The sequence below is a fragment of the Calothrix sp. CCY 0018 genome (assembly GCF_963920925.1).
In the GTDB taxonomy this organism is placed as follows: Bacteria; Cyanobacteriota; Cyanobacteriia; order Cyanobacteriales; family Nostocaceae; genus Rivularia.
Genome location: NZ_CAWUDI010000002.1, coordinates 115,344 through 173,014, shown reverse-complemented (window position 1 = coordinate 173,014; position 57,671 = coordinate 115,344). Strand labels below are relative to the sequence as shown.

42 protein-coding genes (2 of these 42 cut by a window edge) are annotated in these 57,671 nt (G+C 38.6%); 16 read left to right on the top strand and 26 right to left on the bottom strand.

Annotated elements, in window-relative coordinates; translation table 11 throughout:
- The 3 genes from ACM03V_RS02215 to ACM03V_RS02205 form a co-directional block, all read left to right on the top strand.
- Positions 1-645, top strand: the 3' portion of a protein-coding gene (locus ACM03V_RS02215) for an HlyD family efflux transporter periplasmic adaptor subunit (protein WP_414619112.1). 783 nt of this gene lie to the left of the window's left edge; only the last 645 of its 1,428 coding nucleotides appear in the window; the start codon falls outside the window, past its left edge; its stop codon occupies positions 643-645.
- 104 nt (positions 646-749) lie between these two features.
- Positions 750-1,901, top strand: a complete 1,152-nt coding sequence (gene devC, locus ACM03V_RS02210) for an ABC transporter permease DevC (RefSeq protein WP_414619111.1) — start codon at positions 750-752, stop codon at positions 1,899-1,901.
- A gap of 110 nt (positions 1,902-2,011) precedes the next feature.
- A complete protein-coding gene (locus ACM03V_RS02205; protein ID WP_414619197.1) occupies positions 2,012-2,713 on the top strand; it encodes a DevA family ABC transporter ATP-binding protein in 702 nt (233 codons plus the stop codon).
- Between the two features lie 228 nt (positions 2,714-2,941).
- On the opposite strand, the gene ACM03V_RS02200 is transcribed toward ACM03V_RS02205, so the two are convergent.
- A complete protein-coding gene (locus ACM03V_RS02200; RefSeq protein WP_414619110.1) occupies positions 2,942-3,772 on the bottom strand; it encodes a hypothetical protein in 831 nt (276 codons plus the stop codon).
- Between the two features lie 332 nt (positions 3,773-4,104).
- Between ACM03V_RS02200 and ACM03V_RS02195 the strand changes: the two genes are divergently transcribed.
- The gene (locus tag ACM03V_RS02195) at positions 4,105-4,893 is read left to right on the top strand and encodes an HAD-IIB family hydrolase (RefSeq protein ID WP_414619109.1); all 789 of its coding nucleotides are present in this window, start codon (positions 4,105-4,107) and stop codon (positions 4,891-4,893) included.
- Between the two features lie 128 nt (positions 4,894-5,021).
- Here the strand turns inward: ACM03V_RS02195 and ACM03V_RS02190 are convergent, their stop codons facing one another.
- The 5 genes from ACM03V_RS02190 to ACM03V_RS02170 all read right to left on the bottom strand — a co-directional run bounded on the left by ACM03V_RS02190 (position 5,022) and on the right by ACM03V_RS02170 (position 13,816).
- Entirely contained in the window at positions 5,022-6,716 is a 1,695-nt protein-coding gene (locus ACM03V_RS02190) for a potassium channel family protein (RefSeq protein ID WP_414619108.1), read from the bottom strand.
- A 328-nt stretch (positions 6,717-7,044) separates the two neighbouring features.
- On the bottom strand, positions 7,045-8,109 hold the full coding sequence (locus ACM03V_RS02185; protein ID WP_414619107.1) for a GNAT family N-acetyltransferase: 1,065 nt from the start codon (positions 8,107-8,109) through the stop codon (positions 7,045-7,047).
- Positions 8,090-9,133, bottom strand: coding sequence for a glycosyltransferase (locus tag ACM03V_RS02180; RefSeq protein WP_414619106.1), 1,044 nt, complete (start codon positions 9,131-9,133; stop codon positions 8,090-8,092). Before ACM03V_RS02180 ends, ACM03V_RS02185 begins: the two co-directional genes overlap by 20 nt.
- Positions 9,099-10,310, bottom strand: a complete 1,212-nt coding sequence (locus ACM03V_RS02175; protein WP_414619105.1) for an aminotransferase class I/II-fold pyridoxal phosphate-dependent enzyme — start codon at positions 10,308-10,310, stop codon at positions 9,099-9,101. The genes ACM03V_RS02180 and ACM03V_RS02175 overlap by 35 nt, the downstream gene beginning before the upstream one ends.
- A gap of 935 nt (positions 10,311-11,245) precedes the next feature.
- Positions 11,246-13,816 carry a sigma 54-interacting transcriptional regulator gene (locus tag ACM03V_RS02170; RefSeq protein WP_414619104.1) on the bottom strand — a complete coding sequence of 857 codons (2,571 nt, stop codon included), beginning with the start codon at positions 13,814-13,816 and terminating at the stop codon, positions 11,246-11,248.
- 178 nt (positions 13,817-13,994) lie between these two features.
- On the opposite strand from ACM03V_RS02170, the gene ACM03V_RS02165 reads away from it, so the two are divergent.
- Positions 13,995-18,602 (top strand): DEAD/DEAH box helicase, encoded by a 4,608-nt coding sequence (locus ACM03V_RS02165; protein ID WP_414619103.1) that lies wholly within the window; start codon positions 13,995-13,997, stop codon positions 18,600-18,602.
- A gap of 316 nt (positions 18,603-18,918) precedes the next feature.
- Here the strand turns inward: ACM03V_RS02165 and ilvD are convergent, their stop codons facing one another.
- The 3 genes from ilvD to ACM03V_RS02150 all read right to left on the bottom strand — a co-directional run bounded on the left by ilvD (position 18,919) and on the right by ACM03V_RS02150 (position 22,409).
- Complete coding sequence (gene ilvD / locus ACM03V_RS02160) at positions 18,919-20,592, bottom strand: dihydroxy-acid dehydratase (RefSeq protein WP_414619102.1); 1,674 nt, start codon at positions 20,590-20,592, stop codon at positions 18,919-18,921.
- 294 nt (positions 20,593-20,886) lie between these two features.
- Positions 20,887-21,507, bottom strand: coding sequence for a TenA family protein (locus tag ACM03V_RS02155; protein ID WP_414619101.1), 621 nt, complete (start codon positions 21,505-21,507; stop codon positions 20,887-20,889).
- Positions 21,508-21,635: 128 nt separating this feature from the next.
- Positions 21,636-22,409 carry a pentapeptide repeat-containing protein gene (locus ACM03V_RS02150; protein WP_414619100.1) on the bottom strand — a complete coding sequence of 258 codons (774 nt, stop codon included), beginning with the start codon at positions 22,407-22,409 and terminating at the stop codon, positions 21,636-21,638.
- A gap of 832 nt (positions 22,410-23,241) precedes the next feature.
- Here ACM03V_RS02150 and ACM03V_RS02145 point away from each other — a divergent pair.
- Entirely contained in the window at positions 23,242-23,697 is a 456-nt protein-coding gene (locus ACM03V_RS02145; RefSeq protein ID WP_414619099.1) for a CAAD domain-containing protein, read from the top strand.
- A 366-nt stretch (positions 23,698-24,063) separates the two neighbouring features.
- Complete coding sequence (locus ACM03V_RS02140) at positions 24,064-24,432, top strand: hypothetical protein (protein WP_414619098.1); 369 nt, start codon at positions 24,064-24,066, stop codon at positions 24,430-24,432.
- A 239-nt stretch (positions 24,433-24,671) separates the two neighbouring features.
- Here ACM03V_RS02140 and ACM03V_RS02135 read toward each other — a convergent pair whose 3' ends face one another.
- Positions 24,672-26,246: a metallophosphoesterase gene (locus ACM03V_RS02135; RefSeq protein ID WP_414619097.1), complete on the bottom strand. Its 1,575-nt coding sequence runs from the start codon at positions 26,244-26,246 to the stop codon at positions 24,672-24,674.
- Positions 26,247-27,104: 858 nt separating this feature from the next.
- Here ACM03V_RS02135 and hemC point away from each other — a divergent pair.
- The 3 genes from hemC (at position 27,105) to ACM03V_RS02120 (ending at position 30,200) form a co-directional block, all read left to right on the top strand.
- On the top strand, positions 27,105-28,073 hold the full coding sequence (gene hemC / locus ACM03V_RS02130) for a hydroxymethylbilane synthase (protein ID WP_414619096.1): 969 nt from the start codon (positions 27,105-27,107) through the stop codon (positions 28,071-28,073).
- 344 nt (positions 28,074-28,417) lie between these two features.
- Positions 28,418-29,830 (top strand): glycogen synthase GlgA, encoded by a 1,413-nt coding sequence (glgA, locus tag ACM03V_RS02125; protein WP_414619095.1) that lies wholly within the window; start codon positions 28,418-28,420, stop codon positions 29,828-29,830.
- A gap of 178 nt (positions 29,831-30,008) precedes the next feature.
- Positions 30,009-30,200, top strand: coding sequence for a hypothetical protein (locus tag ACM03V_RS02120; RefSeq protein WP_414619094.1), 192 nt, complete (start codon positions 30,009-30,011; stop codon positions 30,198-30,200).
- Between the two features lie 70 nt (positions 30,201-30,270).
- Here ACM03V_RS02120 and wecB read toward each other — a convergent pair whose 3' ends face one another.
- Positions 30,271-31,377: a non-hydrolyzing UDP-N-acetylglucosamine 2-epimerase gene (wecB, locus tag ACM03V_RS02115; RefSeq protein ID WP_414619093.1), complete on the bottom strand. Its 1,107-nt coding sequence runs from the start codon at positions 31,375-31,377 to the stop codon at positions 30,271-30,273.
- Positions 31,378-31,663: 286 nt separating this feature from the next.
- Positions 31,664-32,041, bottom strand: a complete 378-nt coding sequence (locus ACM03V_RS02110; RefSeq protein ID WP_414619092.1) for a hypothetical protein — start codon at positions 32,039-32,041, stop codon at positions 31,664-31,666.
- A gap of 562 nt (positions 32,042-32,603) precedes the next feature.
- On the opposite strand from ACM03V_RS02110, the gene topA reads away from it, so the two are divergent.
- On the top strand, positions 32,604-34,772 hold the full coding sequence (topA, locus tag ACM03V_RS02105) for a type I DNA topoisomerase (protein ID WP_414619091.1): 2,169 nt from the start codon (positions 32,604-32,606) through the stop codon (positions 34,770-34,772).
- Between the two features lie 60 nt (positions 34,773-34,832).
- Here the strand turns inward: topA and ACM03V_RS02100 are convergent, their stop codons facing one another.
- Positions 34,833-35,783 (bottom strand): carbon monoxide dehydrogenase maturation protein, encoded by a 951-nt coding sequence (locus ACM03V_RS02100; RefSeq protein WP_414619090.1) that lies wholly within the window; start codon positions 35,781-35,783, stop codon positions 34,833-34,835.
- Between the two features lie 75 nt (positions 35,784-35,858).
- Between ACM03V_RS02100 and ACM03V_RS02095 the strand changes: the two genes are divergently transcribed.
- Positions 35,859-36,893 carry a metal ABC transporter solute-binding protein, Zn/Mn family gene (locus tag ACM03V_RS02095; RefSeq protein WP_414619089.1) on the top strand — a complete coding sequence of 345 codons (1,035 nt, stop codon included), beginning with the start codon at positions 35,859-35,861 and terminating at the stop codon, positions 36,891-36,893.
- 222 nt (positions 36,894-37,115) lie between these two features.
- Here ACM03V_RS02095 and ACM03V_RS02090 read toward each other — a convergent pair whose 3' ends face one another.
- The 6 genes from ACM03V_RS02090 to ACM03V_RS02065 all read right to left on the bottom strand — a co-directional run bounded on the left by ACM03V_RS02090 (position 37,116) and on the right by ACM03V_RS02065 (position 45,752).
- The gene (locus ACM03V_RS02090; RefSeq protein ID WP_414619088.1) at positions 37,116-37,616 is read right to left on the bottom strand and encodes a DUF427 domain-containing protein; all 501 of its coding nucleotides are present in this window, start codon (positions 37,614-37,616) and stop codon (positions 37,116-37,118) included.
- Between the two features lie 247 nt (positions 37,617-37,863).
- Complete coding sequence (locus tag ACM03V_RS02085) at positions 37,864-38,691, bottom strand: COP23 domain-containing protein (protein ID WP_414619087.1); 828 nt, start codon at positions 38,689-38,691, stop codon at positions 37,864-37,866.
- Positions 38,692-38,872: 181 nt separating this feature from the next.
- A complete protein-coding gene (locus tag ACM03V_RS02080; RefSeq protein WP_414619086.1) occupies positions 38,873-40,531 on the bottom strand; it encodes a M48 family metalloprotease in 1,659 nt (552 codons plus the stop codon).
- 356 nt (positions 40,532-40,887) lie between these two features.
- Positions 40,888-43,137 (bottom strand): protein kinase domain-containing protein, encoded by a 2,250-nt coding sequence (locus tag ACM03V_RS02075; RefSeq protein ID WP_414619085.1) that lies wholly within the window; start codon positions 43,135-43,137, stop codon positions 40,888-40,890.
- Between the two features lie 526 nt (positions 43,138-43,663).
- On the bottom strand, positions 43,664-44,716 hold the full coding sequence (locus ACM03V_RS02070) for a DUF1611 domain-containing protein (protein ID WP_414619084.1): 1,053 nt from the start codon (positions 44,714-44,716) through the stop codon (positions 43,664-43,666).
- Positions 44,700-45,752, bottom strand: a complete 1,053-nt coding sequence (locus tag ACM03V_RS02065) for a dipeptide epimerase (RefSeq protein ID WP_414619196.1) — start codon at positions 45,750-45,752, stop codon at positions 44,700-44,702. The genes ACM03V_RS02070 and ACM03V_RS02065 overlap by 17 nt, the downstream gene beginning before the upstream one ends.
- 282 nt (positions 45,753-46,034) lie before the next feature.
- Between ACM03V_RS02065 and ACM03V_RS02060 the strand changes: the two genes are divergently transcribed.
- Positions 46,035-46,583, top strand: a complete 549-nt coding sequence (locus ACM03V_RS02060; RefSeq protein WP_414619083.1) for an NUDIX hydrolase — start codon at positions 46,035-46,037, stop codon at positions 46,581-46,583.
- 54 nt (positions 46,584-46,637) lie between these two features.
- On the opposite strand, the gene ACM03V_RS02055 is transcribed toward ACM03V_RS02060, so the two are convergent.
- Both ACM03V_RS02055 and ACM03V_RS02050 read right to left on the bottom strand, forming a co-directional pair.
- Positions 46,638-47,267, bottom strand: coding sequence for a hypothetical protein (locus ACM03V_RS02055; protein WP_414619082.1), 630 nt, complete (start codon positions 47,265-47,267; stop codon positions 46,638-46,640).
- Between the two features lie 106 nt (positions 47,268-47,373).
- Positions 47,374-48,297 carry a nucleoside hydrolase gene (locus tag ACM03V_RS02050; RefSeq protein WP_414619081.1) on the bottom strand — a complete coding sequence of 308 codons (924 nt, stop codon included), beginning with the start codon at positions 48,295-48,297 and terminating at the stop codon, positions 47,374-47,376.
- 78 nt (positions 48,298-48,375) lie between these two features.
- Between ACM03V_RS02050 and hpxZ the strand changes: the two genes are divergently transcribed.
- Positions 48,376-48,774, top strand: a complete 399-nt coding sequence (gene hpxZ / locus ACM03V_RS02045; RefSeq protein WP_414619080.1) for an oxalurate catabolism protein HpxZ — start codon at positions 48,376-48,378, stop codon at positions 48,772-48,774.
- A 712-nt stretch (positions 48,775-49,486) separates the two neighbouring features.
- Here the strand turns inward: hpxZ and ACM03V_RS02040 are convergent.
- The 3 genes from ACM03V_RS02040 to rbsK form a co-directional block, all read right to left on the bottom strand.
- A complete protein-coding gene (locus ACM03V_RS02040) occupies positions 49,487-50,086 on the bottom strand; it encodes a hypothetical protein (protein ID WP_414619079.1) in 600 nt (199 codons plus the stop codon).
- Positions 50,087-50,263: 177 nt separating this feature from the next.
- A complete protein-coding gene (gene codA, locus ACM03V_RS02035; protein WP_414619078.1) occupies positions 50,264-51,583 on the bottom strand; it encodes a cytosine deaminase in 1,320 nt (439 codons plus the stop codon).
- A 476-nt stretch (positions 51,584-52,059) separates the two neighbouring features.
- The gene (rbsK, locus tag ACM03V_RS02030; RefSeq protein ID WP_414619195.1) at positions 52,060-52,986 is read right to left on the bottom strand and encodes a ribokinase; all 927 of its coding nucleotides are present in this window, start codon (positions 52,984-52,986) and stop codon (positions 52,060-52,062) included.
- 354 nt (positions 52,987-53,340) lie between these two features.
- Between rbsK and ACM03V_RS02025 the strand changes: the two genes are divergently transcribed.
- The gene (locus tag ACM03V_RS02025) at positions 53,341-54,324 is read left to right on the top strand and encodes a DUF6263 family protein (RefSeq protein ID WP_414619077.1); all 984 of its coding nucleotides are present in this window, start codon (positions 53,341-53,343) and stop codon (positions 54,322-54,324) included.
- 87 nt (positions 54,325-54,411) lie between these two features.
- Here the strand turns inward: ACM03V_RS02025 and ACM03V_RS02020 are convergent, their stop codons facing one another.
- Complete coding sequence (locus tag ACM03V_RS02020) at positions 54,412-55,392, bottom strand: alpha/beta hydrolase family protein (protein WP_414619076.1); 981 nt, start codon at positions 55,390-55,392, stop codon at positions 54,412-54,414.
- 612 nt (positions 55,393-56,004) lie between these two features.
- Here ACM03V_RS02020 and ACM03V_RS02015 point away from each other — a divergent pair.
- On the top strand, positions 56,005-57,189 hold the full coding sequence (locus ACM03V_RS02015) for a patatin-like phospholipase family protein (protein WP_414619075.1): 1,185 nt from the start codon (positions 56,005-56,007) through the stop codon (positions 57,187-57,189).
- A gap of 105 nt (positions 57,190-57,294) precedes the next feature.
- Here the strand turns inward: ACM03V_RS02015 and ACM03V_RS02010 are convergent, their stop codons facing one another.
- On the bottom strand, positions 57,295-57,671 hold the 3' portion of the coding sequence (locus ACM03V_RS02010) for an ABC transporter ATP-binding protein (protein ID WP_414619074.1). Its footprint extends 697 nt past the window's final position; 377 of the gene's 1,074 nt are visible here — the last part of the coding sequence; its start codon lies beyond the right edge, outside the window; its stop codon occupies positions 57,295-57,297.

Below are 57,671 nucleotides of genomic sequence, written 5' to 3'. Positions count from 1 at the left end.
CAGGCGATCGCCAGTTTGCGACAGCAACTAGCCCAAGCTAGAGCAGATAGAGAAAAAACTATAGCAATCTTGCGACAACAGCTAGTAGAAGCACAAGCAAACCAAAACAAAACTATAGCAACCTTACAGAGACAGATAGAAGAACAAAAAGCAATTTTAAGTAGACTCCAAGAAATTCGTCCTAGCAATACTCGGATTGCCCAAGCTCAAGTGAACAATGCGATCGCGCAATTGAAAAAAGCCGAAGCGGATATGAAATTGAGTTATGTAATCGCACCAATCGCCGGGGAAGTTTTAGAAATACATACCAAGGCGGGAGAAACCATGAGTGCTGAAGGTATTGCCGAAATTGGACGTACCGACGAAATGATTGTTGTAGCAGAAGTTCCCGAAGCAAGTATTGGTAGAGTGCGTTTGGGACAATTGACTTCCATAGTCAGCGACAATGGAGCATTTACCGGCAAACTACAGGGAACCGTCTCTGAAATTGGTAGAAAAATAGGCAGCAGAAATGTGCTAAATAACGATCCAGCAGCAGATGTAGATGCCAGAGTTGTAGAAGTCAAGATTGCTCTATCCAAACAAGATGAAGAAAGAGTATCAGGGTTAACCAATGCCAAAGTGATAGCTACAATTCAGATTTGAAAAAGGTCAAAGGTAGAGGTTAAAGGTCAAAGGTTAATATTTAACTCCTAACTCTTAATTAAATATTTTCAATCCAAAATCCAAAATCCAAAATCTGATAACTTATGGCAAAACTACCTTTAGCATGGTTACAACTCAAACGTGAAGCGTCTCGTTTAGCGGTTGCATTAGCGGGAATCGCTTTTGCGGATATTTTAATGTTCATGCAGCTTGGTTTCCGCGATTCTCTGTATTATAGTAACGTTCGTTTTCATAATAGTTTGCAAGGGGAAATCGTATTAGTTAATCGTCAGACAAGTGCTATATTGTCGATGAAAAGATTTTCTCAAAAACGGCTTTACCAAGCTTTAGATTTAGAGGATGTAGAGTCTGTAGATCCAATATATGTAGACTATACTAGTTGGAAAAACCCCCAAACAGGTATTCCTAGAAATCTTTTAGTCATAGGAATAAATCCCCAAAATAATGTATTACAACTTCCAGGGCTGCAACAAAACTTAGAAAAAATTCAACTACCAAATGTCGTTTTATATGACCGTTCTTCTCGACAAGAATATGGCCCAATTGTCGCAGAATTTGAACAAGGTGATGATGTTAAGGCAGAAGTCAGAAATAAGTTAGTTAAAGTTGGAGGATTATTTACTTTAGGTGCGTCATTTGGAGCAGACGGTAATTTAATTACCAGCGATCTGAATTTTCTCAGAATCTTTGTAAATCGTCAGCCAGGATTAATTGATATTGGTTTAATCAAATTGAACAGGGGTGCAGATCCAAATATTGTTGCTCAACAATTAAGAAGTTATTTAGATAAAGACGTGAAAGTTTTTACTAAACAAGAATTTGTTGATTTTGAAAAAGATTTTTGGGCTAGTAGTACCGCGATTGGTTTTATTTTTACTTTAGGAACAATCATGGGTTTCATTGTCGGAACCGTGATTGTCTATCAAATACTTTATACCGAAGTTTCAGACCATTTAGTTGAATATGCCACCCTTAAAGCAATTGGCTATTCGCATAATTACTTTTTAGTTGTAATTCTTCAAGAAGCTCTTATATTAGCAGTTTTAGGATATTTACCTGGATTTGCTTTTGCTTTATTTCTATACGAACAAGCAAGAGCAGCTACTCTTTTACCAGTTTTTATGACTAGTAGTAGAGCAGTTATGGTGCTGTTTTTAACTATTTTAATGTGTTCTATTTCAGGAATAATCGCCGTGAAAAAATTAAAGTCAGCCGATCCAGCAGACATTTTTTAAACAGTGAGCAGTGAACAGTTACCAGTTACCAGCGAACAATTAATAGTTAATAGTTACCATACAACTCCTAATAACTAACAACTAGCAACTAACAACTAACTAGCAATATGATGAGAAAAGAACCAGTCATCTCAATTCAATACCTTAATCACTACTACGGAAAAGGTTCGCTGAAGAAACAGATTTTGTATGATATTAATTTGGATATTTATCCTGGTGAGATTGTTATTATGACGGGTCCTTCTGGCTCGGGTAAAACAACTTTACTAAGTTTAATTGGCGGTTTACGTTCGGTACAAGAAGGAAGTCTCAAATTTTTAGGAGAAGAACTTTATCGAGCTAATCCCAGAAAATTAGTCAGCACCCGACGTAATATTGGCTATATTTTTCAAGCGCATAATTTGCTAGAGTTTTTGTCTGCTAGACAAAACGTGCAAATCGCAGCAGAACTAAATAAATGTATTTCTCAAAAACAAGCTATTGCTCAATCTAAAGAGATTTTAGAAGCAGTAGGTTTAGCAAATCGAATTGATTACTTTCCCGACAATCTTTCTGGAGGTCAAAAACAAAGAGTTGCTATTGCTCGTGCTTTGGTAAATAATCCACCATTGGTATTAGCGGATGAACCTACAGCAGCTTTGGATAAACAGTCTGGAAGAGATGTTGTAGAAATAATGCAGCGCCTTGCTAAAGAACAAGGAACTTCTATTTTGTTAGTAACTCATGATAGTCGTATTTTGGATATTGCCGATCGGATTGTAAATATGGAAGATGGACTTTTAACCAGCGAACAGTTAACACTTACTAACTAAATGAATTTTGGATTTTAGATTTTAAGGAGACTGCGTTGGGCGGGTTCCCCGACTAAAAGCAAGTGTCCGGGATTTTGGATTGATGCATATCTTAATGTATTAAATTTCTCCCTCTTTATTGATGCTAATAGTTAATCCAAAATCATAAATCCTTGGTGGTATTTTTAAGTGAAAGTATTTTATTTATTAGTAACTGTTAACTGATAACTGATAACTGTTTGTCGTTCATTATCGAGAACCAGTTTTGTTGTTTTTTAGTGAGTGATTAATTATATCGTTATTGCCACTATTCCCGTTGGCGGGACGACTGGTACGGAAAGTGACATTCACGCCTTCGTTAGATTGTTCTAATACTAGTAAAGGTGTAGGTTTGGCTTTTTGATCCCAATGCATAAAAGCTATTCTGCCTTGGATGGTAGGTTGCCAACTATCGTGATCTTCTGCGGGGCTTAAATACGTTTCAACACAGTCAATCAATTGGCTGATAGTCGCCGAACTTGCTTGTGTTGGCAATTTCATTAACCTAATTTGGATGCGAAACAGTACTCGTTTATCGTTATTTGTTGCGACTCCAGTTTCATACTCTACATCAAAGATTTCATCTATTTGTCTTGCTGCACTACTGGCGATTCCTACAACTCCTTGTTTGGCATGGTTTGGACGAAGTGCTTGAGAAATTTTATCTTTTATTGTAATTTTTATCTGATTAATTATGGCAAAGTGGAATACTTCTTCTTCCATCCGCATTCGCAAATAATCCAGATTGAATTCTCGCGAATTAATCAAGTCGGGGTTTGTTTCCATTTTACGAATCGTTTGGAGAGATAGCTTCAGCTTCTTCTCTAACTCTCGGGTGCGGAATTTTTCAAACCGAAGTTTCTTCTCTAGCTTCTTCATCAGGATTTTGCCGTAGATAATTAAGCCAATCACCGTTACAGTAAGCCCTCCAGATACCATTATTGGCAATGGAGCTAATCCGTCGGTAGTTGCGGGTACCTGCTCGGATGTCTTTGTGGTTTTTGGTGGGGGAGATTGAGCAACAAGTATCGAAGTTGACATAATGGACACAATTAAAATTGGACTCCTTATAGCTAGGATGCCCAAATTTGCAACTGCGTTTTGCGATATTATGATATTTTATTGAAAAAATTTAAACATTAATTTATATCGGGCTAAATGTCAGCGATTATATAGTACTTATGAATTGTTTTGTAGGGGAACAGGGAACAAAGGAAAAAGATCATATTAATCAATAATGTTATTTTTGGATTGTAGCAATCCTTTTATAGTAGGTCTTTCATCAATTTTTTTCGATAATTTAGCATAATATTTCAGCTTATTGATATTCTTCCCTGTTGCCCGTTCCCTATTCCCTATTCCCTTGCTTATAAATGTCTTTATCACTTCCTCAACCTTCCGAGAGCAACTGTTTTACTAAAATCCGTCTGGTAGCTACGGATATGGATGGTACTTTAACCACGAAAGGCAAATTTAGTAATAGGCTACTGCAAGCTTTGCAAGATTTAGCTTTCTCCAAGATCAAAGTCATAATTGTTACCGGACGTTCCGCTGGTTGGGTTAGCGGTTTGGCATATTATTTACCAGTAGTTGGTGCGATCGCCGAAAATGGCGGTTTGTTTTATCCCTCCCAAAGCGAGCAAGCAGTTGCTATTACACCGATAGAAGATTTAAACGAGCATAGAAAAGATTTAGCGGCTGTTTTTCAAAAATTACAGCTTGATTTTCCTCAAATAAAAGAATCTTCTGATAATCGTTTTCGCGTTACAGATTGGACGTTTGATGTAGCGGGTTTAGATAACGCTTCATTGCAAACTCTTTCACATCAATGTCAGGATAATGGTTGGGGATTTACTTACAGTAACGTGCAGTGCCATATCAAACCTTTAGGGCAGGATAAAGCTGTAGGTTTATCAAAAGTGCTGCAAGAATATTTTCCTGAATATACTCGTGATGAAGTAGTTACCGTCGGTGATAGCCCAAATGATGAAAGCTTGTTTGACAAGAATTATTTTAATGTATCTGTAGGTGTGGCTAACGTGCTGGAATATGTAGATAAATTACAGCATAAACCCGCTTATGTGACTCAGAAAAGTGAAGGTGAAGGTTTTTGCGAATTTTCCGATTATCTTTTGAAGGCTGTGGGGAATAGGGAATGGTGAATGAGGAGTTAACAGTGAAGAGTTTTAGATTTTAGATTTTAGATTAAAAGAGTTAAGAGTTAGGAATTGAAGAATAAATATTTCCCTTGTCTCCCCATCTCCCCATCTCCCCATCTCCCCATCTCCAACTAATAACTAACAGCATCAATCTTAGGAGTGTAGCGCCACAATTGATACAGGCGAGTTGCGGGCATTGTTAAGTACAGCATATCTCCACCGCTCAAAGAGGTTTCGAGTAATTCCCAACCGTGGATGGTTTGAGAGTTGGTTTCTACGTATAAAGGTACAAAATCGGCAGACATGGCTGCTTCTTTGACTCTTTGACCGCAAAATGGATGGGATGGTGTAATTATTGTTGCAAAAGCTACCCATAAACTATCTGCGGTGATACCGTTGCCGAGAATTCTACCGCCTAAAGCTGCGGCGGCAAATGCTGGAGCGGCAAGTTCTGCGGGGCTTAATACTGCCTCGAAATCAAATACTTCCTGTGCCATGCGGGCAAAGTCGGGGTCGGCATAATTTACTACTACGGTAATTTTGGGTGATAATCCTTTGGCTTTGAGAGCGATTTCTACGTTAGTCGCATCGTTACCAGTAACGGCAATTAAAGCAGCAGCAGTTGTGACATTGCAAGATTTTAGAGTTTCGGGGAAGCTGGCATCAGCATGAATTGTGGGAATACCTAAACTGCGAGCAGTATTGACGAATTTACCGTTGGTGTTTGGTTCAACTACTACAACCTCTTGTCCGTTATTGTAAAGTTGCTGAACAATTTTTATGCCAATACCACCCAATCCGCAGACGATGTAGTGATTGCGGCGAGGTATTCTGGCTGCATCCCAAAACTGTTTGAAACGGGTTCCCAAGACAAAATCGTTGAGCAAGGCATACCAAATACCAAATATTGCCGCTCCCACTAACATCATGATCACGGTGAATATCTTAACGCTGTCGGGAGCCTGTTCTACTACTTTTTCGTTACCACCTGCGCCAGTAATCATACCTACAGAAAAATATAGGGCATCGATAACCGACATATTTAGCTCGGTAGATACATAAGTAAGAGTTGCTAATGAAATAATCATCATTAACAACATCGCTCCTACTAACACCGATTGAGCATGATGTCTAAATTGCCGTAAATTCGTTAAGACTTTGAGCAGTTTTGTAATTAATGATTTGCGGCTTCTACGCACTTGGGGTTGAGTACCTACAATCAGGCGATCGCCTTTTTGAAGTTCGTGCCCTGACATGACTGCCGAAACTAAATCTAAATCGTCCTCGACGGGTAAGTAATAGATCAGCATCCGCGAACGATCTTCCCATAACTCATTGAGTTTGCGACCGTTCCAAGGGTGATATTGATGAATATATTCTTCGTGTATCGGCCAAGTTTGTTTAAATAATTTAATTTGTCCGATCGCTTTATTTCCGAGTGCGGCAAAACTAAACACTGGTGCAGCCAAACCCGCAACACTCATACTTAAATGATCTGGCAAAGTATAGTCCAAACGTTCGCCCAAACTAGTATTAAAAAAGCGATTAATTATCCGAATGCGGGGATTAAGCACCCGCGCTTGCATAACAATCCACAAATTTAATGCGTCATCTCCTCCAGCAATAACTAAAGTATTAGCTTGCTGAATTCCTGCCGCTTTCAGAGTACTAGCCGCGTGTAAATCGCCAACAATCACATCTCCAGCCCTTTCGCCAGAAAGCGCTTGATGGTGAATACCAACAACTAACGCTCCCTGCTGTCTGAGCAAACGAAATATTTTATATCCGGTGCGTCCTAAACTACAAACAATGATTCTGGGTTTCATATAAAAGCAGCAAAATTGATCCGAAAAGCTGCAAGATTCAAAGCGTTTATTCACATATTCACATTCTTGATCGCTTATACCCAAAAGAACTGTAGCCGAACGAACGATATTAAAAAGTTGTTAGTTGTTAGTGGTTAGTGGTTAGGAGTAGCGAATAAGTAATTATTTCCCCCCATCTTCCCATCTCCTCAACCCTAACCTGTATACACATCTCGGCTCTATCCCCCTAAATCCCCCGGTAAAAAGGAGGGACTTTAACTCCTATTCCCCCCTTAAAAAGGGGGGCTAGGGGGGATCGAAACGTTATAGAGCAACTTTACAAAGCCCCTCAACTTGAGCGATAAGCAGGAAAGAAACTCGACTCAAACAGTTTCTCAACTCTGGTATTTAGAGATTCTGCTCGCAGATGAGTTAGGTAATTATATTTTTCCCTATCTGGAATCAATCGCAGTGCAAACCAATCGTGTCTTTGTTTAGAAAAACCTGCTTTGAAGTGATACAAGCTGTCTTTTGTTCCGCCGACACCACTTCCTATATGCATCAATTCGTTACCGCGTTGCTTTGCCCAATATCTAACGTAGTCTAATAAGTAATTGAATGGAGACTGCTGTAAAAATTTGTTTTTGGTTCCCCCTAAATGGGCTTGAACTATTCCACCGCATTCAAAAAATATACAGGCTGAAGCAATTTCTGATTCTAATTCTACTAAGCACAAATGTATATTTCCATCTAACTTTTGTAAGTCTAAAAAATATTCTCGATCAAAGTAATAGGACTTTTTGGCTGCGACGCGATTCATAGTTTCCTCATAAATCGCTCTAAATTTCTCGGCGTATTCGACTAAATTTACCATTCTTGCCGTAAAACCTAGTCGCTTACATTTGTTAATAGTGCTTTTATGACCTTTTCTGGTATTTGCCCAAATTTGGGACTCTGAAAGTTTTAAATTAATGGAAATTGTTTCACCAATCTTATTAACAGTTTCTCGTGAAAATATTTGACTGAATTTATTACTTAAAATAGGATGCAGTTGAAAAAATGCCGAGCATATACCCTGAGTTTTAAAATAATAATTTAATTCTTTGAGAGCAAAATCCGTAAAATTAGGAGTATTTACTGCTGCTTCACTTAATAAAACACCGGGATAACCATAGGGTGATATTACATCAGAATAGTTTTGTGCAATTGATCCTAATATGTCATTGCAGGAACGGACTAAGAAAGGTAAGAAAAATATTTTGTCACCATCTATGGCTATAAAAGCTTCCGAATCAGATGATGTTCTTTTGGCTTCTAAACGTGCATATTCTGGTAAATGGTAAATATCATACCTGAGTTTATGCAATGTTTGCAGCCATAAGGGATTTTGGCTATCAATTACTTGAATATTCATGGGTGAGCAGTTTAAGCTTCTGCTTTTTTATCCGCCATTTGTGTAAGCTAAGTTTATTAATCATGCTTCTCTTAATAAATTTAAAAATTGCCGTAAAGCTAATTAGTGGATAACTAACTAAAGTTCGGATTAATTTGTTCGCGTATTGTTTCTGTTTGGCTAAATTTCTTTCCTGCTGATAAATCGCAAAGCAAGTTAAATAACGGTAAATTATTTCCGATTGAATTATATAGTTGTATTCAAAATTCAAGTATTCATTCAGCAGCTTGTAACATTTGATGGCTTCTTTTAGCTGCTGTATTTTTCTCATACTGCTAAATAAGCCGTTGCTATGTACTCGATAAACTCCCAAGGATTTGTTGATGTAGCCGATTTTTCCATGTCTTGCATTCAGTACGTGCAGTACCCAATCTCCACAAACTGTGTCGCAGTACCATTCTGGAAATTCAGCAAACAAACCTCTTCTATATAAAGTCGAACAGGTTGGTATAAAGTTACTTTTTAAGATATTTTCAACATCGGAAAATCTCTGTGGTTCAAAATTGTTATATCTCTGAGATAGCCCAGCTTTATCCTCAAAAATTGTTGTCACATCATGAAAACAAATTGCACATTCTGGATGGTTATCTAAAAAATCTACCTGTTGCTGTAGCTTGTAGGGAGAATTCCAATAGTCATCCCCATCTAGAATCGCAATATACTCGCCCCTAGAAGCTTGAAGCGTTTGTACAAAAATCTTTTGCCCGTAGCAGCCCAAGTTTTCTTCTGGTAATATTAAGCGAATTTTATCTGGATACTGTTTTTGATAATCAACAACAATCTCCCGCGTTTTATCGCTAGAAAAATCTTCACCTATGATGATTTCATAATAAAAATCTACTTCTTGCAACAGTATACTTTCTATCGCTTGTGCAATAAATTTTTCATGGTTAAAAGTGACGAGAGATACACTAACTTTGATTTGATTTTTGTCAAATTGCGAATCATTGTTAGCAGGCATGAAGATTTTGGTAGAGCTTTTCATTGATTAGATTTCCCCCTGATGTTGCAAGCCTTAAAACTTGACATATTTTACCGATTTCTTTACTTCCTATTGCCGTACCCGTAGGTAATGCTAGTACTCTGCTTGCTAAATTCCTGGTATTAGTTAACATCAAACCCATGTCAGCAATACGAGAGCGATAGGGTTCCATTTGATGACAACCAGGATAAAAGTAACGTCTTGCGATTATATTTTCTGCCCACAAAATTTCATAAATTTTGTCGCGGCTTATTCGGGTTATTAATTCGTCTATTTCTACAACTATGTATTGATAATTACAACGTTCCTTTTCATCGTAAGTTATTAAATTTACACCGGGTATATTTGATAATTCATGTTGATATTTTTTGTAATTTTTTCGGTTAATACTAATAAAATCTTCCATACTCTCTAATGATGTCAACCCCATAGCGGCAGATACTTCACTCATTTTGCCGTTGATGCCAATGGAGTCAACACAATCGTAATTGCTAAAACCAAAATTCTTCATTAACCGAATTTTTTTGGCTAATTCCGAATCGTTTGTAACAATTGCACCACCTTCAAAACTGTTACAAAATTTGGTTGCATTAAAACTAAATACTTCTACATTGCCAAAATTACCGATCGTTTGCCCTTTATAAGAACATCCAAAAGCATGAGCAGCATCGAATAAAAGTTTTAAGTTATGGCGACGAGCAATTTCTGCAAGTGCTTCAACATCACATCCTCGTCCCCATAAATGTACCCCCATTATTGCTGTAGTTTTTGCTGTAATTAATGCCTCTATTTTTTGTGGATCTATATTATGAGTACTGGGATCGACATCGCAGAAAATCGGCTCAATTCCTAGCCATTGCAAAGCATGAGCCGTAGCGACAAAAGTAAATGATGGAATGATAACTTCACCCGTAAGTTCGCAAGCTTTGATAGCAATTTCTAAGCCTGTAGTGGCATTACAGGTAGCAATGCAGTGTTTTACTTTTACTAATGAAGCTATATGCTGCTCGAATTCTTGTACTAAAACTCCGTTATTTGATAACCATTTACTATCTAAAATATCGTTGATACGTTGCAGCAAAATTTGCTTAGAACCAATGTTAGGACGATTTACGTGTAACTTTTCTGTAAAAGCAGGTATACCACCAAAAATAGCAAGTTCGCTTAAGTGTTTTTTCATATTACTTATTGCCTTTAAATATTAGCCAAAGTTTAGATATTTATTGCTAAAGCTTTTATTACTAAAAAAGGAAAAAGCTTTGCTTAAGCACCTTTGATAACATCCGCGTCAATTGGCAATCAAAAAATAGGCATTTAAAGACAAATTAGGTTAGGAAATTTTTTATGATACCTAATTTACTCATGTGTATGCCAAATATATTGAAAAACAAAATGTCAAATTATTCTAAAACCACTGATAACAGAGAAAAAAATCAACGATAGTATAATCTTGAAAGTTCGTTTGATGACTTTGCGCCACTTTTATAACGACGACAAATCTAATGACAAATAAGTCATCAGATTAAAGAATTACTAGCCGATTTTAGCGCTTTGATTTAATGGAACACTTTAAGAGAAATCAAAGCTATATCTTTAATACAATTTCTAAGACTTTGCTTTTTTAATAATAGTTTCCTTTTATCTACATGAGACAAATAACTGATTCAATAATAAATTTTAGCTACCTTTACATTTAGATATTAAGTAATTCGTTAGTGTTTTTCGTAAGTCTTAGAATACTCACTAATAGATGTAATTTTATATTTTGTTTCCTTAGTATAAATGGAATTACATAAATTTTACGTAAAAATTATTAATTTTTATTAAAGATATTATATTATTCTATCAAACAAATGTGAAGCTGAACGTCATTACTGTATCAACTTCAGCGTGAAACGGCTTTCTAAAACATATAATAATGCTGGGTAAGACCCCTGATGACAACACCACTATTCTAATGGTAGAGGATTAGTGAGATATTAAGTTTATTATCTAAACAGGACTTACGCAACCGCAACGATAAATTCATTCCCGGCATTAAGATCCCCCCAACCCCCCGATAAATTGGGGAGCTTTGCGTAAGTCTATCTAAACTGTGTCAGGAAGACAGATGGCTTAAGGAGATACGATTATTGCCCACATAGTTGCTGCTAAACCGATAGAAGCTAAATGTTGCCATAGCAGACAGCGTAAGGGTTGACGGGCGATTTTCTGCGTTAGCAATACCGTTAATAATGTGGAAAATATCAAGGTAGTACCCTGCAAAAAAGCGATAACCGCAGGGTGGGCTATTAATATTGGTAAAGATGCGCCATTTAAACCAAAAGTAGCAAAAGTTACTGGTAATATACGTCCTGCTTCGTTTAAGCCCAAACGTAAATAATGAGCTAAACTACCACCTAATATTAATGGTAAATAGCCGTAAGCAAGTTCTACAAAAGGTTTGGGTTTAATTAAATTTCTACGTTGATATATTGTCTTTTTTAGATAACAGTTAAAGCGATAAAACATTTGCATTAAACCATAAGCAGCAAAGGGAATAACTGCGGGAATTATTAAAGCTAACAAAGATAAACCTGAATGCTGCCAAAAATTATTTAAGTCTAACTGTAATTTGATAATTTCTTGAATTTCAGGTAAGCGATGAAGATACACTCCCCCCAAAAGCAAAAATAACAGCGCCACTTCATAGCCATGCGGTACGTGAGTTGTCCATAATTCGATGCCGGGAGGACGTAAATTAAACTCAACGGAGCGATGGGGACAGGCTTTGAGACAAGTCATGCATAAAACGCAGTCTTTGTTATCTTCTAACTGTGCGGGATGAGAATATAAAGGACAGCCATTTGTTTCCAAACCTTCACCTTTTTGCGGCCCACCTTTATAACATTGATAGGTGGTACAGCTAGCAGAACAAATACCTTGCTGCGCTCTTAATTCCGTCATTGATAACTTAGCAAACAAGCCATTCATGCCGCCGATGGGACATAAATAGCGACACCAAAACCGTCTTTCAAATATAGCAGAGCAAATCATTGCTCCGGCGGTAATTAATAACAGCAAACAAGCGCTCAAATAAGCAGTGTTTTCTAAATCCCAAAGTTCTTCCCAGAGAAAAATTAGAGCAAACATGGCGAATAAAAACCATCCACCCCATTTTTCTGCTTCATGTCTTGGCCAACTTTGAAGTTTTCGAGGAAACAACCATAAAGATAATTTCTGCGTAACTTCACCGTAAATCATAAACGGACAGAAAGCACACCAAATCCGACCTAAAAATGGGAAGAGAAATAGGAAAAATGGCCACCAGCAAGCCCAAAATAGATTTAATCCAAAATTTTTGTCTCTGGTTTGCGGGCCAAGAAATAAAATGGCAATAAGAACCGCAAAAGCTGATAAAGTAAAACCATAATTAATCCAATCTGGGTACCACGAACTACGAAGAAACTTTCTTAATCCCGGATAGGCATTTAATAAATTGAAGCGAAACCGTTTTTTCTTCGTATCCGCTGACCAAAATATTTCTTCTGTTAACTCTGTGGCTTCATCAGCTTGGACAATAGCCCTTTCTACCAAGCTTTTCAATTCCTTTAAATTTCCAGGAAAATCGTAAGATTGCAATCTACGTAAAGCTTCCGGCGTTACTTTAGGTTTGCGAATGCCTTCTTGACGACAGTAAAGACTAATATAATATTCAACAATAGCTCTGATATCACCCTTCCGCACTCGCACGGGTGGAGCTTTGATAGTTTTATCTACCGCTTTTTGGATTATTGGCTGAGTTTGTTCTGAAATAATCAGAATGCGAGCTTGATTATTATAAGCTTCAGGTTCTGGTTGTCCCTCGCGAGTAGTAGGCTTATAAATACCAGTTTCGATAAACTCAGCTAACTTTGGTAATAACTCCGGCGGCGTTTCCTGAATATTATTTAGAATTAAAGTACCTTCCTCCAACCAGGCAATCAACCCCGGTTTACCCCCCACACGTCCAAATAAATCCGCACCGCTAGTCTGTAAAATGCCGCAATCTACCTTAATAATCGGCTGTCGGCGAAAATCAGATCCGAAGTGGATTAGAGCAGCAATATTATCTTTTTCTAAACCAGGTTCGCCAAATATCAATATAGATTCGCGAGTGTCGGCAGCTTCACGGATTTGTTCTCGCAACTTTACAGCATAACGACTTGTCCCCACAACTCCCCGTTGTGCTTTAGTAACTAAATAAGGGCGCAAAGCAATAGAGCGTTCTTGTTCGTTGTTAAGTGCGGATGTTAGCTGTGCAACTTCTTGAGCTAATTCACGAGAGATTGCCGTTTGAATTTGCGGATATTTAGCAATTAATTCTTTGAATTTTTCAGCAGGTACTATCCAGAAACGGCATTCGCTCAAAGTTGTAACAGAACATTTAGTTAACTCATCCAAAACCAACTCTTGCAGATTAATAACCGCACCAGCAAGTAAACCACAATTGAAAGTAAGATTATTTTTATCTTTACTATTGCTTTCGAGCTTGCCTTCTAACAAAATGTAGAGCGCATCCGGTGGAGTTTCTTCTTCAAATAAACGCTCGTTTTCTGGAATAACTTTTTCTTCGATTACTTGAGCGATCGCCTCTAAGGGTTCGGTTTCAAGAATTCCCAAAGCCGTGCGCTCTTGTAGCCAAATTAGTTTTTCGGAAGTATTCATGATATTCCCCTCGATGCTGGGAATCCCAGCGGATGGTTGGGCTGGATGGAAATTCAGATCAATTGGTTTTTGATAGCAATTATGTATACACGCTTGATATTGAAACCCGAAGTATAATTTAAGTCTATAAAGGAAATCAATATTGATTTGCAATTAATCGTAATTATATAAATTTCTAATGCAGAAAAGACACAAGCTTACGAAATTTAACGGAATATCAAAATGGTTATCTAATTTAACAACTCAATCTAAAAATCATCAGTACACGCATCGGCTTCTAAAAGAAAATTTAGACCAAAGGGATGCAAATCTTGATGAGTTAATATTAATAGTTCAAAAAGCCCATGATGATACTCGGAATCGTCTTCGTAAATCAGCAGCAAATTCCCTTAATCCATTTGAAGATAGTTGTGATATTGATCTTGCAGAAGGTTATCCAGAACGTCTTCATATGCAGACACTTAAAGGTTATTTTGGAGAAATATTTGCGGGGATTATTGCTGAAAACTTTGCTATTTTTGAGTTAAATGACTGGGAAGTTCCTGCTTTTCTTTTCCGCTTCCATGAAGTTGCATTTCAGCATTTAGAACTTATAAAACAAACCGGAGAACTTGCAAAGAAGCAACCTGGGCGTACAGGGGATGATTGTCTTGCTTTCCGGCGCAATAGCAAAGGTATAATCATTGCATCGTTGATTTGTGAAGCTAAGTGTACGGCTAATCACAATGCCAATATGATTAGCGAAGCTCATGAAAAATCAAGTATAGCAAATATAATTCCAGTTGATACTTTACGACTCATCCAAATTTTACAAGATTGTAGTAATTCTTATTCATTTGAGTGGGTAGAGGCTTTACAGACTTTACGATTAAAGAATCTTGATAAAAAAAATTATGAACGCTGTGATTTAGTTAGTTATGTTTGTGGTCAGCATCCTATAAGAAATAAAAATTGGATATCTACAAACAAAGCGCATGACAAATATACAGCAAACAGAAAACTTGAAGCGGTTGAAATTCATCTTCATGATGTTGAAAATCTGATTAAAGCAGTATATGTTTTGCAGACAGTTGAGCAATTAGATGATTCAGAGTTAACAAAAGCAAACTCTGATGTCATAGTAGAAGGAGAAGCTCTGCAAAATGAAATGGCTCAACCAAGTCAAGAAGTCATTGCTTTAGCGACAGAAGTACAAAATAATCTAGCAGGTAGCAGACTAACACCAGCGATCGCAAAACTTTATAGCCAACATACCAGACTTCGCGAAGGACAAAAGGGATTGACGGGATGGCGAAAAGATGAAGCTGATGAGCGATTAAATGATGCGATACGTCTTATAGAAGCTGCATTTATAAAACAAGAAGCTGGAGACGCTAGTTGGTGTAATGGGATGCTACGAGCTGGTGAATTACTTGAATGGTTATCTCATCCCCAACTAAATCCTAATCGTATACCAATTCGCTTACTTGCGGCAGCTGTATATGAACTGGCTGGTTATCCTGCTAGATCTACGGGTTTACTTAATGAAGGTACAACTGAGGAAGAAGAAATAGAATCAGAAATTCTTAGTTCTTTATTAAAAGCAGATTTTCCCAGCTTATTACAACTGTTAACAGAATATTGGGCAAAAGCAAAATTATCAAATTTGCAAGCCGAAACAAATCTTCTTTGGGATGAAACTAATACACAAGCCCATAAATTTAATGAGTTAATTGTTAATCAAACCGCTAGTTCTTTAGGTATTTTGTGTGCAGAAATGCGCTGGGGAAATGAACCTAGATTAAAAAAAGCTATTAAAAAACTTTCTGATATTGCTAAGGTACTTCTTCACGGAGATGATACTTATTCTTGGCTCTTAGGAAAGTTGTGTGCAAAAGTGACTTCTGTATATATAAAAACTTCCCTACGAAATCATCTAGAAGTACTTATTCCGACAGTTACTCAAAGCGGCAATAATTTTTTAGAGCGCTATTTACGTCAAAGTTATGAAAAACGCAAAATCTTAGCATGGCGTTCTCAAATTTGTGGAATAGAACGACTAGCAACAGCAGAATCATTTGCGCTTTGTACCCCTACAGGTTCTGGAAAAACAACGATAGCTGAAATTGCTATTCTACAAAGTTTGTTTTCCGAGACAACAAATTCTAACAATCTTAGTAGCTTAGTTCCTTTAGTAATTTATTTAGTCCCAAGTAAAGCGCTCGCTACAGAAGTTGAATCAACTCTATCTCGTGTTTTAAATCGTACAACTAATAAAAAAGTCACGGTTACAGGTTTATATGGAGGAACTGATTGGGGTCCAACAGATGCATGGGTAACATCAGAGCAGCCAACAGTTTTAATTTGCACTTATGAAAAAGCGGAAGCTTTGATGAAATTTTTAGGACCTCTATTTATCTGTAGAGTATCGCTTGTTATTATTGATGAAGCCCACGCAGTTCAATTTGATGGAAATAAAAATTCTTTGCAAAAAGCTGAAAATAGAACTTTACGTTTGGAATCATTGGGTGCAAGACTTTTTACTTATGTTGAAGAAAATAATAGCCGAATTATTGCGCTATCTGCTGTTGCTTCAGAAGCAGAAGGTGCATTAGCAAGTTGGGTACAAAATCAAAGCAACGCTAGCCCAGCAAAAACAGATTACAGAAGTACACGACAATTAATAGGTCGTCTTGAATGTTTACCAGGAGGAAGATTTGAAATAGTTTATGATTTACTTGATGGTAGAAGATTAGAATTTCAAGAAACTGGGCAAGCTGGTACACCTTTCATTCCAAATCCATTCCCACCATTTCCCCTTGCACCAAAATGGCAACAAAAAGGACCAGAAAAACGGCTACGCCCTTATCTTTTTTGGGCTGCTATGCATTTAGCAGCATCAGATGAAAAAGGTCAAAAACGTGCTGTTCTAATTTCAGTTCCTCAGCAGATTGATGGTTATGCCGAAGACTTCTTGGAATTTTTAAATTTAACATTTCCACAAGTCAAACAACTTTCATTATTTGAAGAAACTGTACAATTGTCAGAAGTCGAAAAACCTTTATTCTTTCAAGTACCTACACAAGAAAAAAAACTCCAAATTTGGCAAAAGTGTTTACTTTCGTGTAAAGATTATTTCGGTATTAATTCTCGCGAATATAAGTTGCTAGAGAAAGGAATTGTAGTACATCATGGGAAAATGCCTGGTTTGCTGGCTCGATTACTCATCGATGTCATAGAACAAAGAATTGTAAATTTAGTTTTAGCAACTTCTACTCTTTCCGAAGGTGTAAATCTTCCTTTTGAAACAGTACTAATTCCCAGCTTAAGGCGTGGCAAGGAAGAGCTAAATATTCGTGAATTCGGTAATTTAGTTGGTCGGGCTGGAAGACCTGGATTTGGTACAGAAGGACGCAGCTTGATATTACTTAATAATCTATCAACAGACTGGAGTGATAAACAAGCACGTAAAAGATATTTATCTTTAATAAGTGACTTAGAAAATCAAGCTCAACCAAATGAACAAGGCACTTCTATCAGTCCTTTAGCCCAATTATTGCTTAATTTAGAAGAACAATGGCAGCAAATATCTAATTCTAAATCACAAGAAGCTTTTTTTAGCTGGTTAGAACAAACTGCACCGCTTTCTTATGGTAATAATCTTTCTGAAACAGAATCATCAGCTATTGAAACTTTAGATTCGCTAGATAACATTTTACTGTCCGCCATCGTAGAAATAGAACAGCTAGCAGCTAAAGATTTAAGCCTTAATGAATTGGAAGAGCAACTACAAAAAATTTGGCAACGAACCTTTGCTTGTTACGCTAACCAAGAACAAGAAAGATTAGAAAATTTATTTATCAAGCGAGGAAAGGCGCTTAAAACAGAAATTTATCAAGATGTTTCACAGCGTCGGCGATTATATCGCACAAGTCTACCACCACGTGATGGAAATCAGCTTTTAAATCTTTACCCAAAAATCAAAGAGCAGTTAGTAACAGGTAATGATTATGCTATTTGGTTGCCGGAGCAACGCTTTGACTATATCCAAAATATAATTAGTAATTTAGCTACCTTATCTAAATTCCGACTTGAAGAGCCATCTGGAAAAGTTTCTTGGAGTCAAATCTTAAGATGGTGGCTTTCTCCTAATATAGCAACTACAAAACCTACAGCAAAACAAATTACAAAATGGCATTCATATATTAGTAATAATTTTACATATCGATTCAACTGGGGTTTAGGAAGTATTATTGCATTAGCAATTGATGAAGCTTTTGGTAATGAGTTAGTTGAATCATCGCTGGAAAATTGGTCAGAAACTGGGCTTCCTTGGATTGTTTTTTGGATTAAAGAACTTATTGTATGGGGAACTTTAGATCCAGTCGCTGCATACTTGCTTGCTAAAGTAGAAAATGTAACAACTCGTAAACAAGCTGAAGAATTAGCAAAAACTTTTTACCAGTATATTAGCGAGCGGGAATTGGAGCCAAACGAATATCTCAATGCAGTCAAGATCAAAAATTGGGTAGAGCAATCATTTTCCAATGTTGAACGACATTTACCAACTCCCAAACCTCCTAATCTAATTAACGTCAATCTACTGATAGATTTCACTAAAGCTCCAAGCAAAAATTGGAGGGTAGTACCAGTAGAGATTGGGGATGAAATACAATGGTTTGATTTAGCAGGTATTTCACTGGCAATTTGTCAGAAGCCTGAGAAGTGGCAGCCTGATTTTTTAAATACTCATGATTTCACGCTAGATGTAGAAAATAAAGTTGTTTCATCTAAAGTGTATGTTTGATTTTTTTATTAATAAAAATGGCAAATTTAAAACATTTTGCAGCTAAATAAACTATCAGATTTTATTAAAATAAAATTTGCTATAAGGAAAATACGATTTAATTAAGAAGAATAGTAGGTTGGTTAAGGCAATAGCAATACCCAATAAATGCGAAAATGTTGGGTTTCGTTCCTCAACCCAACCTACAATCTACTCACAACTCCTAACTCCTAACTCCTAACTAATAAATTCAACCCGTGAAGACGGGTTTTGCTTGTGTAGCAGCGGTTTCAACCGCCAGGTAAAGTATTCATTTTCACTTTACTTTCTACAAATTCTAATCCGTCACCGCACCCAAACTACTAGAAGAAACCAATTTGGCATACTTCGCTAAAACACCTTTTGTATAGCGGGGTTCTGGCGCTCTCCAATTCACGCGACGTTTGGCTATTTCTTCATCGGATACTTCCAATTGCAATAACCGCGCACTGGCATCAATTGTTATCTTATCTCCTTCTTCCACCAAGGCTATAGTTCCACCAACTGCGGCTTCTGGAGCTACGTGTCCGACTACTGTTCCGTAACTTCCCCCGGAAAAACGTCCATCGGTAATTAAACCTACCGAATCTCCCAAACGGGCACCAATTATTGCAGCGGTAGGTGCTAACATTTCCCGCATTCCGGGGCCACCTTTTGGCCCTTCGTAGCGAACCACAATTACGTCACCAGCCTGAATTTTACCGGAAAGAATGGCATCTAAGCAGGATTCTTCTGATTCAAATACCCGCGCCGGGCCAGTAATTTTAGGCACTTTCACGCCGCTAATTTTTGCTACTGCTCCCTCTGCTGCTAAGTTACCTTTTAATATAGCTAAATGCCCTTGTTTATACATGGGATTATTCCAAGGACGAATTACGTCTTGGTCGCTCCGTGGCTCTTCGGGTATATCAGCTAAGACTTCAGCGATTGTTTTGCCGGTAATAGTTATACAGTCACCGTGGAGTAAGTCATGAGCAAGTAGCATTTTCATCACTTGAGGAATGCCACCAGCTTTATGTAAATCTACTGCGACGTATTGACCGCTGGGTTTTAAATCGCACAGTACAGGCACGCGAGCGCGGATAGTTTCAAAGTCATCAATATTTAATTCCACACCTGCAGAATTGGCAATGGCTAAAAAGTGAAGTACTGCATTTGTAGAACCTCCAACAGCCATAACTATCGAAATGGCGTTTTCTATGGATTTACGAGTAATTATTTGACGTGGTAAAAGTTGGTTGCGTATCGCTTCCACCAATACAGTCGCCGATTCTTCGGTGCTGTCGGCTTTTTCCGCATCTTCCGCTGCCATCGTAGAGGAATAAGGCAAGCTCATACCCAAAGCTTCAAAAGCAGAAGACATCGTATTAGCAGTATACATTCCACCGCAGGAACCCGCACCGGGACAAGCATTCTTCTCAACTGCTAAAAGTTCATCATCTTTTAGATTACCAGCGCTGTGCTGTCCAACTGCTTCAAAAGCACTGACAACAGTTAAATCTTTACCATCATGATGTCCGGGTTTAATCGTACCACCATAAACAAAAATCGCCGGTATATTCATCCGAGCGATCGCAATCATTGCTCCGGGCATATTTTTATCACAACCACCGATAGCAAGCACACCATCCATACTTTGCCCAGTACAAGCAGTTTCAATAGAATCAGCAATTACTTCACGCGACACCAGGGAATACTTCATTCCCTCAGTTCCCATCGAAATACCATCGCTAATGGTAATTGTACCGAACATTTGCGGCATCGCTTCGGCATCGCGAACGCCTTTGTCAGCCCTTTCCGCTAAAGTATTGATGCCCATATTGCACGGTGTAATAGTACTAAAACTATTAGCAATCCCCACAATTGGCTTATTAAAATCCTTATCCCCAAAACCAACGGCTCGCAACATCGCTCGATTTGGCGATCGCTGCACTCCTTGGGTTACAACTCGGCTTCTAAAATTGTCTGACATTAAGTTCCCCTCTGCGCCGCTATTTATCATCAAGGCGCTTTCAGATTTTGTAGATTATCCCAAAATATCAAAAACTGCTAACTCCGAATAGTTATGTTGTAGAAACTTATTAGTTTGTGCAAAGCATAGTTTTTGACAAACAATTTTTGTTTTTAACGCAGAGGAGCGCTAAGGTTTACGCAGAGGCACACAGAGCTAGAACTACCTACTTATTCACCCAGTTGGAAGATTGGCAGGGTTGAAGTGTAATTGGTAATTGGTAATTGGTAATTGATAACTGCTCACTGCTCACTGTTAACTGACTTCCCATGCTGCTTGGAAAAAATCTAATTCGCATGACATTGCATATCTATAAGCAGAAGCAACTGCTGCGGTATTACTTCCATGAGTATCAAGAAGATTCGCCAATTGTTCCGCTAAAGGCTGAAAATCCGCACCGCTGTAAGTACGAATCCAGTCTGCATACTGATGATTTGGAATACCGTTTTTTGCTAATTCCGTTCCTAAAAAAGCATATAAACTCATACAGGGAGACATTGCAGCAGCAATTAAACCGATATCACCACCCCAAGCAGTTGCTAATAAAAAATCTGTATAGCGACGAGTTGCATTACCCGGCTGCTGTATCTGTAAATCTACATTCCACTCGCGAGCATAACCTTGGTGAAGTTGTAATTCTTCCAACACACCACCAGCTAAATTATGAAACGTGGTAAATACATAAAAATCTGGAGCCTTAGCAGCTGCAATACTGTAAGCACGAGCAAAAGATTCCAAGAAAAAAGCATCTTGTCCCACATAATAAGCGAACTTTTGCCTCTCCAAACTTCCATCCGCAATTCCCCGTACAAAAGGATGCTCCAAACAAGATGAAGCTAAATCGCGATTATCTTTCCACAATTGATCGGAAATCATAAATCAGTTAGGAGTTAGGAGTTAGGAGTTAGGAGTTAGGAGTTAGGAGTTAGAAATTGATTAATATTGAAGAGTTTTTCTACCCCCTCTCCCCACTCTACCCCCTCTGATTCCCCAATTACCAATTCTCAAAACGGTAAAAACTGAAGCAACAAAGAACTTACACTTCCAACAAAGTCCATTAAAGTTGGTTTGGCTGGACGTACTTTTCCTTCTTGGGGTGCTTTCATTTCTAGAATAAATACTTGTGCTGTTTGTATTCCTGTAATGTCTTTCTGAGATTTGAACAGTTTTTCAGCAAATTGAGCATCTTGAAAAGCACCTTTGCTATCTAACATATGATAGCGAGCAATACCGCGAGCTAAGTAAGCTCCCGCATAATCAGGTTTAGCGCTAATTGCTTGATTAAAATATTCTGTTGCTTGCTGTAAATTACCTTTTTCTGCAGAAGCTATACCCCAAGCATAAAATTGTTCTGGCTTGGCAACTTGAGATGATATACCAGTTGCTCCTTGTAAATTCGCGTTATCTACGTTTATATCCGTGAGCTGTGCATTTACAAGATAAGTATTTCTTAAATCGGCACCTAATAAATTAACACGGTTGAGTTTTGCACCATTCAAATTAGCGCCGAATAATCCAGCACCGCTTAAATTAGCATCGCGCAAATCGGCACCGTTCAAATTTGCACGGCTGAGATTAGCACCGCTTAAATTCGCACCACGTAAATCTGCCCCAGATAAATCGGACATTACCAAACCCGCACCACTCAAATCGCAGTTTGGACATTGTTTGGTTGCTAGTAACTGTCTAACGTGTGCGGAATTTGCTGCCTGGGCTGTAGTTGCGAAACTAAAACTTGAAAGAAATACGATTGAGATAACAGCGAATTGATTTTTCATAGTAAGTCAATAGATAGCAGTATGTTTTCCTGACTACCCAGCTTAACCCATAAAAAGTAATACTATTAGCAATTTTTTTCTAAGTAAAAACTAGCAAATTTTAGATTTAGCCCAAACCTCAAATATTCAATTTCTATGTTTTTGCGCCACAAACCAAATTTGGTTTGGTATAGCTTCTTCGGTAATCTCACTAAGAGAAAATGAACCCGTTAACGTGCATAAATGGAGAGCCAACGTTAAACTAATCGCCAGTAGAAACTTCTCACACATAATAATTCCCCTGAGCAAACAATAAACGTATCCGTATTTTTGCTTCAGTTATAACTCATCTTTTTCGTAATCTAGGTGAAAAGCTAAATAACGCGAAGTGATTTGAGTCTCGAAACAAAGTGACGTTTGTCACGATGAGGAGATGAGGGGATGGGGGATGGGGAGAGGGGGGAAGAATAACTCACTGCTCACTGCTCACTGATAACTAACTGTACCTCTTGATAGAGATGAATAATGTTCCAAGAGATTGATGAAGAATTTATTAGTAAATGTACAAATAGATTAAGGGGCAATAAGAAAAAATTTATGTCAAAGAATGCAAATATATAGTTTTTCCGCATTCAATGCCTTATGCGCTATGCCCTATCCACGATACTTGATAAGAAAGCCTTTTATCTAACTACCTATGAAAGTAACAATAAATTAACAAATAAGTGTTTTTTCTCAGACGGTAAAGTAAATATGGTGAATGGGTGGGTTGATAACACAGCACTAAAAATCTTAGGCTGAAGCTTGAATATACACAAACCTCGTTAAATTTATTAAAAGTAAGGAGAAAAAAATGGAGACAGAATACAAGGAACCACAAAAGGTTGACACCGCTTTACAAAACGAGATGCCAGCGTTAGATGGTACGAATCCCCAAACTATGGCTAAGTTACCACCTGCTGAAACATCTGATAACCAATTAGAAATGATTGGTGCAAAAATTTCTCAATTCTTGAAAGAGATTCCTGAAGACTTAAGTAAGTTTTATAGTGCATACAAAACACCGCTTATCGGGCTTGCGGTATTTCTAGCATCATTCGTCGCTTTGAGAGTTGTATTAGCAATGCTCGCTGCGGTAAACGATATTCCTTTGGTATCTCCTGTTTTTGAGTTGATTGGAATTGGATATACTGGTTGGTTTACATTCCGCTACCTACTTAAAGCACCAACTAGAAAAGAATTAGCCGCAGAAATTGACTCCTTTAAAAAACAAATTACCGGCCAAAATAATCCGGAATCGTTGAACTAAGTTTCTAAAACTTTCTTTAGAAATTTATTCGCGATCGCGATAATTCCATAAACCCGGTTTCTTAAAGAAACCGGGTTTTTAAGTGCGTTTCATTTTGTTAAGAATTATGATGTTTTCTTTGAGCGGTTCTTTTGAAACCCGGTTGTTTCTGGAGAATATAAGTCATAGCATTAAACTTACTTACAGCTACTATAAATTCATCCCAAAGTTAAAATAATTTTTACTTATATTTATGTCTTGCGAGAGAGAAAAAATCATCAGTCTTTGAGCTAAGTCACTTCTAACGATAGTATGTTCTTTGCCATCTGTTAACCTAATCTAGTTTTAGAAGTTAATTAAGAAACTATTTAATAAGGAGCAGTAGTAATGGCTGATAAAAATAAAGCTGTAGATTCATCCGATCGCGTTCAGGAAGATCAATACGATAGGGGTATTGTTCCTGCTGAGACTGCGGCTCGTAAAGAAAGAGAGAAAGAAAATTATAAACATAGCCCTGACAAAGAACAAGATCCAAGCTTAGACACCAGTGAAGGTTATACCGTAGATAAAGAAGGCTTGGTAAATAATTACGCAGTTGAGCCAGAAATGTACTACGAAGAACCCGGTGATGCTAAAGCACAAGCAAAAGAAGAAGCTGCACAACGTGCTGAAGAACTTGAAGAAGTTAATCAAGAAAAGGATGGCGATTTAACAATGGAAGCTGATACTCGCGGTAAAGGACCAGGTGCGATTTAATTTGTTGAATCACAGAAAATCAAAAGTTAAAAACCAAGAATGTTATCGCGTTTTTGATTTTTGACTTATGGTTTTTGAGTAGGGAATAGGGAACGGGGAACGGGGAACAGCTGGAAAAGGCTTTTAAAGAATCAATTTTTTTCAGCAATAATTAATCTGAAATTTGAAATATTAAATTTTAGAAACCCGGCATCTTTAAGATATCGGGTTTCTATTTCTTACAAATAATTCAATTCGGTCTAAATTGTAAATGATTCTATTTCTGGTTGATGCCATTCCCTTTGATAGCGTTCTGCAACTAACGGTTTAACTACGAACTTGGGTGGAGAACCTTCTTTAACATCAATTCTAAGTCCCGAATAAGGTCTTCTTTTATGAGAACCGTGGCCGTTACGACCTACATAAAGATGCGATCGCGCTATCACCTGAGATTTTTGTTCGTCGCTTATTGATAAATATTCCTGTAAAGCTGCTCCTTCTTCCCGCTGTCGTCGCAAGCTATGTCCGCTACCTCCGCAAACTATCCAGTTGATGTTAGAGTCGGCGTTACCTGTATCTAATGTTTCTATATGTTCCATACAGTGGGCGTGTCCGTTTAACACTAAATCCACTATAGGACGACCTTGAGTTAAGGAATCTACCTCCTTAGCAACTTCATTAAGTACCTTGCGGATGCGGCTACGAACTGCGAGAGTCTGAGCTTGTTCCCATTTAGTTGCTTCAGTGACGTAGGGAGGATGATGAAAATAGACTACTCGTCCCCGCACATAGGAAGAATTCCAAGATTTAATTAAACGCTGCTTCAGCCATTCAAGTTGTTCGGTATCGACAACTGTAATTCTAGGAGTATTTAATTGCTTGTCAATATCAACAATCATTTCCTCGATTTGCGACAGCTTAGACTGTAAATCATCAATTTTTTCTGCGTCGCTAGGCTTATTTGGATTTAGCTTTTCGGAAGTTTCTCGTATTTCTTCTTGTTCTTGCTCTAACTCCGTGCGTCTTTTTTCTAATGATAAACGATAAGCTTTTCCTTCCTTTGTATCTGGTAAAGGAAGCGGGTCATTGATAGTATTAGAATCTAAAGCAAAAAAATCTATTCCACCGTAACGGAATGTATAGTAACGATTGGGAAGACGGGTAAATTGCCCCGGTACGTAACGAAGACATCTTCCTCTATCTGTTTTAGCGGTATAGTATTCGTCCAAATGAAGCGCTAATTCACCTGGAAAATGAAACTGGCTTAAATAATCGAAAAATGCTCGTGCAAACGCATCACCTTTATGTGAACCGTGTCTGCCAACTTCAATATCTAATTTTGACGGAATAAAGCGACGAAATGGTAAGGTTGTTGCCGATATCAAGCCGAATAGAATTGGTAAATCATAATAATCGTGGTTTCCGAGTACGGGTAAAATAGGCTTCTTGAAAACCATTCGATCGTAAGCAACTTTTTTATAATGTTCGCCACCTACAATAAGTTCTCGATAGGGTTTAATGAAGTTTTTGGGGTAGTATTCGCTTGAACCCACTTGATAAACAACATCGCCCGTATGCAGCATAAACCGACATTCATCGTAGTGGGGTATCATCAGTTCGGCAATTCTCCTCATCGGGCTATGTCCCCGGTGCGAACCCGTACCGCTATCACCTACGACTAAAAAAGAAAATTCTACATCGTCAGTTTTACCATCATCTATAACTAAACTTGTTTGGTCAATATTTCGTTCAACTATTGCGGAGTCTCCCCATTTCACCCGCTGCTTCATCTTACGAATCTTTTCAGTAATTGTAGGCTCTGATACAAATTTCAACGCTATTTACTCCCAAGGTTCAACTGACATTTTTTGTAAAATAATTCTTGTTCTTAATCACTAATATCTTTTTAAAAGAATGATTTCTTCTTTCTAGAGTCGGGTTTATTTTTTATTTAAGTATGACGGAAGTCTGACGGAGAATCGAATTAACAGAATTAACTGTTTAATAGCCCATTAGTAAATAGCATTTTCCGCTCTTGAGGGCAAAAGTCCTCGGCAATAGGACTGAATCAATCGTAATTTTAAAATATCAACTTAGACATCAGGTGGTGATTTGCATCAAAAAAAATAGATTGCTTTAGTATTACAGCAATTGCATTGATTAAAACCAGTTTTATTAAAAATATTTTGATTTAAAAAAGCTTGATTTATTATTGTTGGTTCTTCCGTACCTAGTATGCAGCGTTAAATAGTTGGAAAAGGAGAAACAGAAAACGGGGAACGGAGAACAGAGCATCCCAAACATTTAAAAATATATTTTGTCATTACAAATGTAGCGTAGCAGAATGACAACCTAAATCTTGGTAAATTATCAAAACAGGGATGCTCCCATTCCCTGTTCCCCATTCCCTACTTATCAAATAAAATACCAACTGCAAAAAATTAATTATTCTTTATAATTCGCGATTTCTTTTTCCCCCCATTTTACCAGGAATCAAGACAATAACTTGCATCTGAGATGTGATTTTTAGCGTCTCTAGATTTTACTGCGAAATATTTAACAAAAGTTCGTGAAGGAATGTAAAAAAATGCCTTCATTCACTTGACCTAAACTATGGGAATCAATTCTTCGAGTTGCTGATTGCGGTAGTCTATATAAGGAATATATCTCCTCTTAACCACAAAGCGCGGTTTATGACATCAGTTGTTTCTAGTTCTATCACTACCATTCGTATTGGTTCTCGTAAAAGCCAACTCGCTCTTATCCAGACACATTGGGTAAAAGAGCAACTTTCCCTAAAGTTTCCTAACATCCAGTTTGAAGTTCACACCATGTCTACCAAGGGTGACAAAATCTTGGATGTGCCTTTAGCTAAGATTGGTGACAAAGCACTATTCACCAAAGAACTGGAATTGGGAATGATGAATCGGGAGATTGACTTTGCAGTTCATTCTCTAAAGGATTTACCTACTCGTTTACCAGAAGGATTGGGTTTAGCGACGATTACCGAACGAGAAAACCCGGCAGATGCTTTGGTTGTGCATGAAAAGCACAAAGATAAACAAATCGAAACCTTACCCGAAGGTGCGGTTATCGGTACATCTTCTCTACGACGCTTGGCGCAATTGCGGCATCATTTTCCTCACTTCGAGTTTAAAGATGTACGCGGTAATCTAAATACCCGTCTTGGCAAACTTGACTCCGGAGAATACGACGCTTTAATCTTGGCAGCAGCAGGGTTAGGACGCTTGGGAATGGCAGAGCGCGTTCATCAAGTCATTCCTAAAGAAATCTCCCTTCACGCAGTCGGACAAGGTGCATTAGGCATCGAATGCCTTGCCGACAACGAAAAACTGATATCCTTGCTCAAATCAATCGAACATCCCCAAACGCGCGATCGCTGTCTTGCAGAAAGAGCTTTCCTGCGGGAATTAGAAGGCGGTTGTCAAGTACCCATCGGCGTAAATACCGAAATAAATGGTGACGAACTGACTCTAACGGGAATAGTGGCCAGCATCGACGGTACAAAGCGCGTTCAAGACACCGTTTCCGGTTCCTTATCCGAACCAGAGAAAATAGGAACTCAACTAGCGCAGCGTTTACGCGAACAAGGAGCGCAGGAAATTTTAGAAGAGATTTTCGCTACCCTCGATCGCAGTTAGCAGTGAGCAGTGAGCAGTGAGCAGTGAACAATTGTAGGGTGTGTTATGGCGCGATGGGTAATTCTGTTCGCGATCAAATATATTTGTTTTGCGCCTAACGCACCATTTCAGCAGTTGTAAATACGAAGCCCGCCTGTGCTAGCTAAATTGGGCAAATCTTTATGTAAAACGATAACTCTTATTTCTTAGACTTATAAATTCCACCACATTAATTTGGATGGGTAATCATGGTTCGAACCCAGAAAAATTAATAGTCAAGTAACTGCTAACTGCTAACTGATAATTGTCAACTGGTTACTAATTGCTGATAACTTATAACTGACAACCGATAACTGATAACTGAAATGCGGATTCTATTTGTAGCGGCGGAAGCGGCTCCGGTGGCGAAAGTTGGTGGAATGGGTGATGTTGTGGGTGCATTGCCGAAAATATTGCGGAAAATGGGGCATGATGTACGGATTTTTATGCCTTACTACGGTTTTCTGCCGGATAAGATGGAGATTCCTGAAGAACCTGTTTGGAAGGGTTCTGCCATGTTCAATGATTTTGCGGTTTACGAATCGGTGCTTCCCCGTACTGATGTTCCTTTGTATTTATTTGGACATCCGGCTTTCGACCCGCGCAAAGTTTATGGCGGTGATGATGAAGATTGGCGCTTCACTTTCTTTGCTAATGGTGCCGCCGAGTTCTGTTGGAATTATTGGAAACCGGAAATAGTTCACTGTCACGATTGGCACACGGGGATGCTTCCGGTGTGGCTGAATCAATCTTCCGATATTAGTACAGTATTTACGATTCACAACTTAGCTTATCAAGGTCCTTGGCGCTGGTATTTAGAGAAAATTACCTGGTGCCCGTGGTATATGCAAGGACACAACACGATGGCGGCTGCGGTACAGTTTGCTGATAGAGTAACTACGGTTTCTCCAACTTATGCCGACCAAATTAAGACGGCTGATTATGGCGAAACCTTGGAAGGGTTGCTATCATTTATTAGCGGTAAATTATCGGGTATTGTCAATGGTATAGATACCGAAGTTTACAACCCAGAAACAGACAAGTATATTGAAGAGAATTTCACTAGTGAAAGTTTAGGTAAACGCAAGCCGAATAAAATCGCTTTACAAGAAGAATTGGGATTAGAAGTTAACAAAAATGCCTTTTTAGTGGGGATGGTATCCCGTTTGGTAGAGCAGAAAGGCATCGATCTAATGATGCAGGTTCTAGATAGATTTTTGTCTTATACAGATGCTCAGTTTGTGGTTTTGGGGACGGGAGATCGCAATTACGAAACCCAACTGTGGCAAATGGCATCTCGTTTTCCCGGAAGGATGTCAAGCTATATACTGTACAACGATGCTTTGGCTCGTCGTATTTACGCTGGTAGCGATGCATTTTTAATGCCTAGTCGTTTTGAACCCTGCGGTATTAGTCAAATGCTAGCAATGCGTTACGGTTGCGTGCCGATTGTCCGCCGTACAGGGGGATTGGTAGATACAGTATCGCATCACGACCCCACGAATCAAGCAGGTACTGGTTATTGTTTTGACCGTTACGAAGCACTCGATCTATACACCTGCATGGTAAGAGCTTGGGAAGGTTTCCGCTTCAAACCGCAATGGGGGGAATTGCAGCAACGTGGTATGAGTCAAAATTTCAGTTGGAATCTTTCGGCTAAAAAGTACGTGAGTCTATATCGGGAGATGTTGGGTTTACCCGAAGAGGAAGAGAAGAAAGATGCGCCTGTGAAGTCTTGATAGATTCTACCGATACCCTTACAATCTGCCCATAAATCGCCCTTACCCTCGAAGGGTGGGGCTATAGAAACGAAGCCCGGTTGCGGCGCAGGCTATGAAAAATTAAACCTTTTAGCCTACGCAGGTAGGCTTTGAAATTTTAGCCCCACCCTTCCAGGGTGAGGGTTTTAATCTTAATATGCTAAAAAAACATTCAAAAAAAAAGGGAGCAGGGAATGAGGAAGCACTGGGTAACGAACTCGCAGCGCTGTTTTATCTAGTTTTAGGTATAGTTACCCAAACACATGGTGGTAATTTATATTGCCTTTTTTCTCCCGGAAATGGAGCGGAGTTTGTAATCGAATTACCACTGGATGACAGCGAACAGTGAACAGTTAATAGCTAGGAGTTAGGAGTTAATAATTTTTCTACCCCCTCTCCCCGCTCTCCCCCCTCTCCTACTAATCTTCCGCGAAGAAACCCCGTACAATTTGCAAAATCCTCTCAGAAGCACGACCGTCTCCGAAGGGATTTATTGCGTTTGCCATAGTGTCATAAGCTGCTGGATTACTTAATAGTTGTGCTGCACTAGCTACTATTGTTTGGGTGTCGGTTCCTACAAGCTTTGCCGTACCCGCGCTTACTGCTTCTGGTCTTTCGGTTGTTTCTCTGAGTACTAATACTGGTTTTCCTAAGCTGGGGGCTTCTTCTTGTAACCCACCTGAATCTGTAAGTAATAAGTGCGATCGCATTATTGCCCCAACTAATTGACCATAATCTAAGGGTTCTGTTAAGAAGATTCGGGGATGATTGCCTAACATTGCCTGCAATGGTTCTCTTACAGTAGGATTGCGGTGCAATGGTAGCAATAATGCTGTATCTTGAAATTTATCTAATATCTGTAAGAAGCTTTGAGCAATGCTTTCGAGCGGTTCACCCCAATTTTCTCTGCGATGTACTGTAGCTAAAATAACTCGATATTTTTCCCATTCCAAACTCGGTACGTTACAGGCAGGTTCGCTTTTCGCCACATTTAGCAGTGCATCAATCACGGTGTTACCCGTCATGTGAACTTCCCCTAATACTCCAGAGCTATGTAAATTTTCCTCAGCCAAAGGTGTCGGTGCAAAATGCAGCTGTGCAATTTGAGAAATTAATCGTCGGTTAGCTTCTTCTGGATAAGGATTAAATATGTTATCAGTTCTTAATCCAGCTTCGACATGACCAATAGGAATTTTTTTATAAAAAGCTGCCAAAGCTGCTGCAAAAGCTGTAGTTGTATCTCCCTGCACCAAAACTAAATTTGGTTCGTTTTCCTCGAATAGCTCTTGCAATCCACGTAAGCTGCGACAAGTAATATCGTTGAGAGATTGCTTTGGCTGCATAATCTCCAAATCGCGATCGGCTTTTAAATTAAACAATCCCATCACCTGTTCAACCATCTCGCGATGCTGCCCGGTTAAAATCACCTGAGTCTCCAAACCTTTATAAGCTTGGAAAATTTGAATCACCGGAGCCAGCTTAATCGCTTCGGGACGAGTACCTAAGATAATACAAACTCGCTTCATAATTATTCATAATTCATTAGTTAATAGTCAATACTCATTACCATAGAGGCGATCCGTCAATAGTCTATTGTCACAATTTTAGAAGATGGGGAGAGGGGATTAGGGGAGAGGGGGATGGGGGGACAAGGGGACAAGGGGAGAAGGAGAAATAACTCTTAACTCTTAACTCCTAACTCCTAACTATTCCGATGCCCAATCACGTATAAAAATGAAAAAACCCGGTTAAACCGGGCAGTTGCACTATTTGTCGAATTTAGCAATCATGGCTACGATTTCATATCACAAACTAAAATGACTCCACCTCGCAAGTTAAAGGACAAGCAGCATAAACACTTGCCTTTAATTCTTCTTCTTCCCCATGCAGCCAGCTTAACCATTTAATTTCTGTAGGATGAACGCCTCGAAGTGTTAACACGCCAGCACCAACTACTACTGCCAAAACATTAAACATAATCAAGCTGCCTGCTACAACCAAAACTGCGCTAGCTGGCATTACAGATTGGAGAACAATAGAAAGCAAACATCCAACCGTAGCCATTAAAACCACTAAAGGAAAACCGACAACCAGCAAGCATACTGCCAGTGTAAAAGTCCATATTAAAAAGCTTTTGATCATTAGTAAGGAGTAGGTTTTTCCCATATTAGTCGTTTGTGATAAAGCCATTATTTTTCCTCCAAGAGTACAATATATAATTTGAAAACGAGCGATTATTTATTAAATCCCATCGGGATCAACATATTCAACATTCATAGAAACCAAGTATATAGAAAGTGAATGGGAAAATGAGCATTTATTAAACAAACTTTACAGTTAATATTTCGTAATTCTGTTTTGCCCTTTATTTATGATTTATCTAGTTAATTCGTTTTTATCATCTATCCAAAGGCATACGAGCGATTACAAACTAAATATTTAATCCTTTAGATAGAAGCATTAAATTTAGTTGGCTTAACATTTCTTATCAAAAAGGTTACTGATTCTAATAATTTTCAGTTTTTTTTAATAAATGAGAAAGAGGAATAATTAAGGTTAAAGGTCAAAGGTTAAATTTCTCATTGTCCCCTTGTCTCCCCATCTCCCTATCTCCCTATCTCCCCAATGCCCGATGCCCAATTCTAATATTTATTAATTTTTTTAATCAAAATAAAAATATTCCTTCACGACTGTACTATAACTGTCATATCAAATAAGTCTTTTTTAAGTTGCATCTTTAAATATTGGTGTCATGCCCAAACGCCTTTTGATAGTCGAATCTCCCGGTAAAGTTAAGAAGCTGAGTAAAATTCTGGGAAGTGAGTGGATTGTTCGCGCTAGTTGCGGGCACATTCGAGAACTCAGCAATGAAGGTGAGGATTCTCTGGGCTTTACTATGGATGGCAATGATGTGCGGTGTCGCTACATTCCGCGCAGCCAGCAAGCGAAGGAGACTATTAGTAAGTTAAAAGCTGCGGCTAAACAAGTTCAGGAAGTGGTTTTAGCTACAGATCCGGATCGAGAAGGGGAAACGATTGCTTGGCATCTTAAAGAAGCTTTGGGATTAAGGGAACCGAAACGGGTTGTTTATACGGAGATTACGGAATCTGCGGTGCGGGCTGCTGTGGCTAAGCCTAGAAGGCTGGATGCTAATCTGGTTGGTGCTGGATTGTGCCGAGATTGCCTAGATAAATTAGTTGGTTACAAAGGAAGTCCGTTAGTTTGGGCTTTGAATAATGGTGCAAAGAGCGTTGGAAGAGTTCAAAGTGCAACTCTACATTTAATCTGTCAGCGAGAGAGAGAAATTCTCGCTTTTGTACCCCAAGATTATTGGAGCGTTTGGGTAGATTATGTTGAAGGGTTCCGCGCTTTTTACAAGGGAATGGTGAATTCTTCCTCGGAGACGGCAGAGCAAGACGATCGCGAGAATGATGACACAGTAATTAAGAATTCAGTTACCAGCGAATCCACTCGCGTACTTTCGGAAGCTGAAGCCGAACGTTTGGTAACGGAAGCCCGAAATCATCCCCATCAAATTATCCAATACGAAGGAAAAATTTCCAGTCGTCAACCACCTCCTCCTTTTATTACTTCCACGCTGCAACAAGCTGCTGGTTCAAGGTTGAAATTTGCACCCGAAAAAACCATGCAGGTAGCGCAAAAGCTGTATGAAGCGGGTTTAATTACTTATATGCGGACGGATTCAGTCATGTTGAGTCCGGAGTTCTGCGCCAGCGTGCGTAAGTGGTTGGAGCAAAATGACCCGCAGAATTTACCAAATAAAACGGCAACATATCGCAGTAAAAAAAATGCTCAGGAAGCCCACGAAGCAATTCGTCCTACTAACGTATTTCGTCCTTCCGTAGAGTTGCGAGTTGAACTTTTACCAGACGAATTTAATTTATATGTATTGATATGGAAAAGAGCGGTTGCTTCTCAATGTCGTCCCGCTCAACTTCGTAAAACTTTAGTAATTATTAAATCGGGTGAAGTACTGTGGCAAGCGAGGGGACAAATAGTAGAGTTTCTCGGCTATGCGAAATACTGGGCAAATTTAAGTAAAGATACGCTTTTACCCAATTTACAACAAGGACAAATACTAACTTTAGAAAATGCCGGACACGAGAAGAAACAAACTCAACCACCACCAAGATACAGCGAACCGAAGTTAGTTCAGTTAATGGAACGCAAAGGAATTGGTCGTCCCAGCACTTATTCTCCCACAATTGCAACTTTGAAAAAACGCGGTTATGTAGAATTAACAAAAGCGATTTTACAACCGACAACTTTGGGATTGGAGGTAGATGATTTTTTACAGAAAGCCTTACCAGATTTATTAAAAACAGAATTTACTGCACAAATGGAAGATGCGCTCGATCGCATTGCTTCGGGAAAACAACCTTGGCAGAAATATTTAACTAATTGGAATCAAGATTACTTTGCACCAGCTTTAGTAAAAGCGAAAACTGTACCCATCGCTGCATCGAATGGGAAGAAGAATTATCCTGCAACAGAACGTCAATATGATAAATCGAGAACTCGCTGTCCCGAATGCAACAATCATTTAGCAAAAATTAAGAGCAGCAAAGTTAAAAAGAAATATTTTCTTAAATGCGTCAGCGGTTGTGAAAACGTGGTTTTATTTTGGAGCGATTATGAGAAAAAGTGGCAAGCTCCAGGATCAAAAGATTCAAAAGCAGATAAAACCGCAGTTGCTCAAAAACCTCCAGCAAAAATTACCAAGTATCCTTGCCCGGTATGCAAGAAACCTTTAGAAGAATACGCTTATACAAAAGAAGGGCAAAAGAAATCGATGTTGCGGTGTTCGGATTCTAAATCATGGCAGGATAGCAAGCACAAAGAAGCGGTTTATTTTAATACTGCAAAGGGGTGGTGGAGTCCGAAATTTGGGAATTTATAGGTTTTTGAACGCAGAGTGACGCAAAGGGAAGCGCGAAGGAGCGCGGAGTTTTGTTTTGAGTTAAGAAATGAAACTAAAGGGTTGACTTTTATTCGTTTCTCGCTGCTGCTGCAATCTTTCTTGCCATCTCAGCACTCTTTCCCATCTTTCCTGGGGTGAACTTAATTTTTGAGCAAGAATTTTCTCAACCATTGGCGTAAATATACTTTCAATTTCGCCAAATACTTCTAAGGGATTTTTCCCATAAATTGTCGGTATAAAAGGAATTTTACCGATAATGGTGTCTTGATGTTCCGCTTCAAAAGCTTCAACTTCTGGAAACTGATTGAGACACTTATTCAAAACATAAACTACGGGAATTCCCAATTCTTCATCGATAGCGCGGATATCTTCGGAAATCGCGATCGCGTCGGGAGTTGCTTCTACTACCACAACCACCACATTCACACCAATGGGTAAACCAAATCTACCGGCATCCTCACCACCACCGCAATCTAAAACAACAATCCCGTTTGTAGATAAAGCCAACCAAGCTTTTAACGGGTTCAACGTTGCGTGAGAACAACGAGTAGAATAAAGTTCTTCCATCCGCATAGCACTGGTTCCCACCGACATCAGCGCGAGTTTGTCGTCAAGGGATTTAATGTACTTTTGGGTAAAAGAATCCGGTGGCTCAACTGAAAATTTCTTAACTTCATCAAAGCTTGTACCGTAAAAATCGCGATAGGTTTGCTCGGAATCCAATTGCTGAAACTCGTAAAAATCTTGCTCAGCTTGAGTCATCAACGGAAGTTGCTTTAGCTCCTCTTCCCCATATCCCAAATAATGAGCAGTAAGATAGCGCGAAAGTGACCTATTAGTATCTGCATCCGCTACAATCATTGCTTTATCCAACTTTCTCAAACTTTGAATTAAACCGAGTGAAGTAAAAGTTTTACCCGTTCCACCTTTACCCATTAAAGCTATGACAAGTTCTTGATTAGAAGATGCATTAACTGTATTTATAGTCATTACCATATCTTAATGCTGAAGAAATATTTGTTTCAGTGACAATGATAATCATTCTAAATCAGAAAAACAAGTAGTGTGCGACAAAATCAAACAAATGCCAATTATAAGTTTATGTTAGAAAAACTACCTGTAAACAAAGTTTTGCGTATTTTCTTTACTATCTTTACTCTATCAGTTTATGGCTGTGACAACTTTGATAATTCAAATAAAACTTCCTCTTATACGACAACTGTAACTACCACTACAGTAGTACAAAAAGATTTACCGCAAGTTGTGGCAACAACAAGTGTTTTATGCGATTTAACAAAACAAATAGCAGCAGAAACAATTAATCTTATTTGCTTAACTCCACCATCAATTAACCCAAAAGTTTATCAGCCAACACCAGCAGATCAGCAAGCGATAAATCAAGCTAAATTAATTATTTTTAACGGTTATAATTTAGAACCTGGATTAGAAAAATTTATTCTTTCAAGTAAAAATAAAGCTCCTAAAGTACCTGTAGCAAAAATTGCCGTACCTTCACCGTTAATGAAAACTAGAAACGGTAAAAAAGTCGCGGACCCTTACGTGTGGCACAATGCTAAAAATGCTGTCAAAATGGTAGATGTAATTAGTATTAATTTAGCCAGAACCATACCCGAAAATGCCGAAGTTTATCAGAGTAATACTAAGAAAATAAAGAACCAGCTTTTACAGTTAGATAGCTGGATAAAAACCAGAATTGAGAGTATTCCTCCAAAGAAACGTACCTTAATTACAACTCATAACTCAATGGCTTATTATGTTCGTGCTTATGATTTGAAACTAGCAGGAACATTGAGATTTATTAGTCCTACAGAACAAACATCAGATACGAAAGTTAAACTATTAGCTAAAACATTAGTAAAAAGCCAAGTACCGACAATATTTGCTCAGCCTACAATTAGTCCTGAATTAATCAAATCTGTCGCCAAAGAAGCACGGATAAACATATCAGAAAGACAGCTTTATACAGAAAAATTGAGTTTAACTGGAAGCGAAGCAGACACTTATCAAAAAATGATGGTAGCCAATACTCGGACAATTTTAGAAGGATTGGAAGGTACTTATTTAATATTTGATAAATAGGGAATTGGGCATAGGTGATAGGGCATTGGAAATGGGGGATGAGGAGTTAGAAGTCAGGAGTGTGTTCCTAAATATACCCGGCGGTTGAAACCGCGTCTACACAAACAAAACCCGCCTGCGCGGGTTGTAAATTAATTAGTCCACGGAGGTGGACAATGAGCGGTGTAGCAGCGGTTTCAACCGCCGGATACTCATCAAATATCCTTTAACTCCCAACTCTCCTCACCATCCCCAACTGCCGGGAATGCCTTTAAATGGCCCAACTACGTCTTTAGTTATCCAACCGCCATAAAAGTTCCCCGGTTGAGGTTCGACTTTTTCCCCATCCACGTAGCAAGCATCCATTGGATGAGCGTAAAAATTTACATAATCTTTAATAGGTGCAAATGCTTCTGTGGGATTGGTATAAAACCAAGCTACATTCTGTGCTTCTTTATCGCCGACTTTGATAGTGTAATAATTCGCAATCCCTTTCCACTCGCAAACACTCGAATGCGGTGTTTTAATTAAATATTCCATTTTGATGTCTTCGGGGGGAATATAGTAACTGGGAGGATGACTGGTTTCTATGACGCGCTTGGCTCGCTTAGTGTCTGCAATAGTTTCGCCGTTAAAGATAATTTGTATGTGTTTATCAATATCTTGTAAAACAGCGGGGCGGGGGTAATCCCATACTGATTCTTGTCCGGGTTCTGGCTGTATCGGTTTTGGTCTGCTAAACATTTTTATACTTGGGAATTGGGTATGGGGCATTGGGATATTAGGCGTTGGAATGTTTCTCATCTGCTGCAATCCCCAAGAATAATATTAGTAAAAAATGGGTACAAATATAAAAGCCCCCCTTTTTCTAAGGGGGGTTGGGGGATCTAAACTGAATTTTTATACAGCACTAGCGACAATTACGAAGTTGTTAGATTTTATATTTTAGGTTTACTGTCTTTCAATCCAAAATCCAAAATCCAAAATCGAATTAGCGGAATAAATTAGGATTTAAACGGGTACCGGATTGAGATGGTTTAGACTGAGGAACAGTTTTCTTGACGTTTCGCAATAAATTACCGCTGCCACCATCTTTCTTATCTAGGAAAGGCTTTAGCTGAATGGCATCTTTAGATACTGCTGCACGCTTACCGTTACCAAGTAAGGTTCTACCTAAATTAACAGCGTCTTCTAATCCACCACCTCTATAAGTGTTAACGCCGATGGTTGACTGTCCGCTGTCTGCTGAAACTAAGTTTTGGAAAACGTCGTTACGTACTTGGAAAGCGTCTCTACCGGGAGGAACTGTTAATACTAAACGACAATCGGGTTGAGCTTCGCTGGTAACGCATAATACGTCATATCCATTTAAGGTTGAAGTGCGAAGTTCTACTAATCCATCTGGACGATAGGTTTCTAAGCGCTGAGCAATGGTAGCGCAACGTCTTTGTGAATCCCAACCACCACCTAATGCTTGGGGAGTTGCCCATGCAAATAATTGGTTGGGTTGACTTTCAGGAGAGTACATAACGGTGTAGCCGTTGGTATCCATCTGACAGCTAAACCGTGTTGCTGTATTAACGGTTTGGGAAGAACTGCTTGTGGAGGTTGTGGTTGATGTTCCCGTTGGTGTGGATGTACGGGTTCTGGTTGTGGTTGATGTTCCTGTGGGGGTTGTGGTGGTTCTAGTGCTTCCGGTTGTGGGTACTACAACGGCATCGTCTGATGAGTCATATTGTGCCATTGCAGGCGCGTTACCGAATAATACGGATGCTGCCAAACCGCCGAGAAATAAAAGCTTCAAAGGTCTAGATGACATGAATCATCCTCCTATAAAAATGATTGGGAGTTTCTTTGTTGTGTGACGAAGATTTTTTGTAAATGATTCGCGAGTTTCCTGGTTGTGTCACAGTTGTACAACTGGCATACTATCTTAAGTTTGTAGTAAGGACTTTAGTCCTTAGATGAGAGGGCTTAAGCCCTTACTACGAACATGATATTTAGCTATCTTCTTGCTTCTTTTCTTCCTGGGGTTTCTTATCTTCGCCGTCTTTTTTATCTTCGTCTTCTTTTTCTTCTCTTTCTTTCATTATTTGCTTAACTTTATCTTTAATTTGTTGATGCTTGGCTACTCCTTCATAGGCGTAACGATTGTAACCGTTGGTGGTTATTAATTCTTCTAAATAACTTACTCTTTCACCACCTCCGGGGTGAGTAGATAACCATGCGGGAGGAGTGTTTTTCTGCTGTTTTTTCATTGTTACTGTTAAGTTACGCAAGCCGTCAGCAGCGTAACCACTTGCTGTTAATAATCTCGTCCCCAATCTGTCTGCTTGCCGTTCCATGTCGCGGCTGTAGTCGAAGGTGAGTATTCTGCCGACGGTTCCTCCTGCATAGGGAATATACTGGGTAACGTTGGCTATTAAGTTACCTTGAGTTACCAGTTGAAATCCGTGAGATAACACTACATGAGATAATTCGTGTCCGATTAATCCAGCTATTTCTGCTTCCGAATTTGTTTTGGCGATCGCACCTGTATGGATGAAAACTTTTCCACCGGGTAAAGCAAAGGCGTTGAGGCTATCATCGGGTATAACGAAGAATTCGTATTCAAATTCATTTCTTCCGCCGATTTTGGCAAGTTTCTGCCCTATTTCGTTAATATAGGCGTTTACTTCTTTGTTTTCGATTAATTCCATCCGCTTTTTAGCTTGTTTGGCTACGGAACGACCTACGCCTTTTTCACCTTTCAATAGCATCATGGTAGAGTCGAGAGCGGAAAAGGGGCCGAGAAGACTACCCGTCGCAGCATAACCAACAACGCCTGTAATCACGTTAGCGATCGCGTTTCCTCTGGTTTCTCTACGGATATAAGAGGTGTATTTTTTCAGCTTTTCGTCCGCAAGTTGAGTAAATTCGGGAGCTTGTGCATTTTCGGGATTGAGCATGGCAAATTGACGCGCTGCCAAAGAAGCCTGCATCCATTTTTTCTCTTCTGAAAGCGCATCAACTCTTACTTTGACCAACTCTGCTTGATTGGGATAAAGCGATGTAGCCCTTTCTAATATTTCTAAAGCTTTTTCTTCTTGACCGTATTTCTTCAAAGCTTGGGCGTACAATATATTACCCTGAATAAATTCGGGATATTTTTCTACTAAAAGTTTTAACGGTACTAAAGCTTTAGTTCTTAAATTACTCGTCATTCCCGCTTGTGCTTCTCTCCAATAAACTTTACCAGCGGGAGATAATTCTGCGGGATTAACTATGGCTGTCTTCGGTGGCTGGATATCGGATGTATTTGTAAAAGAATCTTTGGCTTCACGGTATATTTTTTGTGCTTCAGCTATTTTTCCCGCTTGATAAAGCTTGTCTCCTTCAATCAGTTTTTTCTGACGAGCAATTTCTTCGGGAGTTGGTTTTTCTTCTTCGGCTTTTTCTGTTTCGGGTTTTTTCTTATCGGTGGTTTCTTCGGTGGATATTTCTGGTTTTTTCTTATCGGTATCTGTAGTAGTTTCGTCTGAAGAGGTTTGGATAATTACAGCAGGTTCTTTTGCCAGAGTAATTTGCGGAGATTGAGTCAGGATAATAAATACAGAAGTGCCTAACGAGAGTAGTACCCAGTTGAAGGCAAGTATCAATGACTTCCATTGACGTTTCATGGCAAATTTTTGATGTAACGGAATTTGTGTATATTTCCTAGTCTAAGAACGATCGCAATTTCACGCAAAGCTACACCGGGAAACTTCACATTGTTTCATCGGAGTTTTAATTTAAAAGGGAATTGGGCATTGGGAATTGGGCATGGAGTAGAAATTTTTAACTCCTAACTCTCAACTTCTCAAACATTTTTCTTTCTTAACAAAAAAAATGATTAAATTAATGATAATATTTATATGGTGGAAAAGATGCGCTCATTTATATATATGCCTTTAAATCATTAATTTGAATGACTTCAATAAAATTGAATCATCCAAACCTTTGATTTATAAACCTGCTTGTTTATTTCTCCACTTTCTTAGATGGCAAAACGCTCCAAGGATAAGCCTGGTTCTTGTGTGGGTAATAAAGTAGGAGTAGCGGCTTGAGGTATTGTAAGATTTTCGCTTTCTGATGGAGAAGCAGAAATTTGGGGAGGAGTTATTTGAATTTCTGGTTTGGGTGAAGGAGAAGCATAAGTTTCAGGGATACTTGGAAATTCTGCTTGTGGAATCGATTGGGCATCAGTTTCTGGTGTTGGAGTTGGCTGTGGTGACAAAGTTGGTAGAGCTTCAGCTTCTTGTATTGGAGTTGGCTGTGGTGTAGCAACCGATTGAGTCTCAGCTTCTGGCGTTGGAGTTGGCTGTGGTGACAAAGTTGGTAGAGCTTCAGTTTCGGGAATTAAAGTTGGTGAAGTAGGTACGGTGTAAAAGAAGTTTTTGTCTTCTAATAAAGGTTTAGCAGTGGGAACTACCACGCTTGAATCCGAAGTTTGTACGGGTGATGGAGTTGGTTTGGGTGATGGAGACTCGCTTTCAATTGCAGGTGTGTTAGGTGAAGAAGGAGTTTGTACTGGTTGTTCTGAAGAAAGTTTCTTTTTATCTTTATCTGATGGTTGTGATGTCGCCGGATTTTCTATTGTTTCATCAACAGAATCCGGAGGTTCGGGTTTTGATAATGGTTTATTATTCTCTTCTTCCTTATCAATTACATTATCAACTGAATCCGATTCGTTAGGTGAAGATGTTGCAGGATCTGCTGTAGGTTGTGTAGGTTTTAAATTATCTTCGTTTTGATCTTTTGGTAACTTGGTTGAATCTGATGATGGTTCTTTCTGTGGTGCAGGAATTGCAGATTTTTCCGAATCAACAGCTTTTTTATCTTCGGATTGGGGTATAGCAACAGAAGGTAAAGGTTCTGGCTTATTTTCAGGTTGCTGAATTTCAAAGGTATCGCGTGGTTTTTCTTGTTTAACCTTTTCTTCCTTAATTACAGGCTTTTTCGTTTCTTCTTGAATTTGTTCCCCAGCAGGTTTGGGTTTTTCCAAGACGGGTTTAACTTGATTACGATCGCCCTGTGATTTAGAATTTTCCTTTTTTACCGATGTTTTCTTAAAATCTCCTAAAAACCATCCAATCGGAAAAGGTCTAAAAACAGGAGAATTTGCATTTCCATCCTTTTGAGTCGGTGAAAATGTTGGAGAAGGGCTTAGTTTTATATTTTCAGATTTTACAGACGGATTTATTTTTTGAACAGTAGGTGAAATTTCTGTAGTTTTACGTGGTTCATTTCCTATAGAGCTAGATTGAAACCTATTCCATCCAAAAACTCCCAAACCAAATCCAACCCCCATCAAACCAATTAACCCTATAGCTTTAAGTGCCGCATGGTGCGGTTGACGAACGGTTGACGGTAGAGTAACTGGTGGTGCTTCGTAAGCTAAAGAAGTGTTTGGTGCTATAAGTATCGGGCATTTGAGTGCAGCCAAGGCTTCGGCTGCTGTTTGATAGCGCTGACTAAAGTGATGACGTACCATACCTGTCAAAATTTCGGCGAATAAGTCGCTTACTTTCGCCGAATCGCGCCAAATTAATTCACCGTTATTGGGATTAAATGGCAATTCACGAGGAGACATCCCAGTTAACGCTTGAATCCCCAGCATTCCCACCGCATAAATATCGCTGCACAATCTCGGTTTACCATTAGCTTGTTCGTCTGGCATATAACCGGGAGTGCCGATAATTAAAGTCGAATTGACATCGCCCTGTTGGTTTTTCGCCAAACCCTTGATTTCTTTCACCGCACCAAAATCAATCAGCACGATTTTATCGTCATCACGACGGCGCATAATATTCCGCAACTTGATATCGCGGTGAATCACATTATTTTCGTGAACAAAACTTAATACTTCTAATATTTCTTGTAAAAGCTTAATTACCTTGTCTTCACTTAATTTATGGCGCGTTTTGATTTCCTTTGTTAAATCGTGTCCATCGACAAATTCTTGAACCAAATAAAATTCATCATTTTCTTCAAAATGCGCGAACATTTCGGGAATTTGTTTGTGTCCCTTACCCAAACGATAGAGTACTTGTGCTTCGCGATCGAACAACTTTTTAGCAATCTGCAAAATTGTGTTATTGGAATGCCGAGTTTTCAGTTGTTTGACTACACATTTTGGATTTCCTGGCAAATCCATATCTACCGCAAGATAGGTGACACTAAATCCACCGCGTCCCAGTTCTTTAAGAATTTTGTAGCGATTACGGAGAATCGTGTCTGTGAGCATCAGATTAACCTATCAGCAATTGAGAATGCCCTTAATATTGACAAAGAACATTTTAAAATTCAGTTCGTATAATGACTAATCTGTTAGCTGTTGCCAAGTAATTATAAACTTACCCATCAGAGAAGACTGTCGTTAAGGAACCGTTTAAATTAATAAAATTTAATTTTATATCGAATTTTTGAATTCATTCTACCGCGTTTTATCTGAGAAAGGGAAAGGGCTTTTCCCTGCACTGTATAATAACCCTCAAATATCAATCTTATAGCCTGTTACTTGCATCTTAATATATTATTGATTTTTTTTCTCAAATTGTCTTGAGTAGCAATTGTGTATAAAACTTTTTTGTTGGACGTTGAAAAAGTTTCTTTAACGATACAAACGTAGATTAAATTACGGGTATTTTTAGCAATACTAGTTACAAATAATAATTTTAAATACTGTCATAACGAGCAATAATTTTATATAACTTAATTGTCTTAGTTGAGTGACTTAGGGGGGATGGGGAGACAAGGGGAGATTTATATTATTAACTCCTAACTGCACTTCTCATCACCGCATCCAATAACTTATCGCCACCAAATCTAATTACGTCGGTGCAGGGCAATCCGGTTTCTGCTTCTACTTGTGAGATTGCTTGTTTTGCGGCAGTTTCATCAAAGTTACGGGTATTTAAAGCAATTCCAGCTACAGGTATCGATGCAAAAGCACCGGCACCGCTAGCAACTATTTCATATAATTTAACAACTTCAGCTAAAGGGGGAATGGGCACTCCTTCAATTACTTCATTTTGTCCGAGACGATGTACCAAAATCATATGAGTGGGTTGAGAGCCGCGTATTAAAGGTAATGTCGCTGTGGAGCTTGGATGCAGTAAGGAACCTTGCCCTTCAACGTGTAAAATATCGTAATTTTTGCCATAACGCAATACTACCTGTTCTACGGCACCCGCAGCAAAATCGACTCGCACGGAATCCAAAGGTACGCCATCGCCTTCTAACATTAAACCTGTTTGTCCCGTAGCGAGAAACTTAGTACGCAAACCTCTTAAGCGCGACGCATGGTTTAACTCTAAACTTGTAGACATTTTTCCGACAGCCATATCAGTTCCCACAGTCAAAACCCGCTTACAGGGAAGATTTCTCGCCGCGAGGGTACATACGCCAATATTCGATGGCTCTTTACGAATATCCCAAATTAACTGCCCCGGCTTTAATAAAGTCTTTAATTCCGGACTTTTCCCCAAGGGAGTATGCAAACCATTCACAATTGACATTCCCCCGACTAAGGCATCTTTAATTTCACGCCAGTAATCGTCGGGTAAACTTCCGCCTTTAGGAGCAATACCGATTACTAAAATCTGTGGTTTAAATTGAAGTGAATCTTTTACGGAGGCAACAATCGGCACATCGCGTTTAATACCCGTCAACTCTGGTATTGACTGCCCCGGACAATCGCGGTCGATCGCCACGACTATCGGCGCATCACTGTAGCGTAATAATGATAACCCGGTTTTTCCATGAGTTCCGCGAATTCCCTCATGTAATAAAACGGCAATTTTTTGATTAAGCGGCAAACGCACTCCGTTGTACTCCCAACCCTGGTAAATTATTCGGCAAAATTTTACCTTCTTCAATCAATGCACCCGTAAAGGGATCGTCAATTAAATTCAGGTGACTGTCTAAGTCTAAATAATCGGCTAATGGTGCAAGCTGTGTGAGAGCGGTATTTGCGATCGCGCTATCGGAATAGCAGCCAAACATTACCTGCAAACCGCAGGCACGGGCTGTATGTATCATCCGCATTGCCTCGGTTAAACCCCCGGATTTCATTAGCTTGATATTAACACCATCGGCGCATGACGCAAGATAGGGAATATCAACACTAGTAAAGCAGCTTTCATCAACAAAAATAGGTATAGGGGATGACTTTTTCAATTCCACCAAACTTTGTTCTTGTCCCCGCGCTAAAGGCTGCTCAACATACTTTACACCTAAATCGGCAAGTCTAAAACACATCTGACGGGCATCTTCTAAGCTCCAACCGCCATTTGCATCCACGTATAAATCTGGTGTTGGTGCTTCAGAGCGTACAGCATCGAGCATTTTTTGATCGGCTTCAATACCATCGGGGCTGCCTAATTTGACTTTTAACATTTTTACATCCATGAATTGCAGCCAATCTTTTACCCTTTTTCTGGCATCTTCAGGGGAGCTAATACCAATAGTCACCGAAACCGGCTTTATGGTACTTCTATCAAGTCCCCACATTTGCCACAAAGGCAAGCCCACACGTTTTCCCATCCAATCGTGTAGGGCTGTATCTATAGCAGCTTTAGCAGCAGAAGGAATTTGCGCTTTGCTTAATATCAATTCAATTTGCTGACGCTGTGACGGATGCAACCCTTGTAAACTAGGAGCAATTTGTAGTATAAATTCTTGAATAACCTGAGTAGATTGCGGATAATTACCGATACTAAATGGTGATGCTTCTCCCCAACCTTCGATACCATCTTCCGATATTTTTACCCATACATTCGTTGTTTTTGCAGTGGTACCCCGGCTAATTCTTAAAGGAAAGCGTTTGTTTACGGTAAATACTTCTAACTGAATTTGCATGATGGGAGATGGGAATGGGGAGTTGGGCATGGGGAATTGGTTAAAATACCCTATGTATTTAGTTTATTACAATCGAGTTTGTATAATAAATAAGATTTTTTGAACATAAAAATTGAGCGCAAAGCTTCGCAGAGAAAAAGATCGTGAATTTTAAAATTACAAATAAAATATAAAGAAAAATATAGAATTCCTTTCGATTCGCAATGTACGATGCCCGATGCCCCACATAACATAATCAATATTTACAAGTAAACTATTGTTTCTACCTTATTAATTAAATCTATGACTGGCTTAAAAAAGTGGAATCTCGTACAGTCGGAAATGGCATTAAACCATCCTTGGTGCAAAGTCAGACGAGACAAAATAGAATTACCTAACGGACAGATAATTGATGATTATTTTGTTCATATTAGACCAGACGTAGCGATTATTCTACCAATTACTAGCGATCAAGAAATTGTTTTTGTTAAGCAGTATAGACACGGCATAAGTGATTTTTTTATCGAACTTCCCGCAGGTGGTTTTAATCCCGAACAAGAAAGCGGTGAATTTGCTGCTGTAAGGGAACTTGAAGAGGAAACAGGCTATGTTGCGTCAAAAGTAAAGAAGATAGCAACCTTTTACGATAAACCCAGTAAGGATACGAATCGATTACATTTATATTTAGCTGAAAATGTTGCTAAAAGGGGAAAACTGAAGTTAGATATTACAGAAGAAATCGAAGTGATCTTAATTCCTGTAGATGCAGTTTTGCAAAAAATACTTAAAGGTGAAATTTGTGTTGCTGGTACTGTTGCGGCTTTATTTTTAGGTTTGAATTTGGTTAAGTAAAATGGGAATAGGGCGTTGGGGATAGGGCATTGAGCATGGGAAATTTAGTTTTCGTTAATCTACGTTTATCGGCGAAGTGAGAATACCAACCAATGCTCGCAATAACAATTCTAATTCTTCTGGAACCCGATATAATTTAATATCTTGGACGATCTTTTTTTCTTGACGATAGAATATACCAAATCGCCAATCTTCTCCGGTAGTGACGGCACCATATAATACTGTAACTGGAGAGTCAATCCATCGATCTAAAGCAATTAATTCTACAGCTAATTGCGTAAATCCTCTACTTAAATCTGACTGCTTTGCTTCTATAACTACTAAAGCATTAGGGGAGGATATAAAATAATCAAAACTACCTTTCAAAAAGTTGTTAACATGAACTGGATACTCAATATTTAATTCAGATTGAGTTTCAGCGCAAATTTCCAGAAGCGTTGGTGCAATCAATACTTCCCGACGTGCTGCTTCGCTAATTGGGTTAACGTAGTTTAAATTTCGTGGTAAATAACGCTTTAGAAAATCAATACAATCAAGTTCTCCTTCATACTTGGGTAACTGCAATTGAGAGCGTACATAAGTACATCCCAACTCCAACAAAATATCTGCTGGTGCATAAGGCAATTCAAAATACTTACTAAATGTATAGCTTAATCCTGCTTGTAGGATACGTTGACGACTCATGAAGTATTAAGAATGAAGGATAGAAAAATTGTAGCTTTTATCTTAGGACATGGGAAGAATGATCAATTATCAACGCCCAATGCCCAATGCCCAACTCCTAACTCACTTACCTTTTCCACTGCTGCAAAATATAGTGATAAAAAGCTTGTTTATCAACTTTATCCATTACAAAAACTTTTCTTCCTCCCGATACAATTTTTGTTGCTCCTTGACTCTTACCATCGGTAATAATTTCTGTTTCTATGTGTTTTAATTCAAATAATTCTGGTTTTGCTAAATAAGCGGTTGCTAATACATCCCAAAAATAATAGTCTTGAGGAATTACTAAGGCATAACATTGTCCGGCTAAATCTGATAGGGGATAGTTTCTTTGTTTGCCCATTTTTTGCACAATTTCTGATGTCACCGGGACATTATTAGTAATATCTAAAGGACACATAATTATTTCAATTTGAGTATCCCAAATTTGCGCTACCGAAATTGGGTCCCAATATGCATTCCACTCAGCCGAACCATCTTGTCCGGGTTCCCAGTTTTTCTCAACGTTACCGGGTACATTTAACGCACCTCCCATCCACACAATACGTTTAATTTTTGCTTCGATATCTGGTGCTTTTTGTAACGCCGTAGCAATATTTGTTAAAGGACCAGTTGCCATTATTGTTACTGGTTCGGTTGTTTTTTGCAGTACTTTCACGGTGAAATCTTCGCCAGGTTCTGCAACCAATGGTGTAGTTATGGTTTCCTGTTGATTGAGTATGGGAAAATGATCGACTACATAAGAATCGCGACGGTAAAGGTTGGGAAAGGGATTAATACCGCGTACTTTACTTTCTGCTACCGGAATATCAGAAAATCCCATTAAATCTAGAATTTTTCGAGTAGCGTTAACTGCTGGTTGTGCGTAACAATCAGCGGCAGTTACAACGACAGCAAGGGGTTGGACGTTATCCATCGTCATTAACAACATCGTTGCCAAATAATCATCCACACCACCGTCATGATCCATTAATACGAGTTGTTTTGCCATTAAGATCCCCCCACTATGTATAAGTATTTATGAATGTTTTGAGTTGTATCATAATACGGGAAGTTTAAACATCAAAATATGATTAATAGCGTCAATAAACCAGCCTTAGTTGCTGAGTTGACGGAACTATATATGAAGTATGAAGCGGCTTTATGTAGTAATGATACTGCTGTACTGGATAATTTTTTCTGGGATTCTGCGGATGTTGTTCGGTTTGGGCTAAATGAAAATCAGTATGGTGCCGCAGATATTCGGGCTTTTCGCAATTCACGTGCGGGTTTTAAATTAGAAAGGGAAATAATTAATCTAAAAGTGGTAACTTTTGGTGAAGATAGTGCAGCAGTCACCCTTGAATTTCGTCGGTTTATAAATAATGTAGAACGTCGAGGTAGGCAAAGTCAGATGTGGCAGCGTTTTCCAGAAGGTTGGAAAGTTGTTTCTGCTCATGTTTCTTTTTTGGAAGAAAGTAAAGAGTAGGAAATGGGGAATAGTTGTAGGTTGGCTTCACGGCGCACAAACAAATATAGTTTTTGACGAATAATCTATCTTCGCGCCGTAACCCAACATTGTATTATTAGTATTTAATCACATCCATCCCCGGTGAAGATGTTGGGTTACGACACAATTAATATAGATTTATTGTTATCTTGTTCAAGTCGCACATCGTGTCTAACCCAACCTACTCTCTTTTTTAGAAGCAAGTAGGGAGTAGAGTTAATGTTAACAATTAAAATTAATTAAAATAAATCATAATAAAGGTTTTGTGAATATTCTATTAATACTCCGTTCTTACTAATTTTAAATTTTTGATTCGTTGTATACTCGATTTATCTTAAATAAAGATATTTTGACTAGTTTAATAAATATGGATGAACAGAAATTAGAAGAAATTTTAATAGAATTACGAGAAATAAATTCAAAGCTCACAAAAATAAATAGCATAGACCGAAATTTGAGGGATACAAGTCTAGTTATTTATGCTTTTCTGTTTTACTTTTTTATTACTACTATTGTTAGACAGATTTTTGTTGGCGTGAATTTTGGATAATTAGATTAACTCTCAATAAATATAGGGAACAGTGAATCATGTTAGATTAAAACACGATATGTTCTTAATTCTAATAAGGTTCGTAGTAAGTAATTTAATCCTGATACAAGAGGGACTAAAGTCCTTACTACGAACTTATTGTTAGGTGGGATTAAATGGTAAAGAGGAATGCTGTAAGTCAATCAACAGCTTTCCATCTTCATTTTTGCGATAACTAAAAGTATATTCTACTTTAGTTTCTTTGCCAGTATTAGCATCAGTAAAATAGTAGTTTCCCATAGCCTCTGCATCGCTACAAGCAATACTGAATCCCGCGTTTTCAAATCGGACTTTACTCCAAGGTCGAAGTGCAAATCCTTTATCTTCAGCAATTTTACCTTTGACAAAGTAAGATACAGCGTCTTCTTTCGTTAAACGAAACTGTCCTTCTGAAGCTAAAGTAGGCTTAAATAAAACCTTTCCTTCATCATAACCGTATAGATTATCAACAGTTTCAGCTGCTAATTCTTTATAGTCTCCTTTGTTTTTATATGCTTCGCCAATTTTAACAACCGCATTACCCCAAGTTTGTTGAGCATCGATCACATCTTTCTCGGTGATACAATTATTTGAATTATTGGAATTGTTTGAAGCTTGTGGATCGACGTTGTTAGCTGAAGTTGCATTATCATTACAAGATGCAGCTAATATACTTACTGGAATCAATACTAAGAATAATACTGCCGATTTTAATAATTTCATTCTGGTTCTATTTGTGTATCATGAGACAACTTACTCAATATTGGTCAAATATTACAAATTCACCAACTTTGAAAAGCCAAAGCACGTCAGTTATATCATAAAATTAACTCCGACCGCACTGATTTATTTATGGAAACCATAGATAAATACATTTATTTTTATGGCAAAATAAAGATTTTATAATACTTTAGAAAATGAAACAGATTTTTCTACAAAAGAGCAATTTGGCGTTACTCCTGTTAATGAAAAATCGGTCGCTGCTGGTATAGTCGAAGCGATGATTTTTCCTTGGGAAATTACGTAGCGGGGTTTGATGCGAGTGCGGATAGCATCGTAGGAATCGTTTGCATCTAACACAATAAAAGACGCTGGTTTTCCTACTTCCACACCATAATTATCTTCTATATCTAATGTCTTAGCTCCATTAGCTGTAACCATTTGATAGCAAGCATCAACTTCTTCGCGCCCTGTCATGTGACAAATATGCACTCCCATATGAGCCACATCTAACATACTTCCCGTCCCCAAACTGTACCAGGGATCTTGGACGCAATCATGACCAAAACTGACGTTTAAGCCATTTTGCCACAATTCTTTAACACGGGTGACTCCTCGGCGCTTGGGGTAAGTATCCGCACGTCCTTGTAAGGTAATATTAATCAACGGGTTGGCGATAAAATTAATTTGAGCGCGTTGTAGAAAACCGATTAATTTATATGCATAAGCATTATTATAAGAACCAAAAGCAGTGGTATGACTTGCTGTAACTCGACTACCCATTTTTGTCCTAATAGCCTCCGCTGCAACGACTTCTAAAAATCGCGATTGCTCATCATCAATCTCGTCACAATGAATATCAATTAAACGATTATATTTTTCTGCTAATTCAAATACTTTTTGTACCGATCGCACTCCACTTTCCCTAGTCAATTCATAATGGGGAATCCCTCCCACGGCATCTGCCCCCATTTGCAAAGCTTTTTCCAACAACATCTCATTTTGCAAATCCGAATAAATCCCATCTTGAGGAAATGCCACAACCTGCACCGTCATCCAATCTTTAACTTCATCGCGCAATTCTAATAAAGCCTGTAGCGCAATTAACTGCGGTTCGCTGACATCTGCGTGAGTTCTGACAAATAATATACCTTGAGCCGCTTGTTGCTTCAACATCGTCAGAGCGCGATTTTTCACATCTTCCATAGAGATTTCACGTTTGCGATCGCCCCAAATTTGAATTCCCTCAAACAGCGTCCCACTTTCATTCCAGCGCGGCTCTCCGGCAGTTAAAACCGAATCTAAATGAATATGCGATTCAACAAAGGGTGGTGAAATTAATTTTCCTTCTAGATCAATTTCTTGAGCAGCAGATTCCTTAAAATTAGGCGAAATTGCGGTTATTTTACCATCTTTAACGGCAATATCTACAGTTACAGTTACAGTATTCTCTGTACTAAAAGAAACTAACTTACCCCGCCGGAGAATTAGATCGATCATAGTTTTTTATTAAATATTAGATATCTCCGGAAATGAAAAAGAACTGTATACAAACCTCTCCCCGTTCACGCAGTGGCCGCTTACGGCTAGCGGAGAGAGGCTTTGAAATCCCCCTTCCCTGCTCCGGGAAGGGGGGTAGGGGGGTTAGGTCTACGTATATAATTAAACTCATATAAATGTTTTCCGGAGATGTCTATTATATGTGAGAGGGGGGATGGGGAGACAAGGGGATGGGGGATGGGGTGATGGGGAGATCGCACAGCCACTGATAGGGGCGGGTTCCCAAGGCAGCGCGTTGCGCGGGTTCCCCGCGTTGTAGCGACTGCCGCCGACAGTCAGGCAAGTGGCGCAACCCGGAGGGGGAGACAAGGGGACAAGGGGACAAGGGGAAATAATTACTCACTCGCTACTTATATACTTGCAACTCTTAACTCCTAATTCCTAACTCTCACCAATTATCAACTAACAACTAACAACTAACAACTAACATTTTCTTGCAAAAACTTATCAAACGCATCCCTATCCGGTAACGAAGGCTGTGCGCCGGATTTGGTTGCAGCTAACGCACCTGCCGCACTACCCCAAACTACGGCTTGACGTAACGAAAGTCCTTCGGAAAGTGCTGCTGCTAAACCACCGTTGAAAGCGTCTCCTGCGGCTGTGGTGTCAACTGTTTTTACTGAAAATGCTGGTGTAAAAAAGCTTTCTGTTGCGGTAGCACAATAAACCCCTTTTGCGCCAAGTTTAACAACGGCACATTTCACGCCTTTCTGTAATAAAACTTCTGCTGCTTTCTTTGCTGAGTCTTCCCCATTCACGGTAAAACCCACCAATTGCGCTGCTTCTACTTGATTTGGTGTCAGGATATCTACCAAGGGATAAAGTTCTTTTGGTAACTCTTTTTGTGCTGGTGCAGGATCGAGAATTACTTTTACTTGTGCTTTTTGTGCTGCTTCTGCTGCTGCGATCGCGCTAGATATGGGAATTTCTAGCTGTAATAAAAGTGCTTTCTTGCCAGGTAATAACCGCGATAGTCTTTTTACGTCTTCTCCATTAACGCGCCCGTTTGCACCGGGAATAACCACAATTTGATTTTCACCGGCATCATCTACATTTATAATTGCTACACCGGAGCTTACTGTTTCATCAATAAATACGTTATCTGTTTTGACTCCCGCAGCTTGTAGATAACTAATAAGTTCCTCACTAAAGCTTTGCTTGCCAACCCGCCCAACAATTTCAATGTTAATACCTAATTTCGCAACTGCAACTGCTTGATTAGCACCTTTACCACCCGATGCTTGAAAAAAATCATGCCCTAACAAAGTTTCACCAGCAGTCGGTAAACGAGGTGCTGTTGCTACCAAATCCATATTAATGCTGCCGAAGACGAGAATGCTCATGTAATTGGTAATTGGTAATTGGTAATTGGGCATTGGGGCATTGTAAATAGTTAGGAGTTAGGAGTTGAGAGTAGCGAGTTAGCAATTATTTCCCCCCCTCTCCCCATCTCCCCCTCTCCCCATCTCCCCCCTCTACCCCCTCTCCCATAATTGGGAACTTTAAAACATACTGCATTGTCAATTAAACGAGATTCAACCGTTCTAAATTTTACAGTTTATCATCTTTCTTGTTTGTCAAAACTGATTGTAATTATTGTTCTAGTTTTTTTACTATCTAAGGGTAGAATAGTTAATCGTTTCATCTTCAATTTCAAGCTGTATACTTAACACTCCAAGTCGCAATCATCTATTATCATGAAAAAACTATTTTTAGCTAGTTCTATTTTTTTAGTATTTGCTGGATGGGGATTGGAGCAAAATTTCAAAAGTGCCAATGCTCAACCTGCTTCTATAGTTATTCAAACTCAAAAGCAAGCTACTAAAGCTCAGAATACAAAAATCCCTCAACTCAAAGTTATTAGTACGGGAACTGGTAATAAACAAAAATTGCGTTTTACTCCAAAGGTTGGTGCTAAACAAACTATAAATGTCACCTTAAATAAGGACACTTTGATGTCTATTGGTGATTTTAAAATGCCCAGGGCAAAGTTACCAGCTTACGTTATAACTTTGGATTCTACTGTAACTAAAGTAGAACCAAATGGAGATATTTCCTATGATATTGCTTATAGTGATGTAAATATTAAAGGTGATGCTCAAACTCGTCCGGAATTAATTCGGGTGATTAGCAAGCAGATAGGACAATTAGAAAATTTTAAAGCTTCTGCGGTAATTGATAATCAAGGAAGAACTAAACAAATTAACTATGTAATTCCGTCTACAGTAGATGTAAATATCAAGTTTCTCGTCGAACAATTATCTAATTCCTTACAACAATTATCTTCACCAGTTCCGGAAGAAGCTGTGGGAGCGGGTGCTAAATGGCAGGTTAGCTCGGATGCTAGCATCAACGGGATTAATCTCAAACAAACTACTAATTATGAATTAGTAAATGTTCAAAATGGAGTTGCGACTCTAAACGTGAACTTACAGCAGCAAGAAAAATCAACTCAAGTAATTGACTATCCCGGCTTGCCTTTAGACGGTATTTTAACTCTACAATCTTTTAAAGGTAATGCTAAAGGAACAGCTACAATACAGCTTGATAAAGTAATGCCAGTAAGTTCTCAACTATCCTTACTTGCTGATAGTAAATATATTGGTAAAAACATCAATACTTTGGAAGAAACACCTCTGAATTCTACATTAAAAGTAGATTTGGATATTCAAGGTAAATAGGGAATGGGTAATTGGTAATTGGTAATTGGTAATATTCGTGTAGAGACGTTGCAGTGCAACGTCTTTTTTATTTAAGGTTTTAATCGATTATTTTGTGAGCAATTTTACTTGGCTGATAACTTTTACATTTTTATCTAATGCATCACCAGTGGAATATACATAATCGAAAGCTTCTTTATCATCAAGCACGCTAGCGCGTAAAAATAAACCGCTCCAACGCGCAACTGTTTCTACTGCCACATCTTGAGGTATTGTTGGTGTATTGGGGTCTGGTTTTGGGCCATTAGGATTATTATTGTTAGTAATACCGTAGTGGTTTGCACCTGAAATAGTAATTAAAGCTTTGGGAGGATTTTGAATATTATCGTAGGTTTTTTTAGCTCGCGAAGGAAGAGCTACACCTTCAGCAGCTCCTTGTAATAATGCGGTAGGAATTCCAGAATTATTGATAGGGATAAATTCCTGTGTCGCTTGGTTGCGGAGATTTGCACCAAAAAATACTCCTGCAACTAATTCCTTTGGTTGCTCAAAGGAACCTTCACATATAAGTGGAATACAAGTGTTAGCAATAGCAGATAGTCCAACAGCACCGCCGAAGGAATGACCTAACAGTGCTAATTTATCTGTATTAATAATACCTTTTACAGGTGAATTAGGATTGGAATTTTCTGTCTTTATTTGTTTTAAAACACGATCTATTTGCGACGTTTCAGTAAAAAGTCCAGTTTTCTTAAATTTTGCAATCGTTCGTTTTCTATTTGGCACAACTACGACAAAACCATAGCGAGCCACAATACTGGCATATTCAGAATAACTTGATTTATCTACATTGGCTCCTTGTAGCAATAAAGCAATAGGAAAAGAATTATGACCAGTTTTTAAATTTTTAGGTTTGGGAAAGTAAATATCAGCTAAATCGTTATTTCCAGAAATTGTTGTGCTGTAACTTCCAACATCTTGATAAATCGGTGCGGGGTTAAAGTTTTCAGTTTTAGCTGTTTCTACCGTACAGGAAACAACTAATGCTGCGCTAGCAAATACTGTTGAGAATGCTTTCAGTTTTGCCACTACGAACTACTCCTTTGATAAATATTTTTACAAGTAATCCAAACAGCTTTTTTTTGAATAGGACTTACGCAACCGTAATAGTAGGTTAGGCATTCCAAACGTTTAGATCCCCCCAACCCCCCTTAAAAAGGGGGGCTTTGCGTAAGTCTTTTTGAAGCTTCGATTACTTTACTTCTTATTTGGGTAGCACTAGTTCTAATTTATGCAAAGAAGGTGTCAGATTAGCAAAGATTATTTTTAACACATAATTTAATCTATCAGTCGCCAAATATATATCGCGATATTTTTCAATTAAAAATCTATTTTAACTAATTGCTATGACAGTCATTTTTCTGATTATTTAAAGCTTACACTTCATCAAAAAATAGTTTATAGTTTAATGACACAATATAGTTGTTTTCAGCTTTATATCTAACTAAGATGCCTGGAATATTATATTATGATATCAAAATATAGATAATTAATAAGCTCAAATTTACTATCATTAATTACGTATTTTGTATATTCTATTATTGCAGAAATTAATAATATTCTTAATAATATAGTTCGGCACATATATGTTTATCAACTAATCGAGAAATAACAAGTAATCATACAGGGAGAATTGTTAAAATGCCTTTTCGGATATTAAGTCTGGATGGTGGAGGGGTTAGGGGGATTGTTGCGGCAAAAATGCTAGCGAATATTGAGAAGCGTATCGATCGCCCTTTAAATCAGTACTTTGACTTAATTGTAGGAACTTCTACAGGTTCTATTGTAGCAGCGGCGATCGCCACCGGACGCAACAGTGAAGATATTGTAGATTTTTTCCAAAATAAAAGCTCAAGTATCTTCCCATATCAAAGCCTTTTTTCTCCTCAACGAATTCCTTTACTATTAAAATACGGTATATCTGCTCCTAAGTATTCTGACAATAATTTAATTCAAGTTTTACAAGGTGTTTTTGGAGAAACAAGACTGTTGGATATTGGTACTTCACCAAGGTTATTAATAGTATCTTATGACACTATCGAACGCAATCCAATTATTTTTAAAAGCTGGCGACCCGACAAACCATATGGTAACGTTCCATTGTGGGAAGTATGTGTTGCTTCAGCATCGGCTCCTACTTATTTTCCAGCACATAAATTAGATAAGAGAGTTATTGGCAACCTCAAAGACGCAAGCATAAATACTATTATTTTTAGCGATAATGAATCTACCGTTGATGCAGTATATGAAAATGCCGAAATTAGAATTACTGACGGTAGAGGTAGCGGACAAGTTCGAGTTATTAAAAACTATATTGGTTCAATTAGAAAAGCAACGGTAAGCCCTGCTTGGGATAGAATCCCCGATAAAACATCAACTTATTCAATAAAAACTATATATTCTGCAATTGACGGTGGAGTTGCTGCAAATAATCCTTCCAGTTGCGGAATTGCAGAAGCATTACGTGTTGGTTATTCACCACAAGAGATTAGCGTACTTTCCATCGGTACCGGAGAGAGAACCCGAATTATACCTTATGAAAAAGCACGAAGTTGGGGTTTATTACAGTGGGCACAACCAATTGTAGGTGTGTTATTTGATGCTTCTTCCGATATTTACCATTACATCAGCAAACACATAGTTCAAGAGCAGCTTTTACGTTTACAATTCAAGCTTGATAAGTATTTAACTGGTAAACCTTTAAGCGATGATTTAGACGACGCAACCGAAGAAAATATTAATAATTTACTCGAAGCAGCCGACGCTTATATGAATTTACCAGAAGTTAAAGCAAAGGTAGACAGGTTTTTAAAAGTTAAGAGTTAGTTGTTAGTGGATAGTTGTTAGTGGTTAAGAGTTAGGAGTAAGTAGTTAGCAGCTATTTAAGCTCTAACCTTTAACCTTAGTTGTTCACTGTTCACTGATAACTGTTCACTGCAAAACGTCTCCCGATTCAAGATCAAACCAGTGGATGTTCTCTGAGGGTAGAGCAAGGGTAATTTCTTCGTTATCCCAATTTTGATCTGGAGGCAACAAAGCGCGTATAGTCAGCGGTTCTGTTTGAGAATTCGCGATATGCACGCTAACTAATTTGTACATACCTAAATTTTCTACTAAATATACTTTTCCTTTTACACTTTGCGTATCTTCTGGTAATGCAACGCGAACGTGTTCGGGACGAATACCTAAAACAATTTGCGGTGGTGAAGTGGAAAATTTTGGTGTAGAAACAGAAAAATCGCCCAGTATGGCGCTGTTACCTTTACAAGGTATCGTAAGTAAATTCATCTGAGGGCTTCCCACAAACC

What these genes read in the sequence shown, in the direction of transcription:
- devC (WP_414619111.1), top strand. Translation starts at nt 750, where the DNA reads ATGGCAAAACTACCTTTAGCATGGTTACAACTCAAACGTGAAGCGTCT.
- ACM03V_RS02205 (WP_414619197.1), top strand. Translation starts at nt 2,012, where the DNA reads ATGAGAAAAGAACCAGTCATCTCAATTCAATACCTTAATCACTACTAC.
- ACM03V_RS02200 (WP_414619110.1), bottom strand. Translation starts at nt 3,772, where the DNA reads ATGTCAACTTCGATACTTGTTGCTCAATCTCCCCCACCAAAAACCACA.
- ACM03V_RS02195 (WP_414619109.1), top strand. Translation starts at nt 4,105, where the DNA reads ATGTCTTTATCACTTCCTCAACCTTCCGAGAGCAACTGTTTTACTAAA.
- ACM03V_RS02190 (WP_414619108.1), bottom strand. Translation starts at nt 6,716, where the DNA reads ATGAAACCCAGAATCATTGTTTGTAGTTTAGGACGCACCGGATATAAA.
- ACM03V_RS02185 (WP_414619107.1), bottom strand. Translation starts at nt 8,109, where the DNA reads ATGAATATTCAAGTAATTGATAGCCAAAATCCCTTATGGCTGCAAACA.
- ACM03V_RS02180 (WP_414619106.1), bottom strand. Translation starts at nt 9,133, where the DNA reads ATGAAAAGCTCTACCAAAATCTTCATGCCTGCTAACAATGATTCGCAA.
- ACM03V_RS02175 (WP_414619105.1), bottom strand. Translation starts at nt 10,310, where the DNA reads ATGAAAAAACACTTAAGCGAACTTGCTATTTTTGGTGGTATACCTGCT.
- ACM03V_RS02170 (WP_414619104.1), bottom strand. Translation starts at nt 13,816, where the DNA reads ATGAATACTTCCGAAAAACTAATTTGGCTACAAGAGCGCACGGCTTTG.
- ACM03V_RS02165 (WP_414619103.1), top strand. Translation starts at nt 13,995, where the DNA reads ATGCAGAAAAGACACAAGCTTACGAAATTTAACGGAATATCAAAATGG.
- ilvD (WP_414619102.1), bottom strand. Translation starts at nt 20,592, where the DNA reads ATGTCAGACAATTTTAGAAGCCGAGTTGTAACCCAAGGAGTGCAGCGA.
- ACM03V_RS02155 (WP_414619101.1), bottom strand. Translation starts at nt 21,507, where the DNA reads ATGATTTCCGATCAATTGTGGAAAGATAATCGCGATTTAGCTTCATCT.
- ACM03V_RS02150 (WP_414619100.1), bottom strand. Translation starts at nt 22,409, where the DNA reads ATGAAAAATCAATTCGCTGTTATCTCAATCGTATTTCTTTCAAGTTTT.
- ACM03V_RS02145 (WP_414619099.1), top strand. Translation starts at nt 23,242, where the DNA reads ATGGAGACAGAATACAAGGAACCACAAAAGGTTGACACCGCTTTACAA.
- ACM03V_RS02140 (WP_414619098.1), top strand. Translation starts at nt 24,064, where the DNA reads ATGGCTGATAAAAATAAAGCTGTAGATTCATCCGATCGCGTTCAGGAA.
- hemC (WP_414619096.1), top strand. Translation starts at nt 27,105, where the DNA reads ATGACATCAGTTGTTTCTAGTTCTATCACTACCATTCGTATTGGTTCT.
- glgA (WP_414619095.1), top strand. Translation starts at nt 28,418, where the DNA reads ATGCGGATTCTATTTGTAGCGGCGGAAGCGGCTCCGGTGGCGAAAGTT.
- ACM03V_RS02120 (WP_414619094.1), top strand. Translation starts at nt 30,009, where the DNA reads ATGCTAAAAAAACATTCAAAAAAAAAGGGAGCAGGGAATGAGGAAGCA.
- wecB (WP_414619093.1), bottom strand. Translation starts at nt 31,377, where the DNA reads ATGAAGCGAGTTTGTATTATCTTAGGTACTCGTCCCGAAGCGATTAAG.
- ACM03V_RS02110 (WP_414619092.1), bottom strand. Translation starts at nt 32,041, where the DNA reads ATGGCTTTATCACAAACGACTAATATGGGAAAAACCTACTCCTTACTA.
- topA (WP_414619091.1), top strand. Translation starts at nt 32,604, where the DNA reads ATGCCCAAACGCCTTTTGATAGTCGAATCTCCCGGTAAAGTTAAGAAG.
- ACM03V_RS02100 (WP_414619090.1), bottom strand. Translation starts at nt 35,783, where the DNA reads ATGACTATAAATACAGTTAATGCATCTTCTAATCAAGAACTTGTCATA.
- ACM03V_RS02090 (WP_414619088.1), bottom strand. Translation starts at nt 37,616, where the DNA reads ATGTTTAGCAGACCAAAACCGATACAGCCAGAACCCGGACAAGAATCA.
- ACM03V_RS02085 (WP_414619087.1), bottom strand. Translation starts at nt 38,691, where the DNA reads ATGTCATCTAGACCTTTGAAGCTTTTATTTCTCGGCGGTTTGGCAGCA.
- ACM03V_RS02080 (WP_414619086.1), bottom strand. Translation starts at nt 40,531, where the DNA reads ATGAAACGTCAATGGAAGTCATTGATACTTGCCTTCAACTGGGTACTA.
- ACM03V_RS02075 (WP_414619085.1), bottom strand. Translation starts at nt 43,137, where the DNA reads ATGCTCACAGACACGATTCTCCGTAATCGCTACAAAATTCTTAAAGAA.
- ACM03V_RS02065 (WP_414619196.1), bottom strand. Translation starts at nt 45,752, where the DNA reads ATGCAAATTCAGTTAGAAGTATTTACCGTAAACAAACGCTTTCCTTTA.
- ACM03V_RS02060 (WP_414619083.1), top strand. Translation starts at nt 46,035, where the DNA reads ATGACTGGCTTAAAAAAGTGGAATCTCGTACAGTCGGAAATGGCATTA.
- ACM03V_RS02055 (WP_414619082.1), bottom strand. Translation starts at nt 47,267, where the DNA reads ATGAGTCGTCAACGTATCCTACAAGCAGGATTAAGCTATACATTTAGT.
- ACM03V_RS02050 (WP_414619081.1), bottom strand. Translation starts at nt 48,297, where the DNA reads ATGGCAAAACAACTCGTATTAATGGATCATGACGGTGGTGTGGATGAT.
- hpxZ (WP_414619080.1), top strand. Translation starts at nt 48,376, where the DNA reads ATGATTAATAGCGTCAATAAACCAGCCTTAGTTGCTGAGTTGACGGAA.
- ACM03V_RS02040 (WP_414619079.1), bottom strand. Translation starts at nt 50,086, where the DNA reads ATGAAATTATTAAAATCGGCAGTATTATTCTTAGTATTGATTCCAGTA.
- codA (WP_414619078.1), bottom strand. Translation starts at nt 51,583, where the DNA reads ATGATCGATCTAATTCTCCGGCGGGGTAAGTTAGTTTCTTTTAGTACA.
- rbsK (WP_414619195.1), bottom strand. Translation starts at nt 52,986, where the DNA reads ATGAGCATTCTCGTCTTCGGCAGCATTAATATGGATTTGGTAGCAACA.
- ACM03V_RS02025 (WP_414619077.1), top strand. Translation starts at nt 53,341, where the DNA reads ATGAAAAAACTATTTTTAGCTAGTTCTATTTTTTTAGTATTTGCTGGA.
- ACM03V_RS02015 (WP_414619075.1), top strand. Translation starts at nt 56,005, where the DNA reads ATGCCTTTTCGGATATTAAGTCTGGATGGTGGAGGGGTTAGGGGGATT.